The 56,016-nt window shown below is 72.3% G+C and carries 52 protein-coding genes, 4 tRNA genes and 1 pseudogene (1 of these 57 only partly in view); 30 read left to right on the top strand and 27 right to left on the bottom strand.

Annotated elements, in window-relative coordinates; genetic code table 11:
- Both ACFVGW_RS13250 and ACFVGW_RS13245 read right to left on the bottom strand, forming a co-directional pair.
- Positions 1-204: the 5' portion of an aminopeptidase P family protein gene (locus ACFVGW_RS13250; RefSeq protein ID WP_383227482.1), read on the bottom strand. 1,254 nt of this gene lie to the left of the window's left edge; the window shows 204 of its 1,458 coding nt (coding positions 1-204); its start codon is at positions 202-204; its stop codon lies beyond the left edge, outside the window.
- 111 nt (positions 205-315) lie between these two features.
- On the bottom strand, positions 316-1,803 hold the full coding sequence (locus tag ACFVGW_RS13245) for a PP2C family protein-serine/threonine phosphatase (protein WP_383227480.1): 1,488 nt from the start codon (positions 1,801-1,803) through the stop codon (positions 316-318).
- Between the two features lie 380 nt (positions 1,804-2,183).
- Here ACFVGW_RS13245 and ACFVGW_RS13240 point away from each other — a divergent pair, with 380 nt between their 5' ends.
- Both ACFVGW_RS13240 and ACFVGW_RS13235 read left to right on the top strand, forming a co-directional pair.
- The gene (locus ACFVGW_RS13240; RefSeq protein WP_385852036.1) at positions 2,184-2,864 is read left to right on the top strand and encodes a bifunctional DNA primase/polymerase; all 681 of its coding nucleotides are present in this window, start codon (positions 2,184-2,186) and stop codon (positions 2,862-2,864) included.
- A 309-nt stretch (positions 2,865-3,173) separates the two neighbouring features.
- Positions 3,174-3,800 (top strand): hypothetical protein, encoded by a 627-nt coding sequence (locus ACFVGW_RS13235; RefSeq protein ID WP_385852035.1) that lies wholly within the window; start codon positions 3,174-3,176, stop codon positions 3,798-3,800.
- Positions 3,801-4,021: 221 nt separating this feature from the next.
- Here ACFVGW_RS13235 and ACFVGW_RS13230 read toward each other — a convergent pair whose 3' ends face one another.
- The 3 genes from ACFVGW_RS13230 to ACFVGW_RS13220 all read right to left on the bottom strand — a co-directional run bounded on the left by ACFVGW_RS13230 (position 4,022) and on the right by ACFVGW_RS13220 (position 7,128).
- On the bottom strand, positions 4,022-4,993 hold the full coding sequence (locus ACFVGW_RS13230; RefSeq protein WP_385852034.1) for a DUF5926 family protein: 972 nt from the start codon (positions 4,991-4,993) through the stop codon (positions 4,022-4,024).
- Between the two features lie 602 nt (positions 4,994-5,595).
- Positions 5,596-6,198: an ATP-binding protein gene (locus ACFVGW_RS13225; protein WP_385852033.1), complete on the bottom strand. Its 603-nt coding sequence runs from the start codon at positions 6,196-6,198 to the stop codon at positions 5,596-5,598.
- Positions 6,199-6,294: 96 nt separating this feature from the next.
- Positions 6,295-7,128 (bottom strand): glycerophosphodiester phosphodiesterase, encoded by an 834-nt coding sequence (locus tag ACFVGW_RS13220; protein ID WP_385852032.1) that lies wholly within the window; start codon positions 7,126-7,128, stop codon positions 6,295-6,297.
- 177 nt (positions 7,129-7,305) lie between these two features.
- On the opposite strand from ACFVGW_RS13220, the gene ACFVGW_RS13215 reads away from it, so the two are divergent.
- Both ACFVGW_RS13215 and ACFVGW_RS13210 read left to right on the top strand, forming a co-directional pair.
- Complete coding sequence (locus ACFVGW_RS13215; protein WP_385852031.1) at positions 7,306-8,799, top strand: S1C family serine protease; 1,494 nt, start codon at positions 7,306-7,308, stop codon at positions 8,797-8,799.
- 135 nt (positions 8,800-8,934) lie between these two features.
- Positions 8,935-9,019: transfer RNA gene (locus ACFVGW_RS13210), tRNA-Ser, on the top strand.
- A gap of 138 nt (positions 9,020-9,157) precedes the next feature.
- On the opposite strand, the gene ACFVGW_RS13205 is transcribed toward ACFVGW_RS13210, so the two are convergent.
- From ACFVGW_RS13205 to ACFVGW_RS13195, 3 genes are all read right to left on the bottom strand, one after another.
- Positions 9,158-9,916 carry a MerR family transcriptional regulator gene (locus ACFVGW_RS13205; protein WP_385852030.1) on the bottom strand — a complete coding sequence of 253 codons (759 nt, stop codon included), beginning with the start codon at positions 9,914-9,916 and terminating at the stop codon, positions 9,158-9,160.
- Between the two features lie 220 nt (positions 9,917-10,136).
- Positions 10,137-10,601 carry a lamin tail domain-containing protein gene (locus tag ACFVGW_RS13200; protein WP_352188613.1) on the bottom strand — a complete coding sequence of 155 codons (465 nt, stop codon included), beginning with the start codon at positions 10,599-10,601 and terminating at the stop codon, positions 10,137-10,139.
- A 444-nt stretch (positions 10,602-11,045) separates the two neighbouring features.
- A complete protein-coding gene (locus ACFVGW_RS13195) occupies positions 11,046-11,951 on the bottom strand; it encodes a bifunctional DNA primase/polymerase (protein ID WP_385852029.1) in 906 nt (301 codons plus the stop codon).
- 341 nt (positions 11,952-12,292) lie between these two features.
- Between ACFVGW_RS13195 and ACFVGW_RS13190 the strand changes: the two genes are divergently transcribed.
- The 8 genes and pseudogenes from ACFVGW_RS13190 (at position 12,293) to ACFVGW_RS13155 (ending at position 20,132) form a co-directional block, all read left to right on the top strand.
- Positions 12,293-12,601 carry a hypothetical protein gene (locus ACFVGW_RS13190; protein ID WP_385852028.1) on the top strand — a complete coding sequence of 103 codons (309 nt, stop codon included), beginning with the start codon at positions 12,293-12,295 and terminating at the stop codon, positions 12,599-12,601.
- 248 nt (positions 12,602-12,849) lie between these two features.
- The gene (locus tag ACFVGW_RS13185; protein ID WP_385852027.1) at positions 12,850-14,016 is read left to right on the top strand and encodes an acyl-CoA dehydrogenase family protein; all 1,167 of its coding nucleotides are present in this window, start codon (positions 12,850-12,852) and stop codon (positions 14,014-14,016) included.
- On the top strand, positions 14,013-14,930 hold the full coding sequence (locus ACFVGW_RS13180; protein WP_385852026.1) for a bifunctional MaoC family dehydratase N-terminal/OB-fold nucleic acid binding domain-containing protein: 918 nt from the start codon (positions 14,013-14,015) through the stop codon (positions 14,928-14,930). The genes ACFVGW_RS13185 and ACFVGW_RS13180 overlap by 4 nt, the downstream gene beginning before the upstream one ends.
- A gap of 3 nt (positions 14,931-14,933) precedes the next feature.
- Positions 14,934-15,968 (top strand): acyl-CoA dehydrogenase family protein, encoded by a 1,035-nt coding sequence (locus tag ACFVGW_RS13175; RefSeq protein WP_385852025.1) that lies wholly within the window; start codon positions 14,934-14,936, stop codon positions 15,966-15,968.
- Positions 15,965-16,357: pseudogene (locus ACFVGW_RS13170) on the top strand (MaoC family dehydratase); the annotation flags it as partial. The gene ACFVGW_RS13175 and the pseudogene ACFVGW_RS13170, both read left to right, overlap by 4 nt.
- A 116-nt stretch (positions 16,358-16,473) precedes the next feature.
- Positions 16,474-17,640, top strand: coding sequence for a lipid-transfer protein (locus ACFVGW_RS13165; protein WP_385852024.1), 1,167 nt, complete (start codon positions 16,474-16,476; stop codon positions 17,638-17,640).
- Between the two features lie 150 nt (positions 17,641-17,790).
- Entirely contained in the window at positions 17,791-18,336 is a 546-nt protein-coding gene (locus tag ACFVGW_RS13160) for a SigE family RNA polymerase sigma factor (protein ID WP_352188620.1), read from the top strand.
- A gap of 143 nt (positions 18,337-18,479) precedes the next feature.
- Complete coding sequence (locus ACFVGW_RS13155) at positions 18,480-20,132, top strand: long-chain fatty acid--CoA ligase (protein WP_385852023.1); 1,653 nt, start codon at positions 18,480-18,482, stop codon at positions 20,130-20,132.
- Positions 20,133-20,204: 72 nt separating this feature from the next.
- Here ACFVGW_RS13155 and ACFVGW_RS13150 read toward each other — a convergent pair whose 3' ends face one another.
- Together ACFVGW_RS13150 and ACFVGW_RS13145 are read right to left on the bottom strand one after the other, a co-directional pair.
- Entirely contained in the window at positions 20,205-24,005 is a 3,801-nt protein-coding gene (locus tag ACFVGW_RS13150) for a PAS domain-containing protein (protein WP_385852022.1), read from the bottom strand.
- A gap of 164 nt (positions 24,006-24,169) precedes the next feature.
- On the bottom strand, positions 24,170-24,649 hold the full coding sequence (locus ACFVGW_RS13145; protein ID WP_385852021.1) for an SSI family serine proteinase inhibitor: 480 nt from the start codon (positions 24,647-24,649) through the stop codon (positions 24,170-24,172).
- A gap of 205 nt (positions 24,650-24,854) precedes the next feature.
- On the opposite strand from ACFVGW_RS13145, the gene ACFVGW_RS13140 reads away from it, so the two are divergent.
- From ACFVGW_RS13140 to ACFVGW_RS13075, 14 genes are all read left to right on the top strand, one after another.
- Positions 24,855-24,945: transfer RNA gene (locus ACFVGW_RS13140), tRNA-Ser, on the top strand.
- A 312-nt stretch (positions 24,946-25,257) separates the two neighbouring features.
- Positions 25,258-25,330: transfer RNA gene (locus ACFVGW_RS13135), tRNA-Arg, on the top strand.
- Positions 25,331-25,426: 96 nt separating this feature from the next.
- Entirely contained in the window at positions 25,427-25,882 is a 456-nt protein-coding gene (locus tag ACFVGW_RS13130; protein WP_385852020.1) for a DUF5959 family protein, read from the top strand.
- A 389-nt stretch (positions 25,883-26,271) separates the two neighbouring features.
- A complete protein-coding gene (locus tag ACFVGW_RS13125) occupies positions 26,272-26,652 on the top strand; it encodes a hypothetical protein (RefSeq protein ID WP_385852019.1) in 381 nt (126 codons plus the stop codon).
- The gene (locus tag ACFVGW_RS13120; protein WP_385852018.1) at positions 26,649-28,055 is read left to right on the top strand and encodes a protein kinase; all 1,407 of its coding nucleotides are present in this window, start codon (positions 26,649-26,651) and stop codon (positions 28,053-28,055) included. The genes ACFVGW_RS13125 and ACFVGW_RS13120 overlap by 4 nt, the downstream gene beginning before the upstream one ends.
- A gap of 120 nt (positions 28,056-28,175) precedes the next feature.
- Positions 28,176-29,018, top strand: coding sequence for a DUF2797 domain-containing protein (locus tag ACFVGW_RS13115; protein ID WP_385852239.1), 843 nt, complete (start codon positions 28,176-28,178; stop codon positions 29,016-29,018).
- 88 nt (positions 29,019-29,106) lie between these two features.
- The gene (locus tag ACFVGW_RS13110) at positions 29,107-29,442 is read left to right on the top strand and encodes an antibiotic biosynthesis monooxygenase family protein (protein ID WP_385852017.1); all 336 of its coding nucleotides are present in this window, start codon (positions 29,107-29,109) and stop codon (positions 29,440-29,442) included.
- Entirely contained in the window at positions 29,336-30,322 is a 987-nt protein-coding gene (locus tag ACFVGW_RS13105; protein WP_385852016.1) for an amidohydrolase family protein, read from the top strand. The genes ACFVGW_RS13110 and ACFVGW_RS13105 overlap by 107 nt, the downstream gene beginning before the upstream one ends.
- Positions 30,323-30,362: 40 nt before the next feature.
- Entirely contained in the window at positions 30,363-31,100 is a 738-nt protein-coding gene (locus tag ACFVGW_RS13100) for a response regulator transcription factor (RefSeq protein WP_352188629.1), read from the top strand.
- A gap of 8 nt (positions 31,101-31,108) precedes the next feature.
- On the top strand, positions 31,109-32,629 hold the full coding sequence (locus ACFVGW_RS13095; RefSeq protein WP_385852015.1) for a sensor histidine kinase: 1,521 nt from the start codon (positions 31,109-31,111) through the stop codon (positions 32,627-32,629).
- Between the two features lie 26 nt (positions 32,630-32,655).
- A complete protein-coding gene (locus ACFVGW_RS13090; protein ID WP_385852014.1) occupies positions 32,656-33,915 on the top strand; it encodes a glycosyltransferase in 1,260 nt (419 codons plus the stop codon).
- The gene (locus ACFVGW_RS13085) at positions 33,912-36,152 is read left to right on the top strand and encodes an ArnT family glycosyltransferase (RefSeq protein ID WP_385852013.1); all 2,241 of its coding nucleotides are present in this window, start codon (positions 33,912-33,914) and stop codon (positions 36,150-36,152) included. The genes ACFVGW_RS13090 and ACFVGW_RS13085 overlap by 4 nt, the downstream gene beginning before the upstream one ends.
- A gap of 73 nt (positions 36,153-36,225) precedes the next feature.
- Positions 36,226-37,737, top strand: a complete 1,512-nt coding sequence (locus ACFVGW_RS13080) for an MFS transporter (protein ID WP_385852012.1) — start codon at positions 36,226-36,228, stop codon at positions 37,735-37,737.
- Positions 37,738-37,780: 43 nt separating this feature from the next.
- Positions 37,781-38,563 (top strand): TetR/AcrR family transcriptional regulator, encoded by a 783-nt coding sequence (locus tag ACFVGW_RS13075; protein WP_385852238.1) that lies wholly within the window; start codon positions 37,781-37,783, stop codon positions 38,561-38,563.
- A gap of 117 nt (positions 38,564-38,680) precedes the next feature.
- Here the strand turns inward: ACFVGW_RS13075 and ACFVGW_RS13070 are convergent, their stop codons facing one another.
- From ACFVGW_RS13070 to ACFVGW_RS13060, 3 genes are all read right to left on the bottom strand, one after another.
- The gene (locus tag ACFVGW_RS13070) at positions 38,681-39,484 is read right to left on the bottom strand and encodes a YceI family protein (protein ID WP_383229543.1); all 804 of its coding nucleotides are present in this window, start codon (positions 39,482-39,484) and stop codon (positions 38,681-38,683) included.
- Between the two features lie 110 nt (positions 39,485-39,594).
- The gene (locus ACFVGW_RS13065; RefSeq protein WP_385852011.1) at positions 39,595-41,991 is read right to left on the bottom strand and encodes an MFS transporter; all 2,397 of its coding nucleotides are present in this window, start codon (positions 41,989-41,991) and stop codon (positions 39,595-39,597) included.
- Between the two features lie 15 nt (positions 41,992-42,006).
- The gene (locus tag ACFVGW_RS13060) at positions 42,007-42,450 is read right to left on the bottom strand and encodes a MarR family winged helix-turn-helix transcriptional regulator (RefSeq protein ID WP_352188639.1); all 444 of its coding nucleotides are present in this window, start codon (positions 42,448-42,450) and stop codon (positions 42,007-42,009) included.
- A gap of 266 nt (positions 42,451-42,716) precedes the next feature.
- Between ACFVGW_RS13060 and ACFVGW_RS13055 the strand changes: the two genes are divergently transcribed.
- Positions 42,717-42,953: a hypothetical protein gene (locus ACFVGW_RS13055; RefSeq protein ID WP_352188640.1), complete on the top strand. Its 237-nt coding sequence runs from the start codon at positions 42,717-42,719 to the stop codon at positions 42,951-42,953.
- Positions 42,954-43,035: 82 nt separating this feature from the next.
- Here the strand turns inward: ACFVGW_RS13055 and ACFVGW_RS13050 are convergent, their stop codons facing one another.
- Entirely contained in the window at positions 43,036-45,024 is a 1,989-nt protein-coding gene (locus ACFVGW_RS13050; protein ID WP_385852010.1) for a calcium-binding protein, read from the bottom strand.
- Between the two features lie 169 nt (positions 45,025-45,193).
- Positions 45,194-45,871, bottom strand: a complete 678-nt coding sequence (locus tag ACFVGW_RS13045) for a formylglycine-generating enzyme family protein (protein WP_385852009.1) — start codon at positions 45,869-45,871, stop codon at positions 45,194-45,196.
- A 109-nt stretch (positions 45,872-45,980) separates the two neighbouring features.
- On the opposite strand from ACFVGW_RS13045, the gene ACFVGW_RS13040 reads away from it, so the two are divergent.
- Positions 45,981-46,319, top strand: a complete 339-nt coding sequence (locus tag ACFVGW_RS13040; RefSeq protein WP_385852008.1) for a DoxX family protein — start codon at positions 45,981-45,983, stop codon at positions 46,317-46,319.
- A gap of 16 nt (positions 46,320-46,335) precedes the next feature.
- On the opposite strand, the gene ACFVGW_RS13035 is transcribed toward ACFVGW_RS13040, so the two are convergent.
- From ACFVGW_RS13035 to ACFVGW_RS12990, 10 genes are all read right to left on the bottom strand, one after another.
- Positions 46,336-46,719: a hypothetical protein gene (locus ACFVGW_RS13035; protein WP_385852237.1), complete on the bottom strand. Its 384-nt coding sequence runs from the start codon at positions 46,717-46,719 to the stop codon at positions 46,336-46,338.
- 172 nt (positions 46,720-46,891) lie between these two features.
- Positions 46,892-47,641, bottom strand: a complete 750-nt coding sequence (locus ACFVGW_RS13030) for a hypothetical protein (RefSeq protein ID WP_385852007.1) — start codon at positions 47,639-47,641, stop codon at positions 46,892-46,894.
- 50 nt (positions 47,642-47,691) lie between these two features.
- Complete coding sequence (locus ACFVGW_RS13025) at positions 47,692-48,600, bottom strand: RNA polymerase sigma factor SigF (protein WP_352188645.1); 909 nt, start codon at positions 48,598-48,600, stop codon at positions 47,692-47,694.
- Positions 48,601-48,835: 235 nt separating this feature from the next.
- The gene (locus ACFVGW_RS13020) at positions 48,836-49,714 is read right to left on the bottom strand and encodes an RNA polymerase sigma factor SigF (protein WP_385852006.1); all 879 of its coding nucleotides are present in this window, start codon (positions 49,712-49,714) and stop codon (positions 48,836-48,838) included.
- Between the two features lie 187 nt (positions 49,715-49,901).
- Positions 49,902-50,195, bottom strand: a complete 294-nt coding sequence (locus ACFVGW_RS13015; protein ID WP_352188647.1) for a Dabb family protein — start codon at positions 50,193-50,195, stop codon at positions 49,902-49,904.
- A 23-nt stretch (positions 50,196-50,218) separates the two neighbouring features.
- Positions 50,219-50,383: a hypothetical protein gene (locus tag ACFVGW_RS13010; protein WP_175439350.1), complete on the bottom strand. Its 165-nt coding sequence runs from the start codon at positions 50,381-50,383 to the stop codon at positions 50,219-50,221.
- Between the two features lie 456 nt (positions 50,384-50,839).
- A tRNA-Ser gene (locus tag ACFVGW_RS13005) sits at positions 50,840-50,924 on the bottom strand.
- 67 nt (positions 50,925-50,991) lie between these two features.
- Positions 50,992-51,420, bottom strand: coding sequence for a tRNA adenosine(34) deaminase TadA (gene tadA, locus ACFVGW_RS13000; protein ID WP_385852236.1), 429 nt, complete (start codon positions 51,418-51,420; stop codon positions 50,992-50,994).
- Positions 51,421-51,467: 47 nt separating this feature from the next.
- Positions 51,468-51,998 (bottom strand): hypothetical protein, encoded by a 531-nt coding sequence (locus tag ACFVGW_RS12995; RefSeq protein WP_385852005.1) that lies wholly within the window; start codon positions 51,996-51,998, stop codon positions 51,468-51,470.
- Between the two features lie 215 nt (positions 51,999-52,213).
- Positions 52,214-52,426: a hypothetical protein gene (locus ACFVGW_RS12990; RefSeq protein WP_385852004.1), complete on the bottom strand. Its 213-nt coding sequence runs from the start codon at positions 52,424-52,426 to the stop codon at positions 52,214-52,216.
- 86 nt (positions 52,427-52,512) lie between these two features.
- Between ACFVGW_RS12990 and upp the strand changes: the two genes are divergently transcribed.
- Entirely contained in the window at positions 52,513-53,148 is a 636-nt protein-coding gene (gene upp, locus ACFVGW_RS12985) for a uracil phosphoribosyltransferase (RefSeq protein ID WP_352192978.1), read from the top strand.
- A gap of 34 nt (positions 53,149-53,182) precedes the next feature.
- On the opposite strand, the gene ACFVGW_RS12980 is transcribed toward upp, so the two are convergent.
- Complete coding sequence (locus ACFVGW_RS12980) at positions 53,183-53,815, bottom strand: LytR C-terminal domain-containing protein (RefSeq protein ID WP_383308936.1); 633 nt, start codon at positions 53,813-53,815, stop codon at positions 53,183-53,185.
- A gap of 106 nt (positions 53,816-53,921) precedes the next feature.
- On the bottom strand, positions 53,922-54,218 hold the full coding sequence (locus tag ACFVGW_RS12975) for a type II toxin-antitoxin system VapB family antitoxin (protein WP_260230859.1): 297 nt from the start codon (positions 54,216-54,218) through the stop codon (positions 53,922-53,924).
- Positions 54,219-54,316: 98 nt separating this feature from the next.
- Between ACFVGW_RS12975 and ACFVGW_RS12970 the strand changes: the two genes are divergently transcribed.
- Positions 54,317-55,879 carry a helicase HerA-like domain-containing protein gene (locus ACFVGW_RS12970; protein WP_385852003.1) on the top strand — a complete coding sequence of 521 codons (1,563 nt, stop codon included), beginning with the start codon at positions 54,317-54,319 and terminating at the stop codon, positions 55,877-55,879.
- Positions 55,880-56,016 lie beyond the last annotated feature (137 nt).

The raw sequence follows: 56,016 nt of genomic DNA, 5'->3' as shown, positions 1-56,016 counted from the left end.
GAAACGCGCGGAGAGCGCGGCGCGGCGGTCGGCGGTGTGCGCGGCCTGGGCGATCGGCTCCAGGCCGTGCAGCTCGGTGTCGGCCCAGCCGGACTTCATGTTCTCGGCGAGCTCGTCGGATACGCCCTGGTACAGGCCGTTCTTGCGCTGCTTGATCGGCTCTTCGGTCTCGTCCGGGGTTTCCGGGGTGAGCTCGTCTGCCACGGGGGTCTCCTTTGGTACGACACTGAACCCCCTCCATCGTACGGTCGTACGGAAGGGGGCCCAGGGCCGGAAGACCCATTACCGCTGAGTCACCTGCGGGCTACGCGCCGCTCACTCGAAGCGGGCCGCGAGCAGGACGACGTCCTCTCCGTCGACGGCGTGGCCGAGCCCTTCGGGCAGCAGGGTCCGCAGGACGTGGTCGGCGATGGCTCCAGGGTCCGTACGGTCCGCCCTCGGGACGCTCGCGGCGGCCGCGTGCAGCCGTGCGAAGGCCCGGTCCATGGGGTCGCCGGTCCTGCGGAGCAGCCCGTCGGTGTAGAGCAGCACCGTTTCTCCGGCGGCGGGGGTGATCTCGACGCTCGGCGCCTCCCAGCAGGCGAGCATCCCCAGCGGCGCCGACAGCGAGGTCTCGACGAACTCGGTGCGGTGGTCGCCGATGATCAGCGGCGGGGTGTGTCCGGCTCCGGCGAGGACGAGTCGGCGCTGCTTCGGCTCGGAGTAGGCGAAGAGCGCGGTGGCCGAGCGGGCGGGCTCGGTGAGGCGGAGCAGAAGCTCCAGGTCGGAGAGGACGGCGACGGGGTCCTCGCCCTCCATGACCGCGTACGCCCGGAGGGAGGCGCGCAGCCGGCCCATGGCGGCGAGCGCGCTGGGACCGGTCCCGGAGACGGAGCCGACGGCGAGACCGAGTGCGCCCTCGGGCAGCGGCAGCGCGTCGTACCAGTCTCCGCCGCCCTGGGGGCCGGTCCGGTGGCGTACGGCGAGCTGGACCCCGGGGACCCGGGGGAGGCGGCTGGGGAGCAACTCCTCGGCGACGGTGGCGACCTGGACGCGGGCCCGCTCCAGCTCCAGGAGGCGCGCGAGGTGCTCGGCGGCATGGCGGCTGTAGAGACCGACGAGGTGGCGCCGGCGCTCGGTGGGTTCGGCGGGTTCGTCGTAGAGCCAGACGACGGCGCCGAGCTTCCCGGCCGCCTCGGTGGCGAGGGGGAGGGCATAGCTGGCGGCGTAGCCGAGCCGGGCGGCGACCTCGCGGTGGCGGGGGTCGAGCTCCGGTGCCGGTTCGGGTGCCGGTTCGGGGAGGCCGTCGAGGATGCGGCCGTACGAGGTGGCGCTGCGCGGCACGGTCTCGATGGTGCCGAGGTCGGCGTGGGCGAGTCCGAGGCCGATGGTGGAGGTGGGGCCGAGGCCGTCACCGGGTTCGAGGACGGCCATGCCGCGACGGGCGCCGACGAGGGCGGCACCGGCGCGCAGCACCTCGCGCAGCGCTTCGTCCAGGGAACCGGTCTTGATCAGGCGTTCGGTGAGTTCGTGGAGGGTGGTGAGGTCGGAGACCCAGCCGGCCAGCCGGTCCTGGATCATCGCGCCGGGGATGGCGGGGAGGGCCGACGCGGACGGGTGTACGGGCGGAACGGGCGCGGTAGTGTGCGCGGGCGAGGGAACCGTGGAATCGATTCCAGCCACTTTCGGCAGGTGTGGGGCGCTCATGTCGGCCGGCTTTCCGACGGGTGCGTTTCGCTCAATAGCATCGCAAACCCCCATGTCAATCTGCGCCGCAAGCAATGCATCCACATGTACACGCACAAGAGGAGCGATGTCCAGCATTGTCCCCACGGGACTTGTGGTGTCCGTGGGGTTTGGCAGAAGGGTTGAAGTGCAGGCCAAGTTGGCCGAAAATTGCCCCCGCGGCGCACCTTTTGCGGTCGACTGGCGTCGTTTGAAAGCGCGTTGATTTGAACGTGACGGGTACGTAATCGGTGATGGCCAGGGGCAGTTGGAACCGCCCCGGAACCTGGCAGGGTGCCTGGGCGTCCTCACCGCCGCAGGCCGCGACCCTTCGATGGACGACGAGCCTCAGCTCGGCCCCTCCCGCCCCACCCACGGGGCGGTGAACCGCCGACCTTGTACGCGCTGATACGCACAGTGAAGAGATCTGCACGTGGTGTGATGTGGATTCGGCGTTCAACGGAAAGGAACGAGCGCTCATGCGCGAGATCCTCGGAAGGCGACGCAGGTTCCGGTTCCGGCGCAGGGAAAGGACCGTCCAGCTCGACGCGGCGCTCGTGTGCGCCACCGAGTGGGGCTGGCCCGTACTGCCCGGCGTGGGGCTGAAGGCGACGACCCGTACGTCCAGAGGGCCAGGCTGCGCCTGTCCCGACCCCGGGTGTGTCGTCCCCGGCGCGCATCCCTTCGACCCCGGGCTGCTCGCGGCGACCACCGACGAGCGCATGATCCGTTGGTGGTGGACCCGGCGCCCGGACGCCCCGGTCGTCCTGGCCACGGGAGGCCCCGCGCCGTGCGCGGTGAGCCTGCCGGCCGTGGCGGGAGCGCGTGCCCTGGTCGCCCTCGACGCGATGGGCATGCGGCTCGGACCGGTGGTGGCGACGCCCACGCGCTGGTCGCTGCTCGTCGCCCCGTACGGCCTGGAACAGCTCGGCGACCTGCTCTACACGAAGGACAGCGTGCCCAGTTCGCTGCGGTTCCACGGCGAGGGCGGCTATCTGCTGCTGCCGCCGTCGGTGGCGGGGACGGGACAGGTGCGCTGGGAGCGCGCGCCGCTGGAGGGTTCGGCCCGGCCCTGGCTGCCGGACGTCGAGGCGGTCGTGGACGCGCTCGTCGAGGCGAGCACGGGAGCGCCGGGCGGCGGCAGCAGGCTCGCGTACTGACGACGGGCGGGTCGCCGGGCGGGTGACGGGCGCGCGCCGACCCCGAGGGGTGCGGCACGGGGCCGGACGCGCGGTGTTCGGGGCTCTGCCTCACCCGTACGGGTGTGAGGCCGCCCGACTTGTACGGGAAATGGGCGCGCGGCGCGCTGTGCGCCGCCGATCCGCCGATATCTTCGGCCCACCGTTCACGTTGATCACGTAGCGCGCGCTCCTTGTACGCGGTTCGCGCTCCTTGTCCACGGTCCGCGGTCCGCAGTACACGCCGTTCACGCCGTTCACACGTCGCAGCCAGCCGGGCAGGTGGGTCCCATGAATCTCCGCATGATCGGGCTCGGGGCCGTCGTGGTGTGTGCCACGCTCCTGCCGCTCGTCGCCCTCGCCGGTGAGGCCGCCGGCCCGGGCCCGGGCCCGGACGGTGATGGAAAGCCGCGCGCCGAGGAGGCCGGGCGGCGTGCCGACGACGGACTGCTGCCGGGGCTCGGCCTCGGCGCCCCGGAGGCCCCGCCTGCCCCGCCTGCCCCCGCGCCCGAGCCCTCCTCCTCTTCCTCCTCGGCCGCGTCTCGGGCCCCGTCGGACGTCGCCGGCCGCGCCTCGCACTGCGGTCCCGATCTGACGTCCCCCGACGGGATCGAGGCACAGACGTGCGTGCTGACGGAAGGCCCCGACACCTGGGCGCGTACGTACTACCGCAACGCGGGCGGCCAGCAGCTCGACTCCCTGCTCACCCTTATGGGCCCCGGAGGGCGCACCGTACAAGTGCGATGCGCTGTTCCCGCACAGGATGAACCGGGGGCGTGCGAGACGCCGCGCGAGCCCTCGCGGGGCGCCGCTTCGGCATATTCGGCCGTGGCGGAATTCGCTGGTTCGGGAGAGGGCGGCAGTACGCCGCTGCTGCTGCGAGCGGGGAGCAACATGGCCGCGCCGGGCGGCAGTTGAGCCTCGGGACGGGATCCGTCCGGGCATGAGAAGACCCGATCGCTGGCGACGGGGGATGCACCAGCGACCGGGCTTCTAGAACGGTAACAAGAGATCTGCGGTTCGCAAATTCGATCTCGGTTATTCGGACAGGGATTTACCTGGCCGCACGAGGAGTTGTGGCGGATGTCACCGACTGGTTGGTCTGTCAGTCCCCACCGTCACCACAGGCACCAGGGGTGTCAGCTCAGAGTGACCTGACGGTTGGTGAGCCCGCCGCGGGCGCGACGCTCCTCCGGGGTGAGCGGGGCGTCGGAGGCCAGCGCCGCCGCGAGCCGCTCGGCGAACTCGGCGGCCGGCTTCTCGCAGTCCTCGGCGCGCATCGAGGTCGGCAGGTCCCAGACCGGGACCATCAGACCGTGGGCCCGGAAGGAGCCGACGAGACGGGTGTCGTCGCCGAGGGAGGACGTACCGGCGGCGTGCAGGCGGGCGAGCGCGTCGAGGAGCTTCTCCTCGGGGTGCGGCATGACCCAGCGCAGGTGGTTCTTCTCCGGGGTCTCGCACCAGTACGCCGCGTCCACGCCGGTCAGCTTGACGGTGGGGATGGCGGCGGCGTTGGCGCGCTCCAGGGAGGCGCTGACCTCCGGGTTGGAGTTCTCGGAGGAGGACTCCGGAATCCAGAATTCGAAGCCCGTGTGCACGACCGGCGCGAAATCGCTGTTCGGGTCGAGCAGATCCTGCAGACGCGGGCCCTCGGCCGGAACGCGGCGGCCGGAGACCGGCGTGCCCGGCTCGGCCTCCAGGGCGCGCTGGAGGGTGTCGGCGAGATCGCGGGCGAGGTCGCCGGAGGAGGAGTCGTTCTGCAGGGCGAGGAGCACCGAGCCGTCGTCGCGGCGGAGCGCGGGCCAGGCCATGGGCAGTACGGTCGCGAGCGTCACGGACGGCACGCCCTCGGGCAGCCCGTCCTTGAGGGTGAGCGGAACGGTGGCGGCGGGTACCAGCTCGCGCAGCGCGACCCAGTCGCACTCGCCGGGCAGCCCCTCGAAGGGGCGCTGGACCAGCTCGGTCACGGCGTGCGCGGCGGCCCGGCCGTGACACGCCTTGTAGCGGCGGCCCGATCCGCAGGGGCACGGCTCGCGCGCACCGACGACCGGGATCTCCCCGTTCGTGACCTGTGCCTTGACGGCCTTCGTCTGGGGGCGCTTCTTGGCCATGGTGTGGCTTCTCCCGATAGCGGCAGTGCGTGTGGTGCAGGCCGCGCTCGGTGCACGGCTCTGTGTCGGGCGAGCCTAGCCGTACGGAGGCGCCGAGGGCCTCAGGCGGACACGTTCCCGGTGCGGGGGTCCGTACGGGGGCCGGTGCCGAGCCGGTGCGGGGATCCGTGCCGAGCGGGTGCCGGGCCGGTGCCGTGGGCCGTGATGCGGCGGTATCGGGGCCCCGCGCCGGGGCGCGTGCCGGGCCCGTGCCGCGGTCGGTGCTGGGCCGTGCTGTGGTCAGGCGCCGGGATCCTTGCCGTGGGCGGTGCCGGGCCGGTGCCGTGGGCCGCGACGCGGCGGTATCGGGGCCCGTATCGGGGCCCCGCGCCGGGGCCCGTGTCGTGATCGGTGCCGGGATCCGTGCCGGGCCTGTGCCGTGGTCGGGCGCCGGGATCCGTGCCAGGCCGGTGGGCGCGGGCGGTGCCGGGCCGGTGCCGTGGTTGCCGGCGTCGTTGCCGGGGTCCTCGCAAGGCTCGCGCGTGCCGCAGCAGGCGCCGGCGTCGTTGCCGGGGCCCCGCTGGGTCCGCCCCTCCCGCGGTCGGGTGTCGCCGGGGACCGGGTCAGTCCAGGTCGTCGTACGCGTCCAGGAACTCGAACCCCTGGCCGCCGCCGACCCGCGCGGCGAAGTCCTCGCGGCGATGGCCTTCGGTGACGACGACCCAGACCGTCACCTCGCCGGACGCGTTGTCCCGTACGCCCCAGTCCTGGGCCAGCGCACTGATGATGTTCAGCCCGCGGCCGCCGCGCGCCGTGACCGAGGGCGTCGACGGAACAGGCCGCGTGGGACCACCGCCGTCCGTCACCTCGACCGTCAGACCACCCGACGGATCGACGCGCCAGGCCGCACGGACGTCCCCGTCGCCCACGTCCGCCCGCCCCAGCGGCCTGCCGTGCCGGCAGGCATTGCTGAGCAGCTCGGAAAGGATCAGTACTGCATCGTCGACGACCGATTCGGACATCCCGTTGCGGCTCAGCTGCTCCCGCATACGGTGTCTCGCCTCACCCACGCCCGCAGGGCCATGGGGTACGGCCATGCTCGACGACGTGGGCACCTCCTGTGCCACCACCAACGCCACCCCCGAGACCTCCTTTGCCCCACGCCACGGTGTGGATGCCCCGATGGCCTGGACCGGAAACCGCCTCATGAGCGTGCGGTGACGCACTCGTGACGATCGAGTACGGACCGAACGCGCCGGTGCACTCCCTGTTAGCCGTGTGACGGGTGGGAAGGGAGGGGACGCGTGGGGAGGGAAATGGGATCAATGGCGGCCCAACTGGGACAGCACCTGCTTGGGTCGGTTGGTGATGATCGCGTCGACGCCGAGCCGTTCGCAGAGTTCGACGTCCTCCGGTTCGTCCACCGTCCATACGTGCACCTGGTGACCGGCCTTCTGGAGGCGGAGGATCACGGCGGGGTGGTGGCGCACGATCCGGATCGACGGTCCGGCGATCCGCGCGCCGGCGGGCAGCCTTCCGTCGCGCAGCCGGGGGGTCACGAACTGTGCCAGCGAGACGGTGGGCAGGGTCGGCGCGGCGGTGGCGATCCGGGAGAGCGAGCGCGCCGAGAAGCTCATGACCCGTACGGGAGAGTCCTCGGGGGCCTCCGGCTCCGCGAGGCCGAAGCGCTTGAGCAGGTGGAGCAGCCGCTCCTCGACCTGGCCGGCCCAGCGGGTGGGGTGCTTGGTCTCGATGGCCAGCTCGACGCGGCGCCCGGCGTCGGAGACGAGCTCCAGGAGGCGTTCCAGGGTGAGTACGGAGGTGAGTCCGGAGTCCTTCCAGTCCGGGCTCTCGCCCGCTTCGTCCCGGCCCCTCCAGGTGCCGAAGTCCAGGGCGGCGAGGTCGGCGAGCTCCAGGGCGGAGACGGCGCCGCGGCCGTTGGAGGTGCGGTCGACGCGGCGGTCGTGGACGCAGACGAGGTGGCCGTCGGCGGTGAGCCGGACGTCGCACTCGAGGGCGTCGGCGCCGTCCTCGATGGCCTTCACGTAGGCGGCGAGGGTGTGCTCCGGGGCGTCTTCGGAGGCTCCGCGGTGCGCCACCACCTGGACGGGGGCGGGGTTCGGGTGCGGCCGGGGGTGCTGCCGTGCGTGGGTCACCGCGTCATGGTGCCATTGGCGGGGCGGACGTATCGGACCGCGTCCGTTCTGTCCGTATATAAAGAATGGGGTGCGGATGCACAGCTCCGTCTTACAGTGGCCTGACGGCCTGTGGGAAAAGCTGTTCGCAGCACCCTAGAGATGGCATCCACCCGTGCAGTGAACGAGGAGAGAGCTGTGAGCACCGAGAACGAGGGCACCGAGGTTCCGGCGGACCCGAGTGCCCCGTCCGTCCCTCCCGCCCCTCCCACGCCCCCCGTCGCCCCGCCCGCCGCTCCCGAGCCGGTGACGGAGAGCGCGCAGAGCGACGCGGCGGACACCCAGGCACAGACCCAGGCACAGACCCAGGCACAGACCCAGCCCCAGTCGCAGCCCCATGCGCACCCCGAGGCCCCGACCCAGGCGCACGCGCATGTCCAGGCCCCCACCCCCGCCCCCGCCCAGGCGGCGCACGCGGCCGGCGCCGGTGGCTGGCCGCCGCCTCCGCCGGCCGTGCCGGCCTGGGGCGCCCCCGTCCCGCCCGCGCCGCAGGCTCCGCGGAAGCGGACCGGCGGCCTGGTCGCTGCGGTCCTCGTGGCCGCCCTGGTGGCCGGTGGCGTCGGCGGCGGCATCGGGTACTGGGCGGCCGAACGCGGCGACGAGTCGATCAGCTCGACGACGGTCGCCGCGGGCGACTCGCCGGCGTCCTTCAAGCGCGACCCGGGCACGGTCGCGGCGGTGGCGGGCAAGGCCCTGCCGAGCGTCGTCACCATCCAGGCGAAGTCCGGCGGCGCCGGCGGTGACAGCGAGGGCGCGGGCGGTACGGGCACCGGCTTCGTCTACGACAAGGAAGGCCACATCGTCACCAACAACCACGTGGTGGCGTCGGCGGCGGAGGGCGGCACGCTCTCGGCGACCTTCTCGAACGGCAAGACGTACGACGCGGAGGTCGTGGGCCGCGCGGAGGGCTACGACGTGGCCGTCCTGAAGCTGAAGAAGGCCCCCGAGGGGCTGGCTCCCCTCGCGCTCGGCGACTCCGACAAGGTCGCGGTGGGCGACTCGACGATCGCGATCGGCGCGCCCTTCGGCCTGTCGAACACGGTGACCACGGGCATCATCAGCGCCAAGAACCGCCCGGTGGCCTCGGGCGACGGCTCGGGCGGCAGCAACTCGTACATGAGCGCCCTGCAGACCGACGCCTCGATCAACCCGGGCAACTCCGGCGGGCCGCTGCTGGACGCGAACGGCTCGGTGATCGGCATCAACTCGGCGATCCAGTCGACCGGCAACGGCTTCGGCCAGACGCAGGCGGGCTCGATCGGCCTCGGCTTCGCCATCCCGGTCAACCAGGCCAAGAACGTGGCCGAGCAGCTGATCAAGACGGGCAAGCCGGTGTACCCGGTGATCGGCGCGACGGTGAACATGACCGAGAAGGGCGAGGGCGCCACGATCGCCGACGAGGGCGCGGGCGGTACGCCCGCCGTCGTCCCGAACGGCCCGGCGGCGCAGGCAGGTCTGAAGGCCGGCGATGTGATCACGGGCTTCGACGACCGCCAGATCGACAGCGGCCCGACGCTGATCAGTGAGATCTGGACCCACAAGTCGGGCGACTCGATCAAGATCACCTACGAACGCGACGGCAAGGAGGCGACCACCACGGTCACCCTCGGCGAACGCACGGGCGACAACTGACCCTCTGAGCCCTCCCTCGCGCCGTCCTGAACGGGACCCGGCGCGGGGGCACTTGCCCGGCCCGCCCGTCCATCCCCGCCGGATCCCGCCACCCGGTAGGCTGTAGCCGCTCCGCAGCAGGTGAGGCGGGGCATGGGTGGGTTGCCCGAGCGGCCTAAGGGAACGGTCTTGAAAACCGTCGTGGCGCGAGTCACCGTGGGTTCAAATCCCACACCCACCGCTTGCAGGTCAGAGAAGTAGCAGGTCAGAGGGCGGGCCCCGGATTCCGGGACCCGCCCTCCGTGCATGGGTCTGTCGGGTCTTCCCGCGAGGTCGGGGTCTGCCGCGGCTCCGGCTCCGGCTCCGGTTCCGGTTCCGCTCAGCTCAGCCGGGTCGTGGCGTAGGCCTCGATGGCGTCGCGCTGGTACGCCGCCAGCCCGGGTGCGATCGCCTCGTACGCGGCGCGCCAGGTGTCGTTGTCCACGCAGGCGCGCCCGATGGCCCGGTACTCCTCGGCGGAGACGGCACGCAGCTCGGCCAGGCCCCGGTACTGGGCGTCGATCTCCGCCTGTACCGGCTCGGCGTCGGCCGTGGCGCCCGCTGCCATGAGTTCGGCCAGCCGGATCATCTGAGCGGTGCGCTCGCGGTGCCCGGCGTCGGCATCGGCCTGGCTCATCGTGGCCGCGCGCCGGCCGACCTCCTCGGCCAGCTCGGGGAACTCGCTCATGTTCTCCTCGTACTGGGAGGGCCGTACGCCCTCGAAGAGGTTCTCCGGTCGGTTGATGGTCATGGGGTGCCCGTCCTTCCTGGACTGCTCCAGTGCGGCGATGGTGCGGGAGACGGTGCCGGCCAGGGCGTCGAGCCGGTCGCGCTCGTCGACCAGCTTCTGGTGGTGGTTCCGCAGGGCATCCACCTCGTCGACCTGCTCGGACAGGATCCGGCCGATCTCTGGAAGCCCGACGCCCAACGCCCGCAGTACGAGGATCTGCTGCAGCAGCAGAAGCTGCTTGCCCTCGTAGTGGCGGTGCCCGTTCGCGCCGATCCGGGCCGGCGGCAGCAGGCCGATCTCGTCGTAGTGACGCAGGGTCCGGGCGGTCACGCCCGACATCCGGGCCACCTCCGCGATCGGCCAGTCCATCGCCACTCCCGCACGTGTGTGTCGCCCGACCGGTCTCTCCGGCCTGGTCACGACGGTAGGAGCTGCCGCAGCGGCAACTTCAACCCCGGGATTCATGTTTCCGGAAAGCGCGCACGTGCGCCGGGCAGGGTCGGCCTGCCCGGCGCACGCGGTTCATGGTGTCGGGTCGGCCCCGCGATCCGTCCTGGACGAGCGGACGTGAGGGCCGACTGCTGTCGGGTTAGCGGTGGTGGCGGTGGCCCCAGGACTTGGTGTCGATGGTGCGGCCGCGGTCGTCGCGGAGAATGGCCTTGTCGCGGCTGTCCCAGACGTAGTTGCGGCGGTCCTGGAACAGGTCGCTGCGGGTGTCACGGCCGTGGCCGGTGTGGATACGGACCGTGTCCCGGCCCCCGAGGCGGACGTCGCCGAAGCGGTACCGGTTGCCGTCGTCGTCCTTCAGGGTCCAGCCCTTGAGGTTGATCGCGTGGCGGGTCGTGTTGCGGATCTCGACCCACTCGGCGTTCAGCGATCGGTTGGACCGGTCGTCGCGACCGGGGCTCTCGGCCTGGACCCGGCTGATCTCCACCTTCGGGCCGCGCTGGCGGTCGCCGTCGTGGGCGGCGGCCGGCAGGGCGACGGCGGAGACGATCGCGCCGGCCGCGAGGACGGTGGCCGCGATACGACGGGCGGTCGAAGAAGCAGACATGTGTGATGTCCCCTCAAGAACAGAGCCTCATCAGCCGATAACTGCTGTTGAGAGCTGTGCGGTTCCCGGTCCGGTGTGGGCCGAGGAGGCAAACTCTGCGGCCTCGCCGGCCGCGTCGGAATGCCGGCCGAGGCCCGTTACCGATTACGGACATCTGCGTAACTGTCGGCTGTATCGGTCAATCACCGCTTTCGGGCGTGGCCCTGACATTCACTGTCTGCTACACCCATCCGTTGAATGATCAACAGCAAGCCCTTTCCGGCTCCGGCGCACTACCGGTCGCACGACCCGGCGCACTCTGCCGATCGGGTGGCGAGCCCGAGTAACAGCTGTTCTGCACGTTTCTTCGCGCAGACGCCGTGCACTCGCACAGGAGAGCGACTCTGCAGGTCGGCGCCCGCGTCGCAGCCGATGCGCCGACGGTGGCTGACGTGGGTGGCTGGCCTAGGCGGTGGCGCTCGGGGGGTTTGCCGGGTGGGCGTTCTGGGTGAGGCGGGCCGCCGAGAGGATCGTCGTGCGGGCCTCGTGTTCGGTCAGGCCCGTGTGGACCGCCGCCGTGGTGAGGGCTTCGGCGAGGGATTCGCCGAGGCCGTTCTCGTACGCCCGGCAGGCCGCCCAGAACAGGCGCGTGTTGCGCTGGCCCTCGTGGGCGGTCCGGACGAAGTGGATCAGGCCGCGGCCGTGGCGTGGGCCCGGCGGGGTGTGGTGGGGGCGCGAGGGTGCGGTGGGGGGTGCGATCAGGTCGAGGAGGGCGCGCGGACAGGGTGCGGGATCGAGGTGTTCGCTGCCCGGAGCCAGCCGGTACGCGCCCCTGGCGGTGACCGAGCCCGGTCCCACCAGGTAGCCGCCGGCCCCGCGGATGTCGATGCCGGGGGCGAGGCGGCTCGCCGAGTTCGGGACGACGACGTCCGGCGGGCCGGTCAGCCACAGGTGGCGGCCGCCGGACGGGGTGAGGACGGTGACCGTGGGCGGCAGTGTGAACAGGTGCTGGAGCGCGAGGTGACGGAGCTCGGTCGTGGCGGTCGTGGCGGCGTCGCCGTGCAGGACGTCGAGGTCGACGCCGATGAGGTGGTGCGGAGGGCGTCCGCAGGCGATGCCGTAGCCGGTGGCCCAGGGGGCGGCGGCGAAGAGGGCCCGTACGGCCGCGGGGTCGCTGGTCGCGTCGTGCACGCCGTGCCCGGGGCGGCCGCACTCGCCGTGGCAGGCGACGGGGTGCGGTTCGTGGCGGTGGGGTGAGCGCAGGGCGGGGAGCTTGGAGGCCGACAGGGGGATGACGGGGAGCCCGCGCTCTGCCGCGGTCAGCGCGTGGGCCAGGGCCAGGGTGGCGGAGCGCCGGTCGGAGGTGGCCATGGACTCAGTTTCGTACACCCGTTCGAAAAAAGAAAGAGGGGAGGATTGGCTGAAAATCTGCCGGAACGCTTCCCCTGCGGTGAGGGTGCGGTTCCGGCGGCGAGATCCGGCCCCCACCCCTGTGAGCTGCGCCTTCGGGTGTGTGGCGGGGGTTTATCGACTTGTCCTCACGCTTGAGGGGGAATCGGCCGCTGAGGGGTGGTTCGCCGGGGATTGCGTGGGCAACTCTGGAGTCGCGACGTCGAGCACAACGACCGAGGCGGTCGGCCAACTGCCTTGGAAACAGCAGTACTTCAGTGCTCCGGCACGACAGCTTCAGCTCAGCTCACGGAGGAAAAGACATGGCAAGCATCCGTACTGCCCGCGTTCTCGCCGCTGCCGCCGCGCTGCCCTTGGCCGCCGCTCTCTTCAGCGGCGTCGCGCAGGCCGACAACGGCGGATTCGCGGACAACGGATCGAACACGAGCGTCGCCTCCATCATCGGCAGCGGCGTGGGCGGCGACAACTTCGGCAACTCGGCGACCACGCAGCAGGTGGCCACCGGCTCCGGTGCCTCCAATCAGAACAACACCGCGAGCGTGAACGGCTCCGGGCTCACCGCCGTCGACCAGTCGAACGCGACGGTCAACTTTTTTCCCTGGTGGCTCTAGCCGTCAGCTGGGGTCCGGCCCGACGGGGGGAATGACCGCGGGGTGAACGGCGGCCCGTGCGGCGGCGCTTCGGCGCCGGCGCACGGGCCGCCGCGCGTTTCCGGGCGGGCTCGTCCCGGTTGCCGCGCGGGGCCGGCCCCGCGCCCGCCGTGCCGGCCCCGTGGACCGCCGCGTCCGTGACCTTGACACGGCTCCCGTATCTGACGGACAGTCAGAAAACCTAGCCGTACCCCCGGGAGGCCGTCGCCGTGCACCTCGCCCCGACCGAGCGGCAGCTGAGGCTGCGCGCCGAACTCCGCGCGTACTTCCGCGACGTGATGCCCGGCGGTCCGCCGCCCGCCGGCGACACCGCCGCGCAGCGCGCGCTGCTCCGCCGCATCGGCGGCGACGGGATGCTGGGGCTCGGCTGGCCGACGGCGTACGGCGGCCAGGGCCGCGGCCCCGACGAGCAGTTCGTCTTCTTCGACGAGGCCTACCGGGCCGGTGCCCCCGTCTCGATGGTCACGCTCAACACCGTCGGCCCGACCCTGATGAAGTACGGGACCGAGGAGCAGAAGGCGTACTTCCTCCCCCGGATCCTGCGCGGCGAGACCGTCTTCGCCATCGGCTACAGCGAGCCGGAGGCCGGTACCGACCTGGCCTCGCTCCGTACGAAGGCGGTGCGGGACGGGGACTCCTGGCTGATCGACGGGCAGAAGATCTTCACCTCGAACGCCCAGAACGCCGACTGGATCTGGCTCGCCTGCCGCACCGACCCCGAGGCGCCCAAGCATCGCGGCATCTCCATCGTGCTCGTCCCCACGGACTCCCCCGGCTTCTCGTGGACGCCGATCGAGACGGTCGGCGGGCTGACGACGACCGCGACGTACTACGACTCCGTCCGCGTCCCCGCCGGGAACCTCGTCGGCGAGGAGAACGGCGGCTGGGGGCTGATCACCAACCAGCTCAACCACGAGCGCGTGGCCCTCGCCGCCATCGGCATGCAGGCCGAGGACTTCTACGAGGCGGCCCTCCACCGGGCCCGTACACCCGATCCGGTGACGGGGCGGCGCCGCATTGACGAGCCGTGGATACGCATTCGTGCTGCCGAGGCGCATGCCCGGCTGGCGGCGACGCGCCTGCTCAACTGGCGTCTGGTGGGGGATGTGGGGGCGGGCCGGCTGGCCCCGGGAGACGCCAGCGGCGTGAAGTTCGCGGGAACCGAATCGGCGGTGGAGGTGTACCGAATATGTCAGGAGATCGCGGGCGGAGCGGGTCTCGTGCGAGCGGGATCGCCGGGGGAGTTCGACGGCGGTGAGCTCGAGCGGATGAACCGCGCCGCGCAGATCAACACCTTCGGGGGAGGGGTGAGCGAGGTGCAGCGCGAGATCGTCGCGACGATGCGACTCGGCATGAAGGGGAGGGGGCGGCGATGACGGACGGTCTGTACGAGCGGCTGAAGGGGTACGAAGGACAGCCCGCCGCCACCGCGGGCGTCGGCAAGGACCTGGTCAACGAGCCGATGATCAGGCACTGGTGCGAGGCGATGGGGGACACCGACCCGGCGTACAGGGGGCCGGACGCCGTCGCGCCGCCCACCATGCTCCAGGCCTGGACGATGGGCGGGCTCTCCGGCCACACGGACCGGTCGGGGGCGTACGACGAGCTGCTCACGCTCCTGGACGAGGCCGGGTTCACCTCCGTGGTCGCCACCGACTGCGAGCAGGAGTACCCGCGGCCGCTGCGACCGGGCGACGCGATCACCTTCGACGCCGTGATCGAGTCGGTGTCGGAGCGCAAGACCACCAAACTCGGGACGGGGCACTTCGTCACCACCCGGATGGACGTCCGCGCCGGCGGCGAGCTCGCGGGCACCCACCGCTTCCGGATCCTCAAGTACGCGCCGGCGGCACCGCGGCCGAAGGGGAGCGGCGCGCCCGCCGCCAGGCGGCCACGGCCGGTGGTCAACCGGGACAACGCCGGGTTCTGGGAGGGCGTCGCCGCGCACCGGCTGCTCATCCAGCGCTGCGCGGGCTGCGCGGCCCTCCGCCTCCCATGGCTGCCCGGGTGCAATGCCTGCGGCTCGCCGGAGTGGGACACCGTCGAGGCGGGCGGCGAGGGGACCGTCTTCTCGTACGTGGTGATGCACCACCCGCCCTTCCCCGCGTTCGATCCCCCGTACGCGGTCGGTCTGATCGAACTGGCCGAGGGCGTGCGGATGGTCAGCAACGTGGTCGGGGTGCCGTACGACAAGGTCCGGATCGGGATGCCCGTCCGGCTGGAGTTCCTCCGCGTGGACGACGAGCTGGAGCTGCCCGTCTTCCGGGCGCTGGACGGCGGGGAGGGCTGACGCATGGACTTCACACCCACGGAGGAGCAGGCCGCGGCCCAGGAGCTGGCGGCGACGATCTTCGGTGACCTCGCCACCCACGAGCGGCTCGCGGCGGCCGGCACGGGCACGGACGCCGAGCTGTGGAAGGCGCTGTGCGCGGCCGGGCTGCCCGGGGCGGTCGAGGAGATCGGCCTGCTCGGCCTGGTGCTGCTCGCCGAGGAGCAGGGTCGTACGACGGCGCAGGTGCCGTTCGCGGCGAGCGGTGTGTTCGGGCTCCTCGCCGTCGCCCGGCACGGCACCGAGGAGCAGCGGGAGCGGCTGCTGCCCGGGCTCCGGGAGGGTACGAGCGTGGCGACCGGGGCCTTCCCGCCCGCCGGACACGTGCGTGCCGACGCGGAGGGCCGCCTCACGGGGGCGGTGGAGTGGGTGCCCTGGCTCAGGGACGCCACGCATGTCCTCGTGCCGGCCCAGGACGGAGCGATCCGGCTCGTGCCCATGGCATGCGCGGAAGCCGCCGTGGTGCCGGTGGAGCTCACGGCCCCCTGGGCCGCCGGACGGCTCGTCCTCGACGGCGCGCGGGGTGAGCGGATCGGGGGCGCGGGCGCGCTCGCCGACGTGCTGGCCACGGCCCGGATCGTGTTCGCCGGACTCCAGGCCGGGGTCTGCGCCGGTTCGCTGGCCCGGGCCGTCGCGTACACCTCGGTACGGGAGCAGTTCGGCCGCCCGCTCTCCACCCACCAGGCCGTCCAGCTCCGGGCGGCCGACGCCCATATGGACACCGAGGCGATCCGGGTCACCGCCTACGAGGCGGCCTGGCGCCTCGACGAGGGCCTGCCCGCCGCCGAACACGCCCTGACCGCCGCCTGGTGGGCGTCGGAGGCGGGAAAGCGCGTCGTCCACGCGGGCCAGCACCTGCACGGCGGCATGGGGGCCGACCTCGACCACCCCGTCCACCGCCACTTCCTCTGGGGCAGACAGCTCGACGCGTACCTCGGCTGCGGTACCGAACTCCTCGCCGAACTAGGCGACCTGATCGGGAACGGAGAGCGCTCATGAAGGCCGGGGACACGCTCGCGCCGCTGGAGATCCCGATCACCCGCACGCTGATCGTGGCCGGGGCCGTCGCCTCCCGGGACTACCAGGACGTGCACCACGACGCGGAGTTGGCGAAAGCCAAGGGCTCCCCCGACATCTTCATGAACATCCTGACGACGAACGGCCTGGTGGGGCGGTACATCACCGACCGGCTGGGCCCGGGGGCGGTCCTGCGCAAGGTGGCCATACGCCTCGGCGCGCCCAACTACCCGGGGGACACGATGACGTTGACGGGCACGGTCACGGAGGTCGACGGCGCCACGGCCCGGGTGCGGGTGGTCGGCGCCAACGGGCTCGGCCACCATGTGACGGGCACGGTGACGGTGAGCCTTCCGGAGCGGGCCCCGGCCACTCCGTCCGTGGCGGCGCCCGGCACTCGGTCTGCGGCGCAGGCAACTCCGTCCGCGGCGGCGCCCGGCACCCCGTCCGCGGCGGCGCCCGCTCCCGGGGCCGGGGAGGCGGGAGCATGAGCGTCCGGAAGGCCGATCGGCTCGGAGGGCGCGCCGCGATCGCCGGGATCGGGGCGACCGAGTTCTCCAAGGACTCCGGTCGCAGCGAGCTCAAGCTCGCCGTGGAGGCGGTGCACGCGGCGCTCGACGACGCCGGGCTGACCCCCGCCGACGTCGACGGCATGGTCACCTTCACCATGGACACGAGCCCGGAGATCACCGTCGCCCAGGCGGCCGGCATCGGCGAGCTGTCGTTCTTCTCCCGCATCCACTACGGGGGCGGGGCCGCCTGCGCCACCGTCCAGCAGGCGGCGCTCGCCGTGGCGGCCGGGGTCGCCGACGTCGTCGTCTGCTACCGGGCGTTCAACGAACGCTCCGGGCGGCGCTTCGGCTCGGGGGTCCAGCAGCGCGAGCCTTCCGCCGAGGGCGCCGCGCTCGGCTGGCAGCTGCCGTTCGGGCTGCTCACCCCGGCCTCCTGGGTCGCCATGATCGCCCAGCGGTATCTGCACACGTACGGGCTGTCCCCGGACGCCTTCGGCCATGTCGCCGTCACCGACCGCCGGTACGCGGCCACGAACCCCGCCGCGTACTTCCACGGCAAACCGATCACGCTCGCCGACCACGCCGCCTCGCGCTGGATCGTCGAGCCCCTCCGGCTCCTGGACTGCTGCCAGGAGACCGACGGCGGACAGGCGGTCGTCGTCACCTCCGCCGAGCGCGCCCGCGACCTGCGCCGTCCACCCGCCGTGATCGTCGCCGCGGCCCAGGGAGCCGGACGGGCCCAGGAGGCGATGACCAGCTTCTACCGCGACGACCTGACCGGCCTGCCCGAGATGGGTGTGGTGGCGAGACAGCTCTGGCAGACCTCCGGGCTCACCCCCGGGGACATCGACGTCTCCATCCTGTACGACCACTTCACCCCCTTCGTCCTGATGCAGCTGGAGGAGTTCGGGTTCTGCGGCCCCGGCGAGGCGGCCGACTTCGTCGCGGCGGAGGCGCTGCCGATCAACACCCATGGAGGCCAGCTGGGGGAGGCGTATCTGCACGGGATGAACGGGATCGCGGAGGCGGTGCGGCAGGTGCGGGGCACGTCCGTGAACCAGATACCCGGCGTGGCGAGGACGCTGGTCACGGCGGGCACCGGAGTCCCCACGTCCGGTTTGATCCTGGGCGCGGACGGCTGAGGCACCGGCCGGCCCCGACCCTGACTCCAGGCTCGTCCCACCTCCACCTTCAGGAGGTCCAGCCGTCCCCACCCCTACAACCTGAGGGGGAGTGCGGTTCGGGACCTGGGGCCGATCCGCCGCCCACGTACCCGCTCCTAGCGTGGAGTCATGACTCCGCCACCTTCCGGCCCCGTCTGTGTCGGCGCCTCCACGGCCGCTGGCTACCCGTCGTTCTCGTCCTACGTACGGGCTCGCGGGCCCGTGCTGCTGCGCACCGCGCGCTCGCTGACCGCGAACCCCGCGGACGCCGAGGACCTGCTGCAGACCGCGCTGACCAAGACGTTCGTCGCCTGGGAGCGGATCGAGGACCACCGCGCCCTGGACGGCTATGTGCGGCGCGCGCTGCTGAACACCCGTACGTCCCAGTGGCGCAAGCGCAAGGTCGACGAGTTCGCGTGCGAGGACCTTCCGGAGCCGGCCGGGCTGCCCGAGCCGGACCCGGCCGAGCGGCAGGTGCTGCACGACGCCATGTGGCGCGCGGTGATGAAGCTCCCGGACCGCCAGCGGGCGATGGTCGTCCTGCGGTACTACGAGGACCTCAGCGAGGCGCAGACGGCCGAGGTGCTGGGCGTCTCGATCGGCACGGTCAAGAGTGCGGTGTCGCGGGCGCTCGGCAAGCTCCGCGAGGACCCGGAGCTCTCCCCCGTGCGCTGAAGCGGCCCGCGGCAGCCACGTCTCCCGTCCCTCTGCCAGCGTTCACTGGCAATTTCCGTACTCCCGGGTAGTGACATACCGAGCGGTACGTGCGCAGAATCTCCCCACCCTTACTGCCACGTAGCGCCCACCGGGAGGACGCCGTGCTGAGCACCATGCAGGACGTACAGCTGACCGTGACCCGCATCCTGAACCACGGGATGACGATCCACGGAAAGTCCCTGATCACCACCTGGACCGGGGAGCCCGAGCCGCACCGCCAGACCTTCGCGGAGACGGGCGCCCGCGCGACCCAGCTGGCGAACGCCCTGCGCGACGAGCTCGGAGTCACCGGCGACCAGCGGGTCGCGACGCTCATGTGGAACAACGCGCAGCACGTCGAGGCGTACTTCGCGATCCCCTCCATGGGTGCGGTCCTGCACACCCTCAACCTGCGGCTTCCCCCCGAGCAGCTGGCGTTCATCGTGAACCACGCGGACGACCGGGTGGTCATCGTCAACGGTTCGCTGCTCCCCCTCCTCGTGCCGCTCCTCCCCCACCTGCCGACCATCGAGCACATCGTGGTCGCCGGCCCCGGCGACCGTTCGGCGCTGGACGGGGTGACGCCCCGGGTGCACGACTACGAGGAGCTGATCGCGGGCCGCCCCACCACCTTCGACTGGCCTGAGCTCGACGAGCGTGCGGCCGCCGCCATGTGCTACACCTCCGGCACCACGGGCGACCCCAAGGGCGTCGTGTACTCCCACCGTTCGATCTACCTGCACTCCATGCAGGTCAACATGGCCGAGTCGATGGGCCTCACGGCCGCGGACACGACCCTCGTCGTGGTCCCGCAGTTCCACGTCAACGCCTGGGGCCTGCCGCACGCCACGTTCATGACCGGTATCAACATGCTGATGCCGGACCGTTTCCTCCAGCCCGCCCCGCTCGCCGAGATGATCGAGCGCGAGCAGCCCTCCCACGCCGCGGCCGTCCCCACCATCTGGCAGGGCCTGCTCGCCGAGGTCACCGCCAACCCCCGCGACCTCTCCTCCATGAAGCAGGTCACCATCGGCGGCGCGGCCTGTCCGCCCTCGCTCATGGAGGCGTACGACCGGCTCGGCGTCCGCCTCTGCCACGCCTGGGGCATGACGGAGACCTCCCCGCTCGGCACCATGGCCCACCCGCCGGCCGGCCTGACCGCGGAGGAGGAGTGGTCGTACCGCGTCACGCAGGGCCGCTTCCCGGCCGGTGTCGAGGGCCGCCTCGTCGGCCCCGGCGGCGAGATCCTGCCCTGGGACGGCGAGTCGGCGGGCGAGCTGGAGGTGCGCGGCACCTGGATCGCCGGCTCGTACTTCGGCGGGGTCGACGCCGAACCGATCCGCCCCGCGGACAAGTTCAGCGAGGACGGCTGGCTGAAGACGGGCGACGTCGGCGTCATCAGCCCGGACGGCTACCTCACCCTCACCGACCGCGCCAAGGACGTCATCAAGTCCGGCGGCGAGTGGATCTCGAGCGTCGAGCTGGAGAACGCCATCATGGCCCACCCGGAGGTCGCCGAGGCCGCCGTCGTCGCCGTACCGGACGAGAAGTGGGGCGAGCGGCCGCTGGCGACCGTCGTCCTCAAGGACGGCGCCACGGCGGACTACGAGGACCTCAAGGACTTCCTCGCCACCGAGGGCGGGATCGCCAAGTGGCAGCTCCCGGAGCGCTGGGCGATCGTGCAGGCGGTGCCGAAGACGAGCGTGGGCAAGTTCGACAAGAAGGTGATCCGCAGGCAGTACGCGGAGGGCGAGCTGGACGTCACCCAGCTGTAGTCCGCGCGGAGACGGACGGAGGGGGAGCGGTGCACCTGCACCGCTCCCCCTCCTTCTGCGTCCGTACGGACCTCAGTTGGTCCCTATCTTCGCGAGCAGATCGACGATCCGGGCCTGCACCTCGTTGCTGTTCGAACGCTCCGCCAGGAAGAGGACCGTCTCGCCGGACGACAGCGTCGGCAGCTCGGCCTCATCGAGGTCGGTCGAGGTGTAGACGACGAGCGGGGTGCGGTTCAACTGCCCGTTCGCGCGCAGCCAGTCGATGATCCCGGCGCGTCGGCGGCGTACCTGCATCAGGTCCATCACCACGAGGTTGGGCCGGATCTGCGTGGCCAGGGTGACCGCCTCGGTGTCGGCCGAGGCCCGCGCCACCTGCATCCCGCGCCGCTCCAGGGTCGCGGCGAGCGCCTGCGCGATGTGCTCGTTCTCCTCGATGAGCAGCACGCGCGACGGGTGCTGCTCGCTGTCGCGGGGCGCCAGCGCCTTGAGCAGTACGGCGGGATCGGCGCCGTACGCCGCCTCCCGGGTCGCCTGCCCGAGCCCGGCCGCCAGCAGGACGGGCACCTCGGCGGCGACGGCCGCCTGGCGGAGCGACTGGAGCGCGGTACGGGTGATGGGCCCGGTCAGCGGGTCGACGAAGAGCGCGGCCGGGAAGGCGGCGATCTGGGCGTCGACCTCCTCGCGGGAGTGGACGATCACCGGCCGGTAGCCGCGGTCGCTCAGCGCCTGCTGGGTGGAGACGTCCGGCGCGGGCCAGACGAGCAGCCGGCGCGGGTTGTCCAGGGGCTCCGGGGGCAGCTCGTCGTCCAGGGGCCGCGGCACGGGCTGGTGGGCGACCTCGACCGCGCCGCCGGGACCGTCGAGCAGCTCCGGGCCCTCGTCGGCGCCCTCGGCGGGCGCTCCTATGGCGTACGAGCGGCCTTCGGGGGCCGCGGGGGCCAGCTTGGGCTGCGGGTGCGGCTTGGCCGCGGGCTCGGCGGGTGCCGCGGGCGCCGCCGTCACGGCGGCGGGCGCGGGGCGGTCGCCCTCGGGCGGGGTGGCGAGCTTGCGCCGCCGCCCGGAGCCGTTGCTCCCGGCGGGCGGCGGGGTCTGTCCGTTCTGCGCGCCCTGCTGAGCGGTGTTCTGCTGCGCGGCGAGCTGCTGGGCGAAGGGCACGCCCTGCCCGAGCGTCCGCACGCTGAACGCCCGCCCGCCCTGCGTTCCGTCCTTCGGCTCCCTGGGCTCCTTCGACGCGGGCGCGGGCGCGGCTGCGGAGGAAGGGGAGGCGGCGGTGGGCGCCACCGGGGACGGCGCGGGCGCGGGGATCTCGGGGGGCAGCGGTACGGACCCGGTGCCGGTCCCGCTCCGCGTCTCCTGCGGTCCGCTCGTGTTGCGGCGGCGACCGGTCGGTTCGGGTAGGGGGTGCGGCTGCGGAGGCGTGTGATCGACGTCCGGCGCGGACCCTACGGCCTCGTGCTGACCCTCGTCGCTGCCGGGCATCGGCATCGGCATGGGCATCGGCATGGGCATGGGCATCGGCGTCGCCATGGGCATGGCCACGGGCGCCGGCTGCGGCTGTGCCACCTGCGGCGCGAGGGCGGCCTGCGGCTGCCCGCTCCCCGCCTCCGGGGCACGGTCCGCGTCGGCCGGCGGCAGCGCGAACGGCGTACGGGGCCCGGCCTCGGCGGCCACACTCCGCTCCTGCGCCGCGAGCGCCCGGCGCGCGCGGCGCCCGGTCGGCTGCGGCGCGCCCGTCTCCTCGCCGCCTGCCGCGGGCAGGGCCCTGGCCAGCGCGGGAGCCTCGGCGGGGGCACCCTGGGCGGGTACGGGCACACCCTGCGGGGGCACGGCGGCGCCCAGCGCGGCGCGGCCCTGCGCGCCTTCGGCGGCGGTCACCACGGCGCCCTCGGCGGGCCGGCCGCGACGGCGCCCGGTCGGCTCGACGACACCAGGGGCTCCGGGGGTTCCGGGGGTCCCAGCGGTCCCGGTCCCGCCCTCGGCCGTACCGCCCGCCGCGCCCGCGTTCTGGGCGGGGATCAGCTCGGCGGGAGCGGCCGGAGCCTGCTCCGTACGGCCGCGGCGACGGCCGGTCGGCTCGACGGCACCGGCGTTGCCGCCCTCGGCGGCCACCGGGCTCTCCAGGAAGGCGTCGGTGGACGCCCGCCGGGCGCGCCGCCGTCCGCCGCCGTTCGTGTCGGAGGCCTGAGCGGGCAGGGCGAGCGCGGCCCCGTCGGACGGCGCGACCTCCAGCTCGGAGGCGGAGGCGGAGCCCGCCGGTTCAGCCGGGGGCGCGGGCGGGGGCGTGACCGTCCCCTTCCCGGCGCCGAGCGGCACCTCGAGGACGTACGCGCTGCCGCTCATCCCCGGCACCTCGTGCGTCTGCACCACACCGCCGTGCGCGGCCACGATGCCGCGGACGATGGGCTGGTGGACGGGGTCGCCACCGGCGTACGGTCCGCGGACCTCGATCCGTACGACGTCACCGCGCTGCGCGGCGGCCACGACGATCGTCGAGTCGGCGTACCCGGCACCCGGCACGACGCGGGCCTTGCCGGTGGAGTCGACGCCGGCGACGTCGGCGACGAGATGGGCGAGCGCGGTCGCGAGCCGGCCCGCGTCCACCTCGGCCTCGATCGGCGGGGCGTGCACGGCGAACTGCGCCCGGCCCGGCCCGATGAGCTCCACGGCCCCGTCGACGCCGGCCGTGACGACCGCGTCGAGCAGGGCGACGGACTTGCCGAGCGTCTCGGTCCCGGCGTCCAGCCGCTGGTAGCCGAGGACGTTGTCGACGAGGGTGGTCATCCGGGCGTATCCGGCGGCCAGGTGGTGCAGGAGCTGGTTGGCCTCGGGCCAGAGCTGTCCGGCGTCGTCGGCGGCGAGGGTGGAGAGTTCGTTCCGCAGCTCCTCCAGCGGCCCGCGCAGCGACTCGCCGAGGACGGCCGTCAGCTGCTCGTGCCGGGCGGCCAGCGCCTCGTACCGCTCCTTGTCCGCCGCCGCCCGATCCTCGTGGCCCTTCTTCAGCTCGGCGAGCTCGGCCGCGTGCTTCTCGGCGAGCGTGGCGACCTCGCTCGCCCGCTCCTCGGCGAGCTGCTCGTACGGCCGGCGGTCGGTGAAGGTCATCACCGCGCCGACGAGCTGGTCCCCGTCCCGTACGGGCGCGGTCGTGAGGTCGACCGGTACCTGGGAGCCGTTCTTCGCCCAGAGCACCTGGCCGCGGACGCGGTGCTTGCGCCCCGACTTGAGGGTGTCGGCGAGGGGCGACTCCTCGTACGGGAACGGCTCGCCGTCCGCGCGGGAGTGCAGGATCAGCGGATGCAGGTCCTTGCCGCCGAGGTCGCTGGCGCGGTAGCCGAGGATCTGCGCGGCGGCGGGGTTGACGAGGACGACCCGCCCGTCGGTGTCCGTACCGACGACACCCTCGGCGGCGGCGCGCAGGATCATCTCCGTCTGGCGCTGCGAGCGGGCGAGCTCGGCCTCGGTGTCGAGCGTGCCGGTGAGGTCGCGGACGACGAGCATGAGCAGCTCGTCGCCGGTGTAGGCGGTGTACGAGTCGTAGGCCTCGCGGCCGTCCTCGAGGCTGGCGCTGGTCACCTCGACGGCGAACTCGCCGCCGTCCGTCCGGCGCGCGATCATCCGCGTCGGCTTCGTCCGGCCCTGCTCGTCGGTGCCCTCGGGGCGCCGCATGGAGCCGGGGATCAGACGCGAGTCGAACCCGGGCAGCAGGTCGAGCAGGCCGCGCCCGACGAGAGCGGTGCCGGGGGTCTCGAACATGCCGAGGGCGATGGTGTTGGCGTTGACGACCGTGCCGTTGCAGTTGACGAGCACGAGACCGTCGGGAAGGGCGTCAAGTATGGCTGCGAGGCGAGCAGCGCCTCGGGATGGCCTGCTGCTCACGACGACGCTTCCTCCCTGACCCACTGCACCTTGCCCCGGCTGGCCGGCCCCATCTTGCCCTCCGGACCGCAGCCTGTCACTGAGAGGGAGTCTAAAGGCAGGCCCGCCGGTCTCGGGGTGAGGTCGCGTGCCTCCGGCAACATCCCAACGGCATCCTCACGTCATCACCGCACGTGGGGCAGTACGGGCTCCAGGTTCTCCCACCGCTCGATCTCGCATCCGTCGGCCCGGGAGAAGCGGGCGTCGACGGTGCGGCCGCGCCACTGACCGGTGATGCGGGCCGTGGCGGGGCCGCCGTGCTGGAGGGAGCAGATCCGGTCCTCGGCCACGGGCGCGAAGGGGTTCCTGCCCGCCTCGGCGTGGCCGTCGAGGCGGGCACAGGCGCGGGCGGCGGCCGGGTGTGTCCCGCCGGGCTTGTCGCCGCACTCGAGCTCGAAGGTGCCGTCGGCGTTCCGGTGGCCGCTCTTGGTGATCGTCACGGTCAGTGTGTCGGGCGAGGAGGTCGGCGTGTCGGGCGAGGAGAGCAACGGCAGGGACGGCAGGGGCCCGAGCCCGCCGACACCGCCGAGGCCGGCGGCGGTGGTCGTGGTGGCGGCGAGGGTGGCGAGTGTGGCGAGTGTGGCGAGGACGAGGCTGCGCAGCATGCGAACTCCAGGAAGGCGGATGGGGCCGTGGGGCGCGGGCCCGTCTCCTCTAACGCTCCGTACTGCCGTTCGTTGCGCAACCGGGGTGCGCCGAGGGGCTTTGCTCTCCGCCCCGGAGGGCTAGTACGGTGAGAAGCGATTGGTGACACCAGGCTTGCCTGTGTCATCATCTGCACGCACCACTCACGCCCGCGTGACGGTGCATGGAGGCGTCGCCTAGTCCGGTCTATGGCGCCGCACTGCTAATGCGGTTTGGGCCTTAAAGCCCATCGAGGGTTCAAATCCCTCCGCCTCCGCCCCACCCGAAGCCCCGGCCCCACAGGCCGGGGCTTCGGCCGTTCCGGGACCGGGTCGCACGCGGGCGGGACGCCGACTGTTCGGAGCTCCGACCCACGAACCGGTTCGCGGGTCGTCCCGGGCCCGGGATCGACGATTCAGCGCGGATCGGAGGTCCCCCAGGTGGCGGTACCGCGGGGCGGAGGGAAACCCGCAGGATGGCGTTTCCGCAGGTCAGAGGGGGTGGGGCTAATGGATTTCGCGCTACGGCGCAGGTCATGTAATGTTGTCCACGCAACGCCGACCGGCAAGAAAAAAGCCGAGAAGCACAAGCACTCGTAGCTTAACGGATAGAGCATCTGACTACGGATCAGAAGGTTGCAGGTTCGAATCCTGCCGAGTGCACAGCAGGCAAGAGGCCCGGACGAGAGTCCGGGCCTCTTGCGTTTCCGGGGCGTACGGCAGTGAAGTACAGCAACCGGGTGAGCGGGAGGGGCAGCCGTGGCCGAGGGTGGAGAACTCCTGGAGCTGATCGGCCTGGCCGGCGGAACACAGAGTGTCGCGGTTCGTCTGCTGTCGACCAGCCCGTCGTTCACTGGAGTGTCAGGCCGCTACTTCGATGCGGAGATCCAGATCCGAAGCGACTTCGTGAACGCCTCGGTGCGGACGGGGATCTTCGACGAAGACATCGAGGAGTGGGGCCTTCTCCTGGATGCCCTCGAAGAAGTCATGGACGACGCCTCCGAGGACGACGGGGCTGACGTATTCACCGGGGACTGGCCCAGAGAGGGCCGCACGGCGTACCTGCGGTTCGTGGCCGAGGATCCGCTCGTCATCGAGGTCCGCGACACACCCGGCACCGGCATCTGTGTCCAGGTGCCACTCGCCCTGGACGACGACTGGATCACAGAGGCCAGAGTCCGGCTCAGGACAGTCCGCGAAGCGCTCGGAGCCTAGAGGGCGGATCACCCGCGCCCCAGGGCGTCGCACAACTTGCCCAGCCTTGCGTACGGGCCCGCAGGGCGAACATCCCCGTCACGAGGCTGCTGCGCACCCTGCCCCCCACGGCTGTTGGGACGGCTCTGGACGGGCTCCGGGCCCGACGGGGGTTCGTCCACGCCGTCTGGGTGCAGCGTGGCCTGTTTGGGGCTGGACTGTGGGGGTGAGGGTGTCGACCATGGCGCGCAGGCGCGGGTGCGTGCGGCGGGGGAGGGGCTGTGGTGGGTACTGGTGGCGTGGGGGATCCGGACGGGTTGCGGCCCTGGGAGCGGGCGCGGGCGCGGGGGAATCCGCCCGGCGGCGGTGGCGGGCCCGGAGCCGGTGGGGCGGGGGCGATGCCGCAGGCCGTGAAGAGCCTTCGGGTCCTGATGATGGTGCTCGGCGGTATGCAGGCCGTCCTCGGCGTCGCCCTGTTGACCAACAGCGTCGCCATCGCCAACTCCATCTGGGGTGAGGAGGAGACCCTCCTCCAGGACCGCGGCGGGATCGTCGTCTTCGCCGGGGTGCTCGTCTGCGCCGTCGCCGCCTGGGGCATCGGTACCGCCCTGAAGTTCCCCACCCGTCACCCCAACGTGCGGATTTCGGCCGCCGTATACGGGTGGACCGCGCTCCCCTTCGCCTACCCGTTCTACGGCGTGATGCCCATCCTCGGGGTCGTCTGGCTCGTGCCGGCCATCCTGGCCGTCGTCCGGCCGAACCAGCCCGAGACCCGCGCCTGGTTCCGGTGATCGGAGACCGCATCGGCGACTACGTCGTCGTACGGCTCCTGGGCAGCGGGGGCATGGGGTCCGTCTATCTCGCGCGGTCGCCGTCCGGCAGGCCCGTCGCGATCAAGGTCGTCCGGGCCGAGTACGCCGACGACCCGCGGTTCCGGGAACGCTTCCGCAAGGAGGTCGAGGCCGCCCGTCGCGTCGGCGGCTTCCACACGGCCGCGGTCGTCGACGCCGACCCCGACGCCCCGCAGCCCTGGATGGCCAGCGCCTACGTCGTGGGTCGGACCCTCGCCGAGGAGGTCCAGCGGTACGGCCCCCTCGACGAACGGCGGCTCTGGGGGCTCGGGGCCGCGCTCGCCGAGGCCCTCGTCGCGATCCACGCCCGCGGCCTCGTCCACCGCGACCTCAAGCCCGGCAACATCGTCCTCGCCGACGACGGCCCGCGCGTCCTCGACTTCGGCATCGCCCGCGCCCTGGAGGAGACCCGCCTCACCTCCGACGGCATGGTCGTCGGCACCCCGGGCTTCCTCGCCCCCGAGCAGGCCCAGGGCCATGAGATCACCGGAGCCACCGACGTCTTCGCGCTCGGTGCCGTCCTCGTCGCCGCCGCGGGCGGCCGTGCCTTCGGCGAGGGCGAGGGCGTCGGCCTCATGTTCCGCGCCGTCCACGAGAGCGAGGACCTGACCGCCCTCCCCGTCGCCCTGCGCCCCGTCGCCGCCGCCTGCCTCCGCAAGGATCCCCGGACCCGGCCCACCCCGCGTGAGGTGCTGGCCTGGTGCGTCGCCCGACGTGAGGCGTCCGAGACATCCGAGACATCCGAAGCGCCCGAGACGCGTGAGGCGTCCCAGGCGACCGAGGTCGTTCCGCCTGTCGTCACCCGGCCCGCCCCGCCCGCCCCGCCGCTTCCGGTCGCCAGCTACCGCCGCCGGCCCCGCAGCCACTGGGCGATGATCCTGCGCAACGCTCTCGGCCTCCTCGCGCTCGTCGTCTCCGCCGTCCTGAACGAGCGGCTGTTCCACGGCCCCGGCGGGCTCACCGCCACGCTGGCGGCCGTCTCGTTCCTCTGGTTCCTGCGCCTCGTCGCCCTCCTGCGGACCACGAACGGCCTCGTCCTCAACGGCCTGGGCATCGGCGTGGGTTATCTGGGATCCCTCACCGTGCTGCGCTGGCAGCACGTCCACTCCCTCGACCTCGTCCATCACGCCGACGGCGCACGCCTCACCGTCCGGCTCACCGACGACAGCCCGCGCCCCCGCTTCTCCCCACGCCCGAAGTGGCTCCACGACGCCGCGGGCGGAGCCCTGCGGATCCACGGCGAGGCGCTCGCCCCCGCCCGGTCCGCCGCCCCGCTCCCGGATGCCGTCCGCGGGTACGCGACCCGTCACGGCGTCCCCCTGACCGAGACCCCGGCGCCATGAGCCCCCCTTGCCCGGCGCCTCGGCCGTCCGCGTCTCGGCCGTCCGGCGCCTCGGCCGTCCAGTGGCCCGGTTGTCAGTGCCTCGGAGCAGACTGGTGCCGTGACGTGGCGGTGTGTCGGGATGCGGTGGAGCGGCGGTGTGCCCGGGCTCCGCTGGGACGGTGGGCGGGTGTCCGTGCTCGCGTACGGGCAGCAGGTCGCCTTCCGGGCCGTCGGGCCGCGGCGCTGTCCGGGTGCCCGCGGGAACGCCTGCCCGCTCGACGCGACCGTGCCCGCCCGCGCCACCGGCGGGCAGTGCCCCGAGTGCGCGCGGCTCGACCGGGTCCACTCGGTCGCCGCCGACACGATCGCCGACGACCCCCGGACGTACCGCGTGTATCTCGCCTGGTTCGGGCCCGGGATGACCAAGGTCGGGATCACGGCCGAGGAGCGCGGTGACGCCCGGCTCCTGGAGCAGGGGGCCGTCGCCTTCGGCTGGCTCGGGCGCGGGCCGCTCATGGCGGCCCGCCGGACCGAGGAGCTGCTGCGGCACGCCCTGAAGGTGCCCGACCGGATCCCGTACGCCCGTAAGCGCGCCGTACGGCACGACCTGCCCGGGCCGGACGCGCGCCGTCGTGAGATCGAGGAGCTCTACGGGCGGGCCACCGGGCTCGCCGGCTGGGCCGAGACCCTGGAGCGGCTGGAGTTCCGGGCGTACGACCATGCCGAGGCCTTCGGGCTCGACGGCCTGCCCCCGCTCTCCGGCACCGTCACCGAGCTCGTCGACGGCGGAGTCGTCGCCGGGCGCCTCCTCGCCGCCGCCGGTCCCGACCTGCACCTTCGCGACTCGGCGGGGCGCCTCCTCGCCGTCGACACCCGGGTCGTCCGCGGGTGGGGGCTCGTCTCCGTCGACCCGGGCCACCCCGTCACCGTGCCCGTGCGGAAGGCCGACACCGACGTCCAGGACGAGCTGTTCCCTCTGTAGCCCCCGCAGTGCCTCGTACGTAAAGACTTGGATCCCCTTCGCCGGCTCTTATGGACATGCCCGCCCCGCCCGGCGGAGGGTGATCCACATGACCCCGAACCTGGTGGCGGGCCTCGAACCGCCTTACTACACCGCTGTCTTCACCTCGATCCGTCCCGACGACCCCGAGGGATACGCCGAGACCGGCGCCCGTATGCAGGAGATCGTCAGTGAGCTCCCCGGCTTCCTCGGCTACGAGGCCGCCCGCACTCCCGGCGGCATCGGCATCACCGTCGCGTACTTCCGCGACCTCGCCTCCCTCGACGCCTGGCGGGACCATGCCGAGCACCAGGCCGCGAAGCGCCGCGGCCGGGAGCAGTGGTACGAGAGTTACAGCGTCCACATCGGCAAGGTCGAGCGGAGTTACGGTTTTGAGCGAGGCTGACCCGACGCGACAGCTCGCCCGGAGGCTCGGGATCCCCGGGCTCGTCGACGTCCACACCCACTTCATGCCCCAGAACGTCCTCGACAAGGTGTGGGCCTACTTCGACGCCGTCGGCCCCCTGACCGGTGTGGAGTGGCCCATCACCTACCGCGAGGAGGAGGACCGGCGGGTCGCCCTCCTGCGCGAGTTCGGGGTCCTCGCCTTCACCTCGATGCTCTATCCGCACAAGGCCGGCATGGCGGAGTGGCTCAACAGCTGGGCCGCCGGCTTCGCCGCCCGTACGCCCGACTGTCTGCACACCGCCACGCTCTTCCCGGAGCCGGGCGCCACCGGTTACGTCCGGCACGCCCTCGACTCCGGCGCCCGGGTCTTCAAGGTGCACCTCCAGGTCGGCGGGTTCGACCCGAACGACCGGCTCCTCGACGACAGTTGGGGTCTCCTGGCCGAGGCCGGCACGCCTGTTGTCGTCCACTGCGGCTCGGGACCGACCCCGGGCAAGTTCACCGGGCCCGCGCCGGTCGGGCGGGTGCTCGCCCGCCATCCCCGGCTGCGGCTGATCGTCGCCCACATGGGCATGCCGGAGTACGCCGACTTCCTCGACCTCGCCGAGCGGTACGAAGGCGTCCACCTGGACACCACCATGGCCTTCACCGATTTCAGCGAACGCCTCGCGCCCTTCCCCGCCGCCGAACTCTCCCGGCTGCGCGCGCTCGGCGACCGGATCCTCCTCGGCTCCGACTTTCCGAACATCCCCTACCCGTACGTCCATCAGCTCGACGCCCTCGAACGGCTCGGCCTCGGGGACGACTGGCTGCGCCGCGTCCTCTACGAGAACGGGGCCGCGCTCTTCCCCCAGGTTTCTCAGGGAATTCACAGGTAGGGGAAAGGAAGATCTCAGTACCCCGGGCCAGCGTGGCGGTATGACTGCCACGAAGCCCCGCGGGCGCACCGACATGCTCCGGCCCGACGGCTCCGCCGTCCGCGTCCTCGTCGTGGACGACGAGGCCTCGCTCGCCGAACTGCTCTCCATGGCCCTGCGGTACGAGGGCTGGCAGGTGCACAGCGCCGGCGACGGGGCGGGGGCGCTGCGCGAGGCGCGGGAGTTCCGGCCGGACGCGGTGATCCTCGACGTGATGCTGCCCGACATGGACGGGCTCTCCGTGCTCGGCCGGCTGCGCCGCGAGCAGCCGGACGTGCCGGTGCTGTTCCTGACCGCCAAGGACGCCGTCGAGGACCGGATCGCCGGGCTCACGGCCGGCGGCGACGACTACGTCACCAAGCCGTTCAGCCTGGAGGAGGTCGTGGCGCGGCTGCGCGGGCTGATCCGGCGGTCGGGCGCGGCGCAGGCGCGGAGCGAGTCGCTGCTCGTCGTCGGGGACCTGACCCTGGACGAGGACAGCCACGAGGTCACGCGCGGCGGCGAGTCGATCCATCTCACCGCGACCGAGTTCGAGCTGCTGCGCTACCTCATGCGCAATCCGCGCCGGGTGCTCAGCAAGGCGCAGATCCTGGACCGGGTGTGGTCGTACGACTTCGGCGGCCAGGCGAACGTCGTCGAGCTGTACATCTCCTACCTGCGCCGGAAGATCGACGCCGGAAGGGCGCCCATGATCCACACCCGGCGCGGGGCGGGTTATCTCATCAAGCCGGGGGAGTAGAACGTCCGATGGTCCGGTCGCCCCGGTCGTGGTCGCTCCGTACGCGGCTCGTCGTCTCCGCCGTCACCCTCATCGCGATCGTCGCCGCCGTCATCGGGACGGTCACGACCATAGCGTTCCGGTCGTACCTGTACGACCAGGCCGACGACCAGCTGCGGAACGTCGCCAACCGCGCGCAGGGGCCGCCCCCCTCGATGCGTCTCTCCGGTGACCCGGGCCGCGACCCGCTCGCCTTCGTCCTCGGGCCCGGTGCTCCGCTCGGCACGGTCGGCGCGGTGGTCGGGGACGGCGGCACGCTGGGCGCGGCCGACCGTTCCGTCGAGGTCGAGCAGGCCGGGTACGGGCCGGAGGCCACCGTCAGCCCGCTCGACGAGGCGCAGCGCGCCGCGCTCGCCGGCGCGTCCCGCGACGGCCGTCCGCACACGGTCGAGCTGCCGGGGCTCGGCGACTACCGGGTCTCGTACGTCTCCGGGGACCGTGCCGACGTCCTCGTCGGGCTGCCGCTCGACGAGGTCCAGGGCTCCCTCTCCACCCTCGTCCTCGTCGAGGTGAGCGTCACCGGCGCCGGTCTGGTCGCCGCCTCGCTCGCGGGGTCGGCGCTCGTCGGGATCGCGCTGCGCCCGCTGAGGCGGGTCGCCGCCACCGCCACCCAGGTCTCCGAACTGCCGCTGCACAGCGGCGAACCGGCCCTCCACCACCGTGTGCCCGAGGCCGATCCGCGGACCGAGGTGGGGCAGGTCGGCGCGGCCATCAACCGGATGCTGGACCACGTCCACTCCGCGCTGCACGCCCGCCAGCAGAGCGAGACGCGGGTGCGGCAGTTCGTCGCGGACGCCAGCCACGAGCTGCGGACGCCGCTGGCCTCGATCCGGGGGTACGCGGAGCTGACCCGGCGCGGCCGGGAGGAGTGCGGGCCCGACACCCGGCACGCGCTCGGGCGGATCGAGTCCGAGGCGACCCGGATGACGGGGCTCGTGGAGGACCTGCTGCTGCTCGCACGGCTGGACGCCGGACGCCCGCTCTCGTACGAGAGCACCGACCTCGCGCCCCTCGTCGTGGACGCGCTCTCGGACGCCCGCGCGGCGGGCCCCGAGCACCACTGGCGGCTCGGACTCCCGGACTGCGCCGTGGCGGTACGGGGAGACGCCGCCCGCCTCCACCAGGTCCTGGTCAACCTGCTCGCCAACGCCCGGACGCACACCCCGCCGGGCACGGTCGTCACCGCGCGGGTACGGACGGAGGGCGGCCGTGCCCTCGTCGAGATCGAGGACGACGGCCCCGGCGTCCCGCCCGAGCTCCTCCCCGTCGTCTTCGAGCGCTTCGCCCGGGGGGACGCCTCCCGCACCCGCCGTGCCGGCGGCGGCGGCAGCACCGGGCTCGGGCTCGCCATCGTGCGGGCCGTGACGGCCGCCCACGGCGGAGAGGTGACCGTCCGGAGCCGGCCGGGAGAGACCGTCTTCACCGTCGCTCTCCCCCGGGAGAACCAGCAGGACTCACAGGCAGGGCACAGGCTCGCCACACAGCCGTGACAGCCGCCCTGGCGAGGGTCTGTGCCATGCGAACCCAAACGATCGCGGGCACCCTCCCCGCCCGGGACCACCTGCCCGTGGGGACGGCCGGGCGGCCCGTCCTCGATGTGGTGATCCCCGTCTACAACGAGGAGAAGGACCTGGAGCCGTGCGTGCTGCGGCTCCACGACCACCTCTCCCGCACCTTCCCGTACGGCTTCCGCATCACGGTCGCCGACAACGCCTCCACCGACCGGACCCCCGAGGTGGCGACCTCCCTCGCGGAGAAGCTGCCCGAGGTGCGTTCGGTACGGCTGGAGCAGAAGGGCCGGGGCCGGGCGCTGCGCACCGTCTGGTCGCACTCGGACGCACCCGTCCTCGCCTACATGGACGTGGACCTCTCCACCGACCTCAACGCGCTTCTCCCGCTCGTCGCGCCGCTCATCTCGGGCCACTCGGACCTCGCGATCGGCTCCCGGCTCGCCCGCTCCTCGCGGGTCGTGCGCGGGCCGAAGCGGGAGTTCATCTCGCGGGCGTACAACCTGATCCTGCGCGGCTCGCTCGCCGCCCGGTTCTCCGACGCCCAGTGCGGCTTCAAGGCCATACGCGGTGACGTCGCCGAGCGGCTGCTGCCGATGGTCGAGGACACGGGCTGGTTCTTCGACACCGAGATGCTGGTCCTCGCCGAGCGCGCCGGGCTGCGGATCCACGAGGTGCCCGTCGACTGGGTCGACGACCCGGACTCCACCGTCCACATCGTGCGGACCGCGACCGACGACCTGAAGGGCGTCTGGCGCGTCGGCCGGGCGCTCGCCACGGGCTCGCTGCCGCTCGACCGGCTCGCCCGTCCCTTCGGGGACGATCCGCGCGACCGGCAACTGGCGGGCGTACCCGGCGGGCTGGCCCGGCAGCTCGTCGGCTTCTGCGCGGTGGGCGCGCTGTCCACCCTGTTCTACGTGCTCCTGTACTCGGCCTTCCGGCTCGGCATGGGCTCCCAACCGGCCAACGCCGCCGCCCTCCTGGTCTCCGCCGTCGCCAACACGGCGGCCAACCGGCGCCTCACCTTCGGCGTGCGCGGCCGGGACCGTGCCGTCCGCCATCAGGCGCAGGGGCTCGTCGTCTTCGGCATCGGCCTCGCCCTGACCAGCGGCTCGCTCGCCGCGCTCGGCGCGGCCACGGGCCAGGCCGCCCACTCCACCGAACTCGCCGTCCTGATCGTGGCCAACCTCGCCGCGACCGTCGTGCGGTTCCTCCTCTTCCGGCTCTGGGTCTTCCCGGACACCTCGCTCTCCAGGGACACACGATGACCACGACCACGACTCCGTACGACCCGGCGCCGCCCCCGGCGGGCCAGGGCGCGAACGCCGCGAACGCCGCGCACGCCGCGAACGCCGCGCACGCCGCGAACACCGCGTCGCCTCCCGGCGGCCGACTCGCCCGTGTGTGGCGCGGGCGGTCCGAGGACGCCCCGTGGGTGCGTCCCGCCTTCCTCGCCCTCCTCGCCGTCACCACCGCGCTCTACGTCTGGAACCTGAGCGCCTCCGGCTACGCCAACTCCTTCTACTCGGCCGCCGTCCAGGCCGGCAGCGAGAGCTGGAAGGCCTTCTTCTTCGGCTCGCTCGACGCCGCCAATGCCATCACCGTCGACAAGCCGCCGGCCGCCCTCTGGCCGATGGCCCTGTCCGTGCGCGTCTTCGGGCTCGGGTCCTGGCAGATCCTGCTCCCCGAGGTGCTGATGGGCGTGGCGACCGTCGCGGTGCTCTACGCGGCCGTACGGCGCCGCTTCGGCGCGGGCGCCGGCCTGATCGCGGGCGCGGTGCTCGCGCTCACGCCTGTCGCGGCGCTGATGTTCCGCTTCAACAACCCGGACGCGCTGCTCGCGCTGCTGATGACGGTCGCCGTGTACTGCGTGCTGCGGGCGCTGGAGGACGCGAGGACCGGTGCGAAGTGGCTGGTGTGGGCCGGGGTCGCCTTCGGTGTCGCGTTCCTCGCCAAGACGCTCCAGGCGTTCCTGATCCTGCCGCCGCTGGCGCTCGTGTACGCGGTGTGCGCGCCGGGCGGGTTCGGCCGCCGGATCGGCCGACTGGCCCTCGGCGGGCTCGCGATGATCGTCTCGGCCGGCTGGTGGGTGGCCCTGGTCGAGCTCTGGCCGACGTCCTCGCGCCCGTACGTCGGAGGGTCTCAGAACAACAGCTTCCTCGAACTCACCTTCGGCTACAACGGCCTGGGCCGGATCAACGGCAACGAGACCGGCAGCGTCGGTGGCGGTGGCGGCCGTGGTGGCGGTCCGGGCGGTGGCGGCTGGGGTGAGACCGGCATCGGGCGGATGTTCAACGACGCCGTCGGCGGCCAGATCTCCTGGCTGCTGCCCGCCGCGCTGATCCTGCTCGTGGCCGGTCTGGTGATCACCTGGCGTGCGTCCCGCACGGACACGGCCCGTGCCGCGTTCCTGGTCTGGGGCGGTTCGCTGCTGATCACGCTGGCCGTGTTCAGCTTCATGGCCGGCATCTTCCACGAGTACTACACGGTGGCCCTGGCCCCGTACGTCGCGGCGCTCGTCGGCATGGGCGCGGGGGTCCTGTGGGAGGAGCGCGGCCGGTTCCCCGCCTCGGCGGCGCTCGCGGTGACGGTCGCGGCGACGGCGGTCTGGGCGTACGTGCTGCTGGGCCGGACGCCGGACTGGCTGCCGTGGCTGCGCTGGACGGTCCTGGTCGCCGGCTCGGCCGCCGCGCTCGGGCTGCTGCTCGCGGGCCGGCTCGACCGGCGGATCGGGCTCGGGATCGCGGGGCTCGGTCTGGCGGCGGGGCTCGCGGGTCCGTTCGCGTACACGCTGGAGACGCTGAGCACGGGCCACCAGGGCTCGATCGTGACGGCGGGCCCGGCGGGCGGGCGCGGAGCGGGTCCGGGGGGCATGGGCGGTCGTATGCCGGGCGGTGACGAGGGCATGCGGGCGGACGGCGGACGCGGCACGGGGCAGGGCCAGCGGCCCGGGCAGATGCCCGGCGGCACCCCGCCCCAGGGCGGCCAGATGCCCGGCGGTCAGATGCCCGGTCAAGGCCAGGCCCCCACCGGGCAGATGCCCGGCGGCCAGTTCCCCGGCGGTACCCCGCCCCAGGGCCTGGAGCGCGGTGGCATCGGCGGTGGCGGCGGGATGGGCGGCCTGCTCAACGGCGCGACCGTCGGCTCGAAGGCCAAGGCCGCGCTCCTCGACGGCGCCGACGGCTACACCTGGGTCGCGGCGGCCATCGGCGCCCAGAACGCCGCCAGTTACCAGCTCGCCACCGGAGAGCCGGTGATGGCGATCGGCGGCTTCAACGGGAGCGACCCGTCCCCGACCCTGGCCCAGTTCAAGCAGTACGTCTCCCAGGGCAAGATCCACTACTTCGTCGGCGGCGGAGGCCTCGGAGGCGGCACGGGCGGCACGGGCGGCGGGCCGGGCGGCGGAACGGGCACCGGCTCGGAGATCTCCTCCTGGGTCACGGAGACCTTCGAGCAGGTCACCGTCGACGGCTCCACCTTCTACGACCTGACCCGCCGGAAGTAATCGCTATACAGCGTAAGGGAGTCCCTTGTACGGTGTACGAGACCCAGTCCCGTACACCGTACAAGGGGGAACCATGACGGCGACGACCGCCGCCTCCTCGCCCACCGCCACCGGTGGGCATCCGCAGCGCTGGCTGATCCTCGGCGTCATCTGTCTCGCCCAGCTCACCGTGCTGCTCGACAACACCGTCCTGAGCGTCGCGATCCCCTCGCTGACCTCCGAACTCCACGCGTCCACCACCGACATCCAGTGGATGATCAACGCGTACTCGCTCGTCCAGTCCGGCCTCCTGCTCACCGCGGGCAACGCCGCCGACCGCTACGGCCGCAAGAAGCTCCTCGCCGTCGGCCTCGCGCTCTTCGGCCTCGGTTCGCTCGCCGCCGGACTCGCCGGCTCCACCGCGCAGCTCATCGCCGCCCGGGCCGGCATGGGCGTCGGCGGCGCGCTCCTGATGACCACCACGCTCGCCGTCGTCATGCAGATCTTCGACGACTCGGAGCGGGTCAAGGCCATCGCGCTCTGGTCCACCGTCAGCTCGCTCGGCTTCGCCGGCGGCCCGCTGATCGGCGGAGCCATCCTGAACCACTTCTGGTGGGGAATGATCTTCCTCATCAACATCCCGGTGGCGCTGATCGGCCTGGTCGCCGTCGTCAAGCTCGTACCGGAGTCGAAGAACCCGCAGGGCGAGCGCCCCGACCTGCTGGGCGCGCTGCTCTCCACGATCGGTATGACCGCCGTCGTCTACGCGATCATCACCGGGCCCGAGCACGGCTGGACCTCCGCGGAGGTGCTGGTCCCGGCCGCCTTCGGTGCCGCCGTCCTCGGCGCCTTCGCGCTGTGGGAGCTGCGCACCCCGTACCCGATGCTCGACATGCACTTCTTCCGCAACCAGAAGTTCATCGGCGCCATCGGCGGTTCCCTGCTCGTCGTCTTCGGCATGGGCGGCTCGCTCTTCCTCCTCACCCAGCACCTGCAGTTCGTCCTCGGGTACGAGCCGCTGGAGGCCGGTCTGCGGATGGCGCCGCTCGCGCTGACGATCGTGGGCCTCAACCTGACCGGGCTCGGCCCCAGGCTCGTGATGAAGATCGGCACCCCGGTGGCCGTCCTCATCGGCATGACGCTGGTCTCCGGCGGTCTCACCTCGATCGCCGTGCTCGGCGGCGGCACGGACGGCAGCTACTGGGGCATGCTCCTGGGCCTGGTCCTGATGGGCGCGGGTATCGCCGTCTCGTCCCCCGCCATGGCCAACGCGATCATGAGCGCGATCCCGCCGGAGAAGGCGGGTGTGGGCGCCGGAATCAACGGCACGCTCGCGGAGTTCGGCAACGGACTGGGCGTCGCCGTCCTCGGCGCCGTGCTCAACGCCCGGTTCGCCGCGCTGGTCGCCGTCACCGCGACCTCGCTGCCCGCGGCCCTCGCGGCGGCCGGGAGCGAGGCCGAACGGGCGGAGATCTCCGACGCCTTCGCCTCCGGCCTCCAGACCAGCCAGCTGGTCGGCGCGGTCGCCGTCTTCGCGGGCGGTCTGGTCGCCGCGGCGCTGCTGCGCAGGGCGGAGCGGTCCGAGAAGCGGGACGCGGCTGCATAGCATGGTGAAGGACCGCTGACAGGTGAGCGCACGGAGGAACACGATGGTCAAGGCCGCCGACCGGGCCAAGAACCCGGCGGGTTCCAGCGTGTGGCTCGAACAGCGGACTCCGCGCAGCGGAGGCGGGCCGGCCGGCCTCGACCGCGAACGGATCGTGGCGACCTCGATCCGGATGCTGGACGAGGACGGCCTGGCCGGTCTCTCGATGCGCAAGCTCGCGACCGAGCTGGGTGTCACGGCGATGTCGCTCTACTGGTACGTGGACACCAAGGACGACATCATCGAGTACGCCGTCGACTCGGTCTACGGGGAGATCGACCTCGACGCGGTCGACGCCGCCGGGGGGTGGCAGGACCGGGTCCGCGTCCTCTCCCTGGACTACCGGCGGATGCTGGTGCGCCACCCGTGGATGTCGCCGAGCGCGGGCCGGTACCTGAACATCGGCCCGCACGCGATCGCCGTGGGCACCAAGATCCAGGAGGCGATCGGGGACACGGGCCTGCCGATGCTGCGGCAGCCGAGTGCGATGTCGGCGATCTTCCAGTTCGTGTACGGCTACGGCACGATCGAGTCGCAGTTCGAGCGCCGGGCGGCCGAGGCGGGCATGTCCCAGGACGACTTCTACGGCGAGTCGATCAAGGCCTTCCGGGACGATCCGCAGTTCACCGAGGCCCTCGAACCGATGGCGGAGATCCTCGACGAGCGCGCCTCGCACGGCAGCGTCAGCGCCATCTGGGAACGGGACTTCGCGTACGCCCTCGACATCCTGGTCGCGGGCATCGAGGTCATGGTCGCCCGCGAGGGCGAAGGCGGGGGCCCGGCCTAGCCCCGGGAGCCGGTACGGGTACGGGGGGTACGGGGGGTACGGGGGTACAGGTACGGGAACGGGCGAGGGCCGGCGTCGCAGGACGCCGGCCCCCGCCCGCACCGGAGGGCTCGGTGCTCAGCCCTCCCGTACCGCCTGGATGTCCAGGGTCACCCGGAGCGTCGCGCCGATCGCCGCGATGCCCGCCGCGACCACCTGGTTGTACGTCATCGCGAAGTCCTCGCGCCGCAGTTCGGCCTCGGCGCGGAACGCCGCCCGCACGCCGCCCCACGGATCCGCGCCCGTCCCCAGGTAGGTGAGGTCCAGCGGGACGTCCCGTGTGACGCCCCGCAGGGTCAGTTCGCCGTCCACGGTCCACCGGTCGGGGCCCGCCGCCCGCAGGGCCGTGGAGCGGTACGTGAGTTCCGGGAAGCGGTCCACGTCGAGGAAGTCCCCGGACCGCAGGTGCTTGTCCCGCAGGCCGTTGCCGGTGTCGATGGACCCGGCCGCGACGACGGCCTCCACACGCGAGGCCGGGAGGTCGGGCGCGATCTCGATCCGGCCGGTGAACTCGGTGAAGCGGCCGTGCACGCTGGAGATCCCCAGGTGCTGGGCCACCGCGCCGACCGAGGAGTGCGCCGCGTCCACGGTCCACACGCCCGGCGGCGGCAGTTCGGTACCGCCCGTGCGGGCGAGGACGACCGTCCCCACGTCGGCCCGGCCCGTCCCGCCCACCAGCGCCGTACGCGCGTCCGGCGCGTAGCCGAGCGCGGTCACGACCACCGTGTACGGCCCCGGCGGCAGCGAGCCCTCCGCCCGGGCGACGCCGTCCCCGTCCGCCGCCGCCCGCAGGACCTGCCCGCCCGAACCGTCGGTCACGGTCACCACCGCGTGCTCGACCGGCCATCCGTCGCGGGTCCGTACCTGAGCGTGCAGTCCCATCCGAATCCTCAACCCTCAACTCGAAGAACAACGGGGCGGCAGGCCGTCCCCATGACTCCTGCCGCCCCGGACCCGGCCGCGCCTCCGCTCGGAGCGCGGCCGGGAGTCGGTCACTCGCCCGGGTGGGCGAGTTCGATGTCGTGGCCGTCGGCGCCGGCTCCGGTGACGGTCAGCCGTCCCGCCACCGGCGGGTAGCCGGTCGCGATGAGCGTGTACTCGCCGGTGTCCAGGTCAGCGAAGGCGTACGCGCCCTCGGTGTCCGTGGTCGCCGAGGCCTTCACGTTGCCGGCGGCGTCGACCAGGGTCACCCGCGCGTCGGCCAGCGGCCGGTGGTCCAGGCCCGCGCGGACCGTGCCGTGGACGACCGCTCCGGCCACGAGGGCCACGTCGAGCCGGGTCGTGCCCTGGCCGCCGATCTCGACGGGCAGCGCCTGCGGGCGGTACCCGGCGGCGGTGACCGCGACCGTGACCGCGCCCGGCACCAGCTCGGCGAAGACGAAGCCGCCGTCCGCGCCGGACTTGCCGGTGGCCAGCACCTCGCCCCGTACGTCCGTGATCACGACCATCGCCCCGTCCACGGGCGCGCCGCCCTCGGCGGAGATCACCGCGCCGGTGAGCCCGCTGGTGCCGGTCAGGAGCACGTCGTGGCCGAGCGGCCCGTCGTGGACGACGACCGTGGAGGCCTGCGGCTGGAAGCCGTCGGCGGAGGCGATGAGGACGTACGAACCGGCCGACGGCGCGTCGAGGGCGTAGCGGCCCTCGCCGTCGACGACCGCGCGGCCGAGCTGCTGCCCGCCGAGCGAGATCAGCGTGAGCGTCGCGCCGGTGAGGTCCGTGCCCTCGGCGGTGCGGACGGTGCCGCCGACGGTCAGGCCGGTGGAGACGGCGACGACCGTGTCGGCCGCCGGCTTCTCGGTGGTGACCGGGGCGTCGTCGGCCTTGGGGGCCGAACTGCTCTTCAGGGCGACCTCCTTGATGAACAGCGTCACCACGAAGGCGAGCAGCGCGAAGGGGGCCGAGTAGAGGAAGACGTCACCCACACCGTGCCCGTACGCGTCCTCCATGACGGTACGGATCGGGGCCGGCAGCTTGTCCATGTCCGGGATGCCGCCGCCCGTGCCGCCGCCGCTCATGCCGGCGGCCTTCGGGCCGAGTGCGGCCATGCCGTCCTGGACGTAGTTCGTGACCCGGTGGGCCAGGACCGCGCCGAGCGCCGAGACGCCGATCGCGCCGCCGAGCGAGCGGAAGAAGGTGACGACGGAGGAGGCGGAGCCGAGGTCGGCGGGGGCCACCTGGTTTTGCGTGCACAGCACCAGGTTCTGCATCATCATGCCGAGGCCGAGTCCCATGACGCCCATGAAGAGCGCGATGTGCCAGTACTCCGTGTCGTAGCGGATCGTGCCGAGCAGGCCGAGTCCGCCGGTCGTCAGGGCACCGCCGCTGACCAGCCAGGCCTTCCAGCGGCCGGTCTTGGTGATGACCATGCCGGAGACGGTCGAGGAGACGAACAGGCCGGCGATCATCGGGATGGTGAGGACGCCGGACATCGTCGGCGACTCGTTGCGGGCCAGCTGGAAGTACTGGCTGAAGAAGACCGTGCCGGCGAACATCGCGACGCCCACGAAGAGCGAGGCGACCGAGGCGAGGGTGATGGTGCGGTTGCGGAAGAGGCGCAGCGGGATGATCGGCTCACTGGCCCGGGACTCGACGAGGACGAAGAGCGCGCCGAGGACCACGGAGCCGCCGACCATCGCGGCCGTCTGCCAGGACATCCAGTCGTACTTGTCGCCCGCGAAGGTCACCCAGATCAGGAGGAGGGAGACGGCGGCGCTGATGACGAAGGCACCGGTCCAGTCGACCTTGACCTTCCGCTTCACGACCGGGAGCTTCAGCGTCTTCTGCAGGACGAGGAGCGCGATCAGCGCGAAGGGCACGCCGACGTAGAAGCACCAGCGCCAGCCGAGCCAGTCGGTGTCGGTGATGACGCCGCCGAGCAGCGGGCCGCCGACGGTGGCGACGGCGAAGGTGGCGCCGAGGTAGCCGCTGTACCGGCCGCGCTCACGCGGGGCGATCATGGCGGCCAGGATGATCTGGGAGAGGGCGGTCAGACCGCCGACGCCGATTCCCTGGACGACACGGCAGGCGATCAGCATGCCGGTGTTCTGGGAGAGTCCGGCGACGACCGAGCCGGCGACGTAGATGACCAGGGCTATCTGGACGAGCAGCTTCTTGGAGAAGAGGTCCGCGAGCTTGCCCCAGAGCGGGGTGGTCGCGGTCATCGACAGAAGGGCGGCCGTGACGACCCAGGTGTAGGCGGACTGGCCGCCGCCCAGGTCCGTGATGATCTGCGGGAGGGCGTTGGAGACGATCGTCGACGACAGGATGGCGACGAACATGCCGAGCAGCAGCCCGGAGAGCGCCTCCATGATCTGCCGGTGCGACATGGGCGCACCGTCGGAGGTGTGGCCGCCCGCCTGCGCTGGCGGGGCGGGTGTGGTCGTGGCCATGAACGTCCTTTGCTGTTACGCGTGGTGGGCCCGGCAGTCCCCGAAGGAGTCGCGGAGGCGGGCGAGCAGGTGGGTGAGGAGTTCGACGTCGTCGTCGGACCAGTCCGCGAGGTTGCGGGTGAGCATCGCGGTCAGCCGGCGGTCCAGCTCGTCGAGCTTCTCCCTGCCCTCGTCGGTGAGGTGCAGGATGCGGGAGCGCTTGTCGGCCGGGTCCGGCAGCCGCTCGACCCAGCCGCGGTCGACGGCGTGGGAGACGTGGCGGCTGCTGACCGACATGTCGACGGCCATCCGCTCCGAGATCCGGCTCATCCTCATGTCCCCGTCGTGTTTGAGCAGGGCGAGGACGATGGCTGATCCGCTGGGGCAGTCGGCGGGCAGTGAGCGGGCCATCCCGCGCTTGACCGCGCCGATGGCGCTGACCTGTCGGGCGAGGTTCTCGTACCGGTTCGGCTTGTCCACTGTGACCCCATGACCCGCTGCATCTTGTTGCTTAGGGCAACCATAGAGATGGATGGTTGCTTCAGGCAAACTAAATCGGTCAAACGGCGCTAAAGAATCGGTAAAGGGGGAGCGGAGGCCGGGAGGAGGCCTGCGGGGGATCGGTGCCAGTCCCGTGCAGTCCCTGCCGGACCGGTGCCGGACCGGTGCCGGACCGGTGCTGGACCCGTGCTCGGCCGACGCCGGGGCTTGGGGCCGGAAGCCGGGGTTCGCTAGGGTCCTGGCTCATGGCACACAACCCCCAAGCTCCGTACGGTCAGGGCCCCGGCCCCGAGGGCAACTACGACCCCGCCGGCAGCACCCAGATGTTCCGCGCCTTCGTCGACGAGGGCGCCCCGCAGGGCGGCGGTGGCCGCCAGGCGGCGCCGGCCCCGCAGTCCTCCGGCCCCCGCGTGGGTCTCATCGTCGGCGTGATCGCGGCGATCGTCGTCGTGGCCGCGGTGGCCTGGCTGGCCCTGGGCTGAGCCCGGCCCCCGTCCGGCGGAAACGCGAACCGGCACCGCAGCCCTCCGGGGGCTGCGGTGCCGGTTCCGTCGGGCCGTGCCGTCACGGACAGCTGTTGCGGAAGTCGCCGGCGTCGGTGCTGCAGGTGTCGGAGCCGGTTCCGCCGTAGGCGGCGTCGTTGCCGCCGACGCCGTCCCGGGTGTCGAGGTTGTCGTTGCCGGCGTCGCCGTTGAGGCGGTCGTTGCCGCTCTGGCCGATGAGCCGGTCCGTGCCGTTCCCGCCGTTGACCAGGTCGTTGCCGGGTCCGGCGTACACGGTGTCGTTGCCGCCTCCGCCGTTGACGGTGTCGCTGCCGCTGAGGGCACAGATGACGTCGTTGCCGAAGGTGCCGTTGAGGGTCTCGTAGTTGCTCGTGCCGATGATCGTGCAGCCGCGGGCGTTGTTGACGGTGGTGGCGGCGTTGGCGTTGTTGTTGCCGGGCACCGGGTCGCTCTCGACGGCCGCGGTCGCCACCCAGTCGGTCAGGGTGCCGGTGGTGCGGGGTTCGGCGACCACGGTGACGGTGGCCGACGCGCCCGGGGCGAGGTTGCCCAGCGGGCAGGTCATGGTCGTGGGGTTGACGGTGCAGGGGCCGCCCTGGCTGGGCGTGGCCGACAGCAGGGTCCCGGAGCCGCCGGTGAGCGTGTCGGAGACCGAGGCCGCGGTGGCCGTCGCCGTGGTGCTGTTGTTGGTCACCCGGATCGTGTACGTGGCCTGGTCACCGATGCTGATCGTGCCGGGCCCGGTCTTCGTCACCGAGACGTCCACAGCGGGCGGCGTCGGCGCGCCCCCGCCGCCTTCGTAGCGGGCGACCGCGAAGTCGCTGTCCGGCCCTCCGGTGCCCGCCGCGACGATCTTGCCGTCGGACTGCAGCGCCACCGCGTTGGCGATGTCGGCGCCGTCGAACGAGGTGGTCACCCGGCCGCCGGTACCGAAACCGGGGTCGAGCGCTCCGTCGGGGTTGTAGCGGATCAGCCCGAAGTCGCCGCCGGTGGCGCCCCTGCCCGCGACGAGGATCCGGCCGTCGGACTGCACGAGCCCGTCCCGGGCCGCTCCGCCGGCGGTGGTCACCCTGCCGTCACCGCTGAAGGTCGTGTCCGGGCTGCCGTCGGCGAGGTACCGGGCCACCGCCGCGTCCGCGTCGGTGTTGCCGATGGCGACGATCTTGCCGTCACCCTGCACGACGACCTCCTCGGCGCTCTCGTACGCGCCGAAGTCGGTCCGCACCATGCCGTCACCGCTGAATCCGGTGTCCAGGCTGCCGTCGGCGTTGTACCGGATCAGCATGAAGTCGAAGCGGGTGGTGCCCACCTCGCCGCCGACGACGACCTTGCCGTCGGACTGCAACGCGAGGGACCGGCCCGTCCCGCCCGCCTCGGGACTCGTCGGGTCCGGGTCCGTGGTGACCACGCCGTCGCCGTCGAAGGTGGCGTCCGGGGTGCCGTCCGCGAGAAGACGGGCCACCGCGAAACGGCCGCCCGTATAGCCGGCGGCGACGATCCTGCCGTCCGGACGCACCGCCACGTCCTGCCCTCCCGCGGGCTGGCCGAACGCGGTGAGGAGCCTGACGCCGCCGTCGCCGAACGTCGTGTCGAGGCTGCCTGCTGCGGTGTAGCGGGCCACCGTGAACGTGCAGCACGTCTCGAAGTCGGTGGACGCGCTCCCGACCACGACGATCTTGCCGTCGGCCTGCACCGCGGCCGCCTCGGCGTTCTCGATGAAGCCGCGGTCGGTGGACACCTTGCCGCCGTCGCCGAAGGTGGAGTCCAGGTTGCCGTCCGCGAGGTAGCGGACCAGCGCGTAGTTTCCGAGCGAGTCGGGTGCGTCGGTGCCGACGACGACGATCTTGCCGTCGGACTGCACCAGCACGTCGTTGCCCGACTCCTCACCCCCGGCGGCGGTGAGGACGGTGCCGTCTCCCCCGAAGCCGGGATCCAGATCTCCCGGAGCGGCGTGCGCCGCTCCGGGAAGCGCGAGCACCAGCGCCAGACTCGCGGCCGCCGCGAGTCCGCCGCGCCCCAGGGCTCTTCGCAGACCGGTGAATGTGGACATGAGGGAGACCTCCCGGATCGGGCCGTCCAGCGTGACGGTCCACAGAATCCGGGCACCCGGCGCCGAGGGGTGGACGGCTCGGCCGCGCTGAGCTGCTTGGACGGTGTGATCCACTCACCTGGGTGAGGACGGGCCGAGCCTCCCGTACGTCCGTACCGGCGTACTCCGGTCAGCGCCCGGCGGACCGCGCGAGGCGGAAGCCGACGTCGTCCACGCGGAAGGTGGGGTGGCTGCGGCGCCGCACGGAAGCGCGGCAGCTCCAGTGCTCGTCGAACCAGCCGCCGCCGCGCAGGACGCGGTAACTGCCGTAGACCTCGGCGTCGTAGACGTCCCAGCACCACTCCCAGACGTTGCCGAGCATGTCGTGGAACCCCCACGCGTTGGGCCGCCTGCCGCCCACCTCGTGGAGGCGCTCCTCCGAGTTGCCGCGGTGCCAGGCGATCTCGTCGAGGGGGCCGTACCGGGGGCCGGCCGTCCCGGCCCGGCAGGCGTGCTCCCACTCCGCCTCGGTCGGCAGCCGGTAGCCGTCGGCCGAGCTGTCCCACGTGACGTCCGCGCCGCCGTCGGCCGGGATCAGGTAGGCGGGCGCGAGCCCCTCCCGCTCGGACAGGGCGTTGCAGAACCGGGCCGCGTCCCACCAGGACACCCCTTCGACGGGCAGCTCCGCACCGCGGAAGGCGCCGGGACACGCGCCGGTGACCCGCGCGTACAGGGCCTGGGTGACCGGGTACGCCGCGATCAGACAGGGGGCGACCTCGACCGTCCAACTGCGCTGTGTCCGGCGGTCCGAGAGCGCCACGGGCCCCGCCGGGACCGCGATCATCGCGTGTTCCGCACTGGCATCCATGCACTCGACCCTATGTCTCCGCCCGCACCGGTCACACAGGGGCGGCGCGCTCCGTCAGTGGGGTGTACGAGCGAGCAGCGCTCGCCGCCCCCGAACCGAGGAGCCCGAGATGTCCACCACCCACATCGTCGTCACCGCCGTCGCCGCGTTCATGGTCGGCTTCTCGGCGCTCTCGATCTTCATCAAGGCCCCGTGGGTGACCCAGCCGCTGACCGAGTACGGCGTCCCCCGGTCCTGGTGGACCAGGCTCGGCCTCGCCAAGGCGGCCGGCGCGGTGGGTCTCGTCGCCGGCCTGTGGATCCCGGTGATCGGCATCGCGGCCGGCATCGGCGTGGCCCTGTACTTCACCGGGGCCCTCGTCACCGTGATCCGCGCCCGCTCCTACACGCACGTGGTCTGGCCGGTGATGTACGCGGCCCCGGCGGTCGCCGCGCTCTTCCTCGCCTGAGCCGGGGGACGTGACCCTACGGCTCGATCCAGCGCCGCAACGCGTCGACGGTGGTCTCCGGCGAGGTGTTGAAGCAGAGCCGGATCCCGGGAACGGCCTCGGTGAGGACGTTCACGAGCCGTTCGAAGAGCAGGGTGTGCTCGGGCATCATGCGCACGCCGCCGCCGATCATCGCCAGACCGAACGCGTCACCCTTGAGCAGCTCCCGCACGGCCTCCTCGGCGCGGTCCGGGGAAGGGTCGACCAGACAGGTCACCACGTCGAACCCGGCCTCGCGCAGCGCGGCGTTCCCGGCGGCGATCCGTGCGGTGAGCGACGCCTCGTCGATGCCGTCGGGCAGGGCGCTGTAGTCGAGCGAGCGGGGGTGCAGCCCGATGGAGAGGACCTTGGCGTGCTCCATGGCGTTCACAGGGCGACGTGCCTCTCCATGCTGTCCGTACCCTTCGGTCAAGTCGCTTGGCGGAGCGGCGGATTCGCGGGCCGGCGGTGAGTCCGCCCTGAGCACATCATAGGTCCGGGCGTGCCGCCCGTAGCGGATCGTCGCGGGGACGGCCCCTGTCGAGCGACTCCGGTCATCTCCACGTCGCCGTGACCTTCCGGGTGTCGACGTGCATGCCGAGCGGGACCCGCCAGGAGTCCACGCAGACCGTGTACGTCTGTGTCCTGGCCGCCCCCGCGGCGATGGGGGCGGGCAGCGGCTGGGCCGATTCGATCGTCGCCCAGTCGACGCCCAGGGCGCCGATGATGTGGGTGGCGAAGGTGACCGTGCCCGAAGTGGCGGCCGTGCCACCTGTGTTGCGGAAGGTGACCGTCACGCGCTCGCACCACCGCTTGTCGCCGTCCGCGAGCACGGGGGCGGAGAGGGTGAGCGTGGCGGGGGTGGCGGGAGTCGGCGGTGGTGGCGGGGCGGTCGTCGTGCCCGGGGGCGGGGCGGTCGCGGTGCGCGGCGGGGTCGTGCCCGGCCGGGCGGGTGTCGTTCCGGGGCGCGAGGTTCCGGGAGCCGTGCCCGTACCGGCGTCCGTACCGGCGTCCGTGCCCGTGTCCCCGTCGGTGCCCGTTCCGCCGGTGGACGGTGCCGGTGTCGGGCCGGGGGCCGCGCCCGGTGGGCGTGGTGAAGGGGACGTCGTGCTCGATGTCGTGCCGCTCGCCGACGGGGAGTCCAGGGGGATCAGCGTGACCGACCCCGATGGCCGCACCGCGTCCTTCGGGGTGGAGCCCGCGCCGACCGCCGCGTAGCCCTCGTCCTCGCCTCCGCCGCACGCGGTCAGCGCTCCGCCGAGGCAGAGCGCGACCACCGTCAGAAGTGACTTCTGTCGCCGCATGGCGTCAGTGTTGCTGACGCCATGTCAGTTGTGAACCGGAACGGCGAACTTCAGTCAGAGATCAGGCCCTGGCGCAGCTGGGCCAGGGTCCTCGTCAGGAGCCGCGAGACGTGCATCTGCGAGATGCCGACCTCCTCGCCGATCTGCGACTGCGTCATGTTGGCGAAGAAGCGCAGCATGATGATCTGCCGCTCCCGGGGCGGGAGTTTGGCGAGCAGCGGCTTCAGCGACTCGCGGTACTCGACGCCTTCGAGCGCCGTGTCCTCGTACCCGAGCCGGTCCGCGAGCGAGCCCTCGCCGCCGTCGTCCTCCGGGGAGGGGGAGTCGAGCGAGGAGGCCGTGTACGCGTTGCCGACCGCGAGGCCGTCGACGACGTCCTCCTCCGACACCCCGAGCACGGCGGCGAGTTCGGGGACGGTCGGCGAGCGGTCGAGCTTCTGGGCGAGTTCGTCGCTGGCCTTCGTCAGGGCGAGCCGCAGCTCCTGGAGCCGGCGCGGGACGCGTACCGACCACGAGGTGTCGCGGAAGAAGCGCTTGATCTCTCCGACGACCGTCGGCATCGCGAACGTCGGGAACTCCACGCCCCGTTCGCAGTCGAACCGGTCGATGGCCTTGATCAGACCGATCGTGCCGACCTGGACGATGTCCTCCATCGGCTCGTTGCGGGAGCGGAACCGGGCCGCCGCGTACCGCACGAGCGGCAGGTTGAGCTCGATGAGGGTGTCGCGCACGTACGTCCGCTCCGGGCTGTCCGCGGCGGCGCCGGCCTCGTCCAGGGCGCGCAGTCGCAGGAAGAGCGAGCGGGAGAGCGTGCGGGTGTCGATGGCTTCCGGCGTGACGACAAGCGGCGCGGCGGGCTCGGCGCTCTCGGCCGTCGGCTGGACCGGCATCGGCACCGGCGTCTGCGGAGCCGCGGGCGTGAGCGTGAGCACCTTCGAGCTGCCCTGTTCTGCGGACATGCCACCCCCTTGAGGTCGCGGACGGTCGCGGCGGCCACGACCATCGGAGGAACGCAGCCTCCACCTGAATACCGGAGGCGGGGCTGCGGCAAACGCGGTTCCAGCAGAATGTCACATGTCGGCAACACGCTGTAGTGACTTGTCGACATGGCGTGGGTGAATATCCGCAGGAAACAAGGGGTGTACGGCATTTGGGCCGTCGTGGAACTGCTCCGAACCGGTTTACCCGTTTCGGTTACGCCTCGATCCTGTTTGCGGATCTCAATCGGGCGAAGCTCCGGGCGAGGAGCCTTGACACGTGCATCTGCGAGACGCCGAGTTCCTGGCTGATCTGGGACTGCGTCAGATTGCTGTAGTAGCGGAGCATCAGGATCCGCTGCTCGCGCTCGGGCAGCTGGACGAGCAGATGCCGTACGAGATCCCGGTGTTCGACCCCGGCGAGCGCGGGGTCCTCGTAACCGAGCCGGTCGAGCAGTCCGGGCAGGCCGTCGCCCTCCTGGGCCGCCTCCAGGGACGTGGCGTGGTACGAGCGCCCGGCCTCGATGCAGGCCAGCACCTCGTCCTCGCCGATCTTCAGGCGCTCGGCGATCTCGGCGGTGGTGGGGGAGCGGCCGTGGGCCGTGGTGAGGTCCTCGGTGGCGCCGTTGACCTGGACCCAGAGTTCGTGGAGGCGGCGCGGCACGTGAACGGTGCGGACGTTGTCGCGGAAGTACCGCTTGATCTCGCCGACGACGGTGGGCATGGCGAACGTCGGGAACTGCACGCCGCGGTCCGGGTCGAAGCGGTCGATGGCGTTGATCAGACCGATGGTTCCGACCTGGACGACGTCCTCCATCGGCTCGTTGCGGGAGCGGAACCGGGCCGCCGCGTACCGCACGAGCGGGAGGTTGGCCTCGATCAGCGCCCCTCGGACGCGGTCGTGTTCCGGGCTGCCCGGGTCAAGCCCCTTGAGCTGTCCGAAGAGCACCTGGGTGAGCGCGCGGGTGTCGGCTCCCCGGGTGCTCGGGGGGCGGCTGCCCTGCGGCCGGTTGCTCTGGGGGCGGGGGCGCGGGGCGTTGTCCGGGTCGCCGGCCTCGTTCTGGGGCGGGACCTGAGGCGCTGTACTGGCCGGCACGTTCACGCCACCCCTTTTGCTGGTCAACTACGGTCAACTCATCCGTCAAAAGCGGTCATAGCATCACAAGACATGTCCACTGTGTGCAAGCACCGCATAACCACGTGTTGACGGCGTCGGGGCCGGATGCGGACGGCAGGAAGGCCCCCCGCCATGACGGCGGGGGGCCTTCCGGAACCGAACGTGTCTAGAACGCGTAGTCCGCGATCACCCACGTGGCGATCTCACGCCAGAGCGCGACGCCGGCCTGGTGGGCGGGGTGGTCCAGGTAGCGCTGGAGCGCATCGGCGTCCTCGACCGCCGAGTTGATCGCGAAGTCGTACGCGATCGGCCGCTCGGAGATGTTCCAGCCGCACTCCCAGAAGCCCAGCTCCGGGATCTCCTTCTCCAGTCCGTCGAACGCCTCGGCGGCGGCGACGGCACGCGGGTCGTCCTTCGTGATGCCCTCGTTGAGCTTGAACAGGACCAGATGGCGGATCACAGCAGGACTCCTCGTCGGTGGTTCTAGTTGACGAGCTCGGTCATGAACTCGCCGACGCCCTGTGCGGCGGACGATATGCCCTCGAACCCTACCTGGACGAGATCGGCCGCCCTGTCCGGGGAATTGATGATCGTGTACAGCACAAAGACCACGAGCGCGTAGAGCGCGACCTTCTTCGCTTGCGCCATCTGCCGCGCCCTCCCCTGTCTGCTGCCCCTGCGTGGACGCGTGAGTCTAACGGAGCCGTCTCGGCCACTTCACCGGGCCTTTATGGACCAAGGGCCCGGTGATCGGGGTCCTTTGCCGCCCCCCGGAAGGGTGACGGCGGAGCAGTATGGATGCCGAGCCCGGCGGATCTGGCAGGAATCCGCAGGGGTCGAGGAACCGGCCCTCACTGCGGGGTCCGCGCCGCGAGCTTCCCCCCTGACAGCGGCCGGACTTGCAGGACCGGTTCGCATCGGGGGGAGCGGCTTGTCCCCCCGATGCCGCTCCCCCCGTCCGGCGAAGAGGCCCCGGCCGCCCACACAGGCGCGGCCGGGGCCTTGCGCGTACGCGGCCGGGCAAGGGGCCGCGTACGGCGCTCGCGTGCGGGACACGGATACGCCGAAGGGCCCGGCTCATTGAGCCGGGCCCTTCGATCGAAGCGGTAGCGGAGGGATTTGAACCCTCGGTGACTTGCGCCACACTCGCTTTCGAGGCGAGCTCCTTCGGCCGCTCGGACACGCTACCGAGAGAGAGCTTAGCCCAAAGAGGCTCTGCGATGAAATCCGTATCGCCTCGCAGGTCGGAGACGGGTTCAGCGGGTCCTGAAGAAGGCCGTGAGCTGCGCCGAGCACTCCTCGCCGAGGACGCCGTGGACCACCTCGGGACGGTGGTTCAGCCGCCGGTCCCGTACGAGATCCCAGAGCGAACCGGACGCGCCCGCCTTCTCGTCGAGTGCGCCGAACACCAGCCGTTCGACCCTGGACTGCACGAGCGCGCCGGCGCACATCACACAGGGCTCCAGGGTGACGACGAGCGTGCAGCCGGTCAGCCGCCACTCCCCGGTCCGCGCCGCGGCCCGGCGCAGGGCCAGGACCTCGGCGTGGGCGGTCGGGTCCCCGGTCGCCTCGCGCTCGTTGTGCCCGAGGGCGAGGACCGCGCCGTCCGGGGACAGCACGACCGCGCCGACCGGTACGTCACCGGCCGACGCGGCCTTCTCGGCCTCGGCGAGGGCGAGCCGCATGGACTCCCGCCAGGGATCCCGTACGGGATCGGGTGCTGCTCCGGTCACTAGCGCACGGTCTCCAGAACCTCCGAGGCGCCCAGCGCGTCCGCGATCTCGGCGAGCGCGTCGCTGTCGAGCGCCTGCAGCTGGCTCTCGGACATGCCGAGGTCCGCGAGGATCAGCCGGTCGCCGACCGGTGCGGCGGGCACGGCGTCGACGGACGCACCCGCCTCGTCCTCGTCGTCGTCGCGGTCCAGGGGCTCGCCGTCCTCCGTACCGTCGAGGTTCAGGTCGTCCAGGGTGTCGGCGTCGTCCAGGTCGTCCCCGAGGATCTCCTTGGTGAGGATCTCCCCGTACGAGGAGCGGGCGGCGGCCGCCCCGTCCGACACATAGATGCGAGGGTCGTCCTCGCCCTCGATCCGCAGGACGCCGAACCAGGCGTCCTCCTGTTCGATGAAGACGATCACCGTGTCGTCGTCGATCGAGGCCTCGCGGGCCAGCTCGATCAGATCCGACAGGGTCTCCACGTCGTCGAGCTCTGTGTCGCTCGCTTCCCACCCGTCTTCGGTGCGCGCGAGCAGTGCGGCGAAGTACACCGTGACTCTCCCACTGATCAGAGGTGAACGATCCGGCGGCGCGCTTCCGATGCCCCGCCCAATCGGCATCGTGGCAGAAACAGCGGCTTCAGGAGAGGTCTTCTGCTCTTGCGTCGTGCATCAGTCTGATCCGGACGCCCATCGGGTGGGTGCACAGACCCGGCGCACGGACCGGCGCACGGGAGGCGCACGCCACCGGCCCGGCGCCGTGGCCCTCACCAGCGAAAGGTCCTCATCCGCATCTGCTGGCGCATCCGGGCCGCCCGCGCGCGCCGGGGCTGCACACGGTCGCGGAGCGCCTTCGCCTCGTGCAGTTCGCGCAGGAACTGGGCGCGGCGCCTGCGGCGCTCCGCGTCCGTCTCGGGCGGCCTCTCGCCGCCCTCGTTCCTGGCGTCCTCCGTCTGCGCCGGGTCTGCCGGGTCGCGCATGGGCCACACCACCCCACGACTGGGTCCTGTGCCCCCACCTTCCCTCCAGGGCATGGGTTGATGCCAGTGCGGGCTACTGTGTGACCATGCGTCTCCACGTCGTCGATCACCCGCTGGTCGCCCACAAGCTCACCACGCTGCGCGACAAGCGCACCGACTCCCCGACCTTCCGCAGGCTCGCCGACGAGCTGGTCACCCTGCTCGCCTACGAGGCCACCAGGGACGTGCGGACCGAGCAGGTCGACATCGAGACCCCCGTCACGCCGACGACCGGTGTGAAGCTGTCGTACCCGCGGCCGCTGGTGGTCCCGATCCTCCGCGCCGGACTCGGCATGCTCGACGGCATGGTCCGGCTCCTCCCGACCGCCGAGGTGGGCTTCCTCGGCATGATCCGCAACGAGGAGACGCTGGAGGCGTCGACCTACGCGACGCGGATGCCGGAGGACCTCTCGGGCCGCCAGGTGTACGTCCTGGACCCGATGCTGGCGACCGGCGGCACGCTCGTCGCCGCGATCAGGGAGCTGATCGAGCGTGGCGCGGACGATGTCACCGCGGTCGTGCTGCTCGCCGCCCCCGAGGGCGTCGAGATCATGGAGCGCGAGCTGGCGGGCACGCCGGTGACCGTCGTGACGGCCTCGGTCGACGAGCGCCTCAACGAGCACGGGTACATCGTCCCGGGCCTCGGCGACGCGGGCGACCGCATGTACGGCACGGCCGACTAGCCGGCCGTCGGTCCGCCGACCGGTCGGCGGACCTTCAGCATTTCCCGGCGGGCGGGGTCTTGGGCTTGTTCAGAGCGACCAGGGCCGCGTCCGCCGTCGTTTTCGGGTCCAGGTTCTTGAAGGCCGTCCCGATGATCAGGTCCACGTCCGCGGTCGCACGGGTGTCCGTCTTCGTCGTGACGCCCTTCAGCTGGGTGCCGAGGACCGGGAACGCGCCCTTGGCCGCCCCGGGAGCGCCGAGCAGCACCCCGGCGCCGACGACCTTCTTGTCGTACGCGGCAGGGGCGTTGCCGATCTTGCCGATGAGGAAGCCGCGCTTCTTGAGCTCGTCGGCCGTCGACTTCGCGAGCCCGCTGCGCGGGGTCGCGTTGTAGACGTTCACCGTGATCTGAGCGGGCTTGGGCAGCGCGGCGACGGCCGGCGTCGTCGGCTTCGGAGCGGGCTTGCAGTCGGTGCGGTGACCGGCCGTCGTCTTCGTGTCCTCGTCACCGCCGGAGAACACGCCGACGAGCTGCACGGTCCCCCACCCGGCCGCGCCGAGCACGACCACGGCGGCCGTGGCCGCGAGGACGATCCTGCGACGGTGCCGGGGGCGGCGCATACGGGGGTACTTGTCACCCGTGATGCGGTATTTTCCGCCCATTCCGGGGGGAGTGAGCATGCTCATGGACGCAGCGTAATGCCGTCCGTCGAGGTTGGATACTTGACGATCATGTGATCGCGTCCGGATGGACGGGCAGAGCCCCCGAAAGGGTCAGAACGGCGTGTCGCCGCTAGTCCATCTCCAGGACGCGGGCGTGCAGCACCTGGCGCTGCTGGAGTGCCGCGCGCACCGCGCGGTGCAGCCCGTCCTCGAGGTAGAGGTCGCCCCGCCACTTCACGACGTGCGCGAAGAGGTCGCCGTAGAACGTGGAGTCCTCCGCGAGCAGCGTCTCCAGGTCCAGCTGGCCCTTCGTGGTGACCAACTGGTCGAGGCGGACCGGGCGCGGGGCGACGTCCGCCCACTGCCGGGTGCTTTCCCGGCCGTGGTCGGGGTACGGCCGGCCTTGTCCGATGCGCTTGAAGATCACACGGAAAGCCTACCGGGCAAGCGGCTCCCGGCGCAGCCACGCGGGGCCGGTGCGATGCTGGGGCAAACCGCCACGATTCCGGAACTAGAGGTCCTGTCATGAGCGTGAGCGAGCAGTCTCCGGCCGGCGGGATCGCGGCGGGGTACGCCTTCTCCGGGCCGGCGCTGGAGCTGGGCGCGCTGCTGTGGGACGGGGAATGTCACCCGGACGCGGGTATCCGCGTCCCGCTGCCGATGCTCAACCGGCACGGCCTGGTCGCCGGAGCGACGGGTACCGGCAAGACGAAGACCCTGCAGCTCATCGCCGAGCAGCTGTCCGCGAACGGGGTGCCGGTCTTCCTCGCCGACATCAAGGGCGACGTGTCGGGGATCTCGGCCCCGGGCGTGGACTCCGGGAGGACCAGGGAGCGGGCGGGGCAGGTGGGGCAGGAGTGGAAGGCGACGGGCTTCCCCTGCGCGTTCTACGGGCTCGGCGGCATCGGTGCGGGGATTCCCGTACGGGCCACGGTGACGAGCTTCGGGCCGGTCCTGCTGTCGAAGGTGCTCCAGCTCAACCAGACGCAGGAGCAGTCGCTCGGGCTGATCTTCCACTACGCGGACCAGAAGGGTCTGGAGCTGGTGGACCTCAAGGATCTGCGGGCGGTGGTCGCCTTCCTCGTGTCCGACGTCGGGAAGCCGGAGCTGAAGGGGATCGGCGGGCTCTCGACGGCGACGGCCGGGGTGATCCTGCGCTCCCTCACGGCGTTCGAGCAGCAGGGGGCGGCCGGGTTCTTCGGGGAGCCGGAGTTCGACACGGGCGAGTTCCTGCGGACGGCGGCGGACGGACGCGGCACGGTGTCCGTACTGGAGCTGCCGGCGGTGCAGGACAAGCCGCAGCTGTTCTCGACGTTCCTGATGTGGATGCTGGCGGACCTGTACGGGGATCTGCCGGAGGTCGGGGACCTGGAGAAGCCGAAGCTGGTCTTCTTCTTCGACGAGGCGCACCTGCTCTTCAAGGGGGCGTCGAAGGCGTTCCTGGAGTCCATCACGCAGACCGTGCGGCTGATCCGCTCGAAGGGCGTGGGCGTCTTCTTCGTGACGCAGACCCCGAAGGACGTGCCGGGCGATGTGCTCGCGCAGCTGGGGAACCGGGTGCAGCACGCGCTGCGGGCGTTCACCCCGGACGACGCGAAGGCGCTGAAGGCGACGGTGCGCACGTTCCCGAACTCGGCGTACGACCTGGAGGAGGTCCTGACGGGACTCGGCACGGGCGAGGCGGTGATCACCGTACTGAGCGAGACGGGCGCGCCGACTCCGGTGGCGGCGACGCGGCTGCGGGCGCCGGAGTCCCTGATGGGCCCGATCACGGCGGACGCGCTGGAGGCGGCGGTCAAGGAGTCGCCGCTGTGGGGGCGGTACGCGGAGGCGGTGGACCGGGAGTCGGCGTACGAGCGCCTCTCGGCGCAGCAGGAGCAGCAGGCGCAGCAGGAGCCGCGGGCGAAGACGGCCGAGGGGGAGGCGGCGCGGCCGAAGCCGGAGGCGCGCGCACCGAAGGAGGACGAGTCGCTCGTCGAGCAGGTGGTGGACAGCGGCATGTTCACATCGCTGGCGCGGTCGATCGGGACGCAGTTGGGGCGGGAGATCTCCAGGTCTCTCTTCGGCACGGCACGGCGCAGGAGATAGGGGAGGGGCGGGGGGGGGTGTGGCGGCCCCCCCCCCCCCCCCCCCCGGGCGGGGGGGGGGGGGGTGGGAAACAGGGGCGGACCGGGGCAACCCCGGACAAACAGAAACACTTGGCGCCGGCCGGGGGGGGGGGGGCC

This window comes from Streptomyces sp. NPDC127129 (assembly GCF_042671585.1).
In the GTDB taxonomy this organism is placed as follows: Bacteria; Actinomycetota; Actinomycetes; order Streptomycetales; family Streptomycetaceae; genus Streptomyces.
The sequence above is the reverse complement of the archived record's forward strand: the minus strand, read 5'-3'. Positions and strand labels throughout refer to the sequence as shown.

Coding starts and splice junctions, on each gene's coding strand:
- ACFVGW_RS13065 (WP_385852011.1), bottom strand. CDS start 41,991: ATGGCCACGACCACACCCGCCCCGCCAGCGCAGGCGGGCGGCCACACC.
- ACFVGW_RS13085 (WP_385852013.1), top strand. CDS start 33,912: ATGACCACGACCACGACTCCGTACGACCCGGCGCCGCCCCCGGCGGGC.
- ACFVGW_RS13105 (WP_385852016.1), top strand. CDS start 29,336: ATGCCGAGCACCAGGCCGCGAAGCGCCGCGGCCGGGAGCAGTGGTACG.
- ACFVGW_RS13110 (WP_385852017.1), top strand. CDS start 29,107: ATGACCCCGAACCTGGTGGCGGGCCTCGAACCGCCTTACTACACCGCT.
- ACFVGW_RS13040 (WP_385852008.1), top strand. CDS start 45,981: ATGTCCACCACCCACATCGTCGTCACCGCCGTCGCCGCGTTCATGGTC.
- ACFVGW_RS13145 (WP_385852021.1), bottom strand. CDS start 24,649: ATGCTGCGCAGCCTCGTCCTCGCCACACTCGCCACACTCGCCACCCTC.
- upp (WP_352192978.1), top strand. CDS start 52,513: ATGCGTCTCCACGTCGTCGATCACCCGCTGGTCGCCCACAAGCTCACC.
- ACFVGW_RS13075 (WP_385852238.1), top strand. CDS start 37,781: ATGGTCAAGGCCGCCGACCGGGCCAAGAACCCGGCGGGTTCCAGCGTG.
- ACFVGW_RS13030 (WP_385852007.1), bottom strand. CDS start 47,641: ATGCGGCGACAGAAGTCACTTCTGACGGTGGTCGCGCTCTGCCTCGGC.
- ACFVGW_RS13205 (WP_385852030.1), bottom strand. CDS start 9,916: ATGGACTGGCCGATCGCGGAGGTGGCCCGGATGTCGGGCGTGACCGCC.
- ACFVGW_RS13175 (WP_385852025.1), top strand. CDS start 14,934: ATGGACTTCACACCCACGGAGGAGCAGGCCGCGGCCCAGGAGCTGGCG.
- ACFVGW_RS13025 (WP_352188645.1), bottom strand. CDS start 48,600: ATGTCCGCAGAACAGGGCAGCTCGAAGGTGCTCACGCTCACGCCCGCG.
- ACFVGW_RS13160 (WP_352188620.1), top strand. CDS start 17,791: ATGACTCCGCCACCTTCCGGCCCCGTCTGTGTCGGCGCCTCCACGGCC.
- ACFVGW_RS12980 (WP_383308936.1), bottom strand. CDS start 53,815: ATGAGCATGCTCACTCCCCCCGGAATGGGCGGAAAATACCGCATCACG.
- ACFVGW_RS13010 (WP_175439350.1), bottom strand. CDS start 50,383: ATGGCGCAAGCGAAGAAGGTCGCGCTCTACGCGCTCGTGGTCTTTGTG.
- ACFVGW_RS13045 (WP_385852009.1), bottom strand. CDS start 45,871: ATGGATGCCAGTGCGGAACACGCGATGATCGCGGTCCCGGCGGGGCCC.
- ACFVGW_RS13055 (WP_352188640.1), top strand. CDS start 42,717: ATGGCACACAACCCCCAAGCTCCGTACGGTCAGGGCCCCGGCCCCGAG.
- ACFVGW_RS12970 (WP_385852003.1), top strand. CDS start 54,317: ATGAGCGTGAGCGAGCAGTCTCCGGCCGGCGGGATCGCGGCGGGGTAC.
- ACFVGW_RS13180 (WP_385852026.1), top strand. CDS start 14,013: ATGACGGACGGTCTGTACGAGCGGCTGAAGGGGTACGAAGGACAGCCC.
- ACFVGW_RS13245 (WP_383227480.1), bottom strand. CDS start 1,803: ATGCTGGACATCGCTCCTCTTGTGCGTGTACATGTGGATGCATTGCTT.
- tadA (WP_385852236.1), bottom strand. CDS start 51,420: ATGCGGCTCGCCCTCGCCGAGGCCGAGAAGGCCGCGTCGGCCGGTGAC.
- ACFVGW_RS13095 (WP_385852015.1), top strand. CDS start 31,109: ATGGTCCGGTCGCCCCGGTCGTGGTCGCTCCGTACGCGGCTCGTCGTC.
- ACFVGW_RS13195 (WP_385852029.1), bottom strand. CDS start 11,951: ATGGCCACCTCCGACCGGCGCTCCGCCACCCTGGCCCTGGCCCACGCG.
- ACFVGW_RS13190 (WP_385852028.1), top strand. CDS start 12,293: ATGGCAAGCATCCGTACTGCCCGCGTTCTCGCCGCTGCCGCCGCGCTG.
- ACFVGW_RS13200 (WP_352188613.1), bottom strand. CDS start 10,601: ATGTCTGCTTCTTCGACCGCCCGTCGTATCGCGGCCACCGTCCTCGCG.
- ACFVGW_RS13080 (WP_385852012.1), top strand. CDS start 36,226: ATGACGGCGACGACCGCCGCCTCCTCGCCCACCGCCACCGGTGGGCAT.
- ACFVGW_RS13230 (WP_385852034.1), bottom strand. CDS start 4,993: ATGGCCAAGAAGCGCCCCCAGACGAAGGCCGTCAAGGCACAGGTCACG.
- ACFVGW_RS12990 (WP_385852004.1), bottom strand. CDS start 52,426: ATGCGCGACCCGGCAGACCCGGCGCAGACGGAGGACGCCAGGAACGAG.
- ACFVGW_RS13090 (WP_385852014.1), top strand. CDS start 32,656: ATGCGAACCCAAACGATCGCGGGCACCCTCCCCGCCCGGGACCACCTG.
- ACFVGW_RS13115 (WP_385852239.1), top strand. CDS start 28,176: ATGCGGTGGAGCGGCGGTGTGCCCGGGCTCCGCTGGGACGGTGGGCGG.
- ACFVGW_RS13070 (WP_383229543.1), bottom strand. CDS start 39,484: ATGGGACTGCACGCTCAGGTACGGACCCGCGACGGATGGCCGGTCGAG.
- ACFVGW_RS13035 (WP_385852237.1), bottom strand. CDS start 46,719: ATGGAGCACGCCAAGGTCCTCTCCATCGGGCTGCACCCCCGCTCGCTC.
- ACFVGW_RS13165 (WP_385852024.1), top strand. CDS start 16,474: ATGAGCGTCCGGAAGGCCGATCGGCTCGGAGGGCGCGCCGCGATCGCC.
- ACFVGW_RS13050 (WP_385852010.1), bottom strand. CDS start 45,024: ATGTCCACATTCACCGGTCTGCGAAGAGCCCTGGGGCGCGGCGGACTC.
- ACFVGW_RS13240 (WP_385852036.1), top strand. CDS start 2,184: ATGCGCGAGATCCTCGGAAGGCGACGCAGGTTCCGGTTCCGGCGCAGG.
- ACFVGW_RS13100 (WP_352188629.1), top strand. CDS start 30,363: ATGACTGCCACGAAGCCCCGCGGGCGCACCGACATGCTCCGGCCCGAC.
- ACFVGW_RS13235 (WP_385852035.1), top strand. CDS start 3,174: ATGAATCTCCGCATGATCGGGCTCGGGGCCGTCGTGGTGTGTGCCACG.